General features: G+C 66.6%; 42 protein-coding genes and 1 pseudogene. 29 read left to right on the top strand and 14 right to left on the bottom strand.

Annotated features, from left to right (window positions below; translation table 11 throughout):
• Both KQ303_RS00835 and KQ303_RS00830 read right to left on the bottom strand, forming a co-directional pair.
• Positions 1 to 510, bottom strand: a 510-nt coding sequence (locus KQ303_RS00835; RefSeq protein WP_259728771.1) for a hypothetical protein, incomplete at its 3' end; no start/stop codon positions are given.
• Between the two features lie 69 nt (positions 511 to 579).
• Positions 580 to 2,109: a ferredoxin--nitrite reductase gene (locus KQ303_RS00830; protein WP_259728770.1), complete on the bottom strand. Its 1,530-nt coding sequence runs from the start codon at positions 2,107 to 2,109 to the stop codon at positions 580 to 582.
• A gap of 239 nt (positions 2,110 to 2,348) precedes the next feature.
• Between KQ303_RS00830 and KQ303_RS00825 the strand changes: the two genes are divergently transcribed.
• The 7 genes from KQ303_RS00825 to KQ303_RS00795 all read left to right on the top strand — a co-directional run bounded on the left by KQ303_RS00825 (position 2,349) and on the right by KQ303_RS00795 (position 9,710).
• A complete protein-coding gene (locus KQ303_RS00825; RefSeq protein ID WP_259728774.1) occupies positions 2,349 to 3,377 on the top strand; it encodes an anthranilate phosphoribosyltransferase in 1,029 nt (342 codons plus the stop codon).
• Positions 3,374 to 3,862, top strand: coding sequence for a nitrate reductase associated protein (locus KQ303_RS00820; RefSeq protein ID WP_259728769.1), 489 nt, complete (start codon positions 3,374 to 3,376; stop codon positions 3,860 to 3,862). Before KQ303_RS00825 ends, KQ303_RS00820 begins: the two co-directional genes overlap by 4 nt.
• Positions 3,863 to 4,037: 175 nt before the next feature.
• Positions 4,038 to 5,354 (top strand): CmpA/NrtA family ABC transporter substrate-binding protein, encoded by a 1,317-nt coding sequence (locus tag KQ303_RS00815; RefSeq protein WP_259728768.1) that lies wholly within the window; start codon positions 4,038 to 4,040, stop codon positions 5,352 to 5,354.
• 36 nt (positions 5,355 to 5,390) lie between these two features.
• The gene (gene ntrB, locus KQ303_RS00810) at positions 5,391 to 6,236 is read left to right on the top strand and encodes a nitrate ABC transporter permease (RefSeq protein ID WP_259728767.1); all 846 of its coding nucleotides are present in this window, start codon (positions 5,391 to 5,393) and stop codon (positions 6,234 to 6,236) included.
• 3 nt (positions 6,237 to 6,239) lie between these two features.
• A complete protein-coding gene (locus tag KQ303_RS00805) occupies positions 6,240 to 8,243 on the top strand; it encodes a nitrate ABC transporter ATP-binding protein (RefSeq protein ID WP_259728766.1) in 2,004 nt (667 codons plus the stop codon).
• Between the two features lie 34 nt (positions 8,244 to 8,277).
• Positions 8,278 to 9,111, top strand: coding sequence for a nitrate ABC transporter ATP-binding protein (locus tag KQ303_RS00800; protein ID WP_259728765.1), 834 nt, complete (start codon positions 8,278 to 8,280; stop codon positions 9,109 to 9,111).
• A gap of 98 nt (positions 9,112 to 9,209) precedes the next feature.
• Positions 9,210 to 9,710, top strand: a complete 501-nt coding sequence (locus KQ303_RS00795) for a Crp/Fnr family transcriptional regulator (protein ID WP_259728764.1) — start codon at positions 9,210 to 9,212, stop codon at positions 9,708 to 9,710.
• Between the two features lie 3 nt (positions 9,711 to 9,713).
• On the opposite strand, the gene KQ303_RS00790 is transcribed toward KQ303_RS00795, so the two are convergent.
• Together KQ303_RS00790 and KQ303_RS14685 are read right to left on the bottom strand one after the other, a co-directional pair.
• Positions 9,714 to 11,912 (bottom strand): molybdopterin oxidoreductase family protein, encoded by a 2,199-nt coding sequence (locus KQ303_RS00790; protein WP_399232508.1) that lies wholly within the window; start codon positions 11,910 to 11,912, stop codon positions 9,714 to 9,716.
• Positions 11,913 to 12,660: 748 nt separating this feature from the next.
• Positions 12,661 to 12,828 (bottom strand): glycosyltransferase, encoded by a 168-nt coding sequence (locus KQ303_RS14685; protein WP_399232516.1) that lies wholly within the window; start codon positions 12,826 to 12,828, stop codon positions 12,661 to 12,663.
• A gap of 540 nt (positions 12,829 to 13,368) precedes the next feature.
• On the opposite strand from KQ303_RS14685, the gene KQ303_RS00785 reads away from it, so the two are divergent.
• From KQ303_RS00785 to KQ303_RS00765, 5 genes are all read left to right on the top strand, one after another.
• Entirely contained in the window at positions 13,369 to 14,472 is a 1,104-nt protein-coding gene (locus tag KQ303_RS00785; RefSeq protein ID WP_259728763.1) for an META domain-containing protein, read from the top strand.
• Between the two features lie 303 nt (positions 14,473 to 14,775).
• Positions 14,776 to 15,372, top strand: coding sequence for a phosphate-starvation-inducible PsiE family protein (locus KQ303_RS00780; RefSeq protein WP_311134091.1), 597 nt, complete (start codon positions 14,776 to 14,778; stop codon positions 15,370 to 15,372).
• Positions 15,291 to 16,136, top strand: coding sequence for a carboxylesterase (locus KQ303_RS00775; RefSeq protein ID WP_311134090.1), 846 nt, complete (start codon positions 15,291 to 15,293; stop codon positions 16,134 to 16,136). The genes KQ303_RS00780 and KQ303_RS00775 overlap by 82 nt, the downstream gene beginning before the upstream one ends.
• Positions 16,133 to 16,789 (top strand): molybdenum cofactor guanylyltransferase, encoded by a 657-nt coding sequence (locus KQ303_RS00770; protein WP_259728761.1) that lies wholly within the window; start codon positions 16,133 to 16,135, stop codon positions 16,787 to 16,789. The genes KQ303_RS00775 and KQ303_RS00770 overlap by 4 nt, the downstream gene beginning before the upstream one ends.
• 4 nt (positions 16,790 to 16,793) lie before the next feature.
• Positions 16,794 to 17,903 (top strand): GTP 3',8-cyclase MoaA, encoded by a 1,110-nt coding sequence (locus KQ303_RS00765; RefSeq protein WP_259728760.1) that lies wholly within the window; start codon positions 16,794 to 16,796, stop codon positions 17,901 to 17,903.
• Positions 17,904 to 18,346: 443 nt separating this feature from the next.
• On the opposite strand, the gene KQ303_RS00760 is transcribed toward KQ303_RS00765, so the two are convergent.
• Positions 18,347 to 18,958, bottom strand: a complete 612-nt coding sequence (locus tag KQ303_RS00760; RefSeq protein ID WP_259728759.1) for a cysteine hydrolase family protein — start codon at positions 18,956 to 18,958, stop codon at positions 18,347 to 18,349.
• A 79-nt stretch (positions 18,959 to 19,037) separates the two neighbouring features.
• On the opposite strand from KQ303_RS00760, the gene KQ303_RS00755 reads away from it, so the two are divergent.
• The 3 genes from KQ303_RS00755 to KQ303_RS00745 are packed head-to-tail and all read left to right on the top strand — an operon-like array spanning position 19,038 to position 21,864.
• Complete coding sequence (locus KQ303_RS00755; protein WP_259728758.1) at positions 19,038 to 20,429, top strand: glutamine synthetase; 1,392 nt, start codon at positions 19,038 to 19,040, stop codon at positions 20,427 to 20,429.
• A gap of 47 nt (positions 20,430 to 20,476) precedes the next feature.
• Positions 20,477 to 20,677 (top strand): hypothetical protein, encoded by a 201-nt coding sequence (locus tag KQ303_RS00750; RefSeq protein ID WP_259728757.1) that lies wholly within the window; start codon positions 20,477 to 20,479, stop codon positions 20,675 to 20,677.
• Positions 20,674 to 21,864: an MFS transporter gene (locus KQ303_RS00745; RefSeq protein WP_259728756.1), complete on the top strand. Its 1,191-nt coding sequence runs from the start codon at positions 20,674 to 20,676 to the stop codon at positions 21,862 to 21,864. Before KQ303_RS00750 ends, KQ303_RS00745 begins: the two co-directional genes overlap by 4 nt.
• On the opposite strand, the gene KQ303_RS00740 is transcribed toward KQ303_RS00745, so the two are convergent.
• The gene (locus KQ303_RS00740) at positions 21,861 to 24,128 is read right to left on the bottom strand and encodes an FdhF/YdeP family oxidoreductase (protein WP_259728755.1); all 2,268 of its coding nucleotides are present in this window, start codon (positions 24,126 to 24,128) and stop codon (positions 21,861 to 21,863) included. The two genes, KQ303_RS00745 and KQ303_RS00740, sit on opposite strands and share 4 nt — an antisense overlap.
• Before the next feature lie 1,084 nt (positions 24,129 to 25,212).
• On the opposite strand from KQ303_RS00740, the gene KQ303_RS00735 reads away from it, so the two are divergent.
• The 3 genes from KQ303_RS00735 to KQ303_RS00725 all read left to right on the top strand — a co-directional run bounded on the left by KQ303_RS00735 (position 25,213) and on the right by KQ303_RS00725 (position 30,694).
• Positions 25,213 to 27,450 (top strand): HAD-IIB family hydrolase, encoded by a 2,238-nt coding sequence (locus tag KQ303_RS00735; RefSeq protein WP_259728754.1) that lies wholly within the window; start codon positions 25,213 to 25,215, stop codon positions 27,448 to 27,450.
• A gap of 14 nt (positions 27,451 to 27,464) precedes the next feature.
• Entirely contained in the window at positions 27,465 to 28,307 is an 843-nt protein-coding gene (locus tag KQ303_RS00730; protein ID WP_259728753.1) for an HAD-IIB family hydrolase, read from the top strand.
• A gap of 395 nt (positions 28,308 to 28,702) precedes the next feature.
• The gene (locus KQ303_RS00725) at positions 28,703 to 30,694 is read left to right on the top strand and encodes an alpha-amylase family protein (RefSeq protein ID WP_259728752.1); all 1,992 of its coding nucleotides are present in this window, start codon (positions 28,703 to 28,705) and stop codon (positions 30,692 to 30,694) included.
• A gap of 44 nt (positions 30,695 to 30,738) precedes the next feature.
• Here the strand turns inward: KQ303_RS00725 and KQ303_RS00720 are convergent, their stop codons facing one another.
• Both KQ303_RS00720 and moaB read right to left on the bottom strand, forming a co-directional pair.
• A complete protein-coding gene (locus KQ303_RS00720) occupies positions 30,739 to 31,593 on the bottom strand; it encodes an MOSC domain-containing protein (protein ID WP_259728751.1) in 855 nt (284 codons plus the stop codon).
• A 50-nt stretch (positions 31,594 to 31,643) separates the two neighbouring features.
• Positions 31,644 to 32,246 (bottom strand): molybdenum cofactor biosynthesis protein B, encoded by a 603-nt coding sequence (moaB, locus tag KQ303_RS00715; protein WP_259728750.1) that lies wholly within the window; start codon positions 32,244 to 32,246, stop codon positions 31,644 to 31,646.
• A gap of 99 nt (positions 32,247 to 32,345) precedes the next feature.
• Between moaB and mnmG the strand changes: the two genes are divergently transcribed.
• The 4 genes from mnmG (at position 32,346) to KQ303_RS00695 (ending at position 36,518) form a co-directional block, all read left to right on the top strand.
• On the top strand, positions 32,346 to 34,259 hold the full coding sequence (gene mnmG / locus KQ303_RS00710; RefSeq protein ID WP_259728749.1) for a tRNA uridine-5-carboxymethylaminomethyl(34) synthesis enzyme MnmG: 1,914 nt from the start codon (positions 32,346 to 32,348) through the stop codon (positions 34,257 to 34,259).
• A gap of 35 nt (positions 34,260 to 34,294) precedes the next feature.
• Positions 34,295 to 35,176, top strand: a complete 882-nt coding sequence (locus tag KQ303_RS00705; protein WP_259728748.1) for a hypothetical protein — start codon at positions 34,295 to 34,297, stop codon at positions 35,174 to 35,176.
• An 81-nt stretch (positions 35,177 to 35,257) separates the two neighbouring features.
• Entirely contained in the window at positions 35,258 to 35,932 is a 675-nt protein-coding gene (locus tag KQ303_RS00700) for a chorismate lyase (RefSeq protein WP_259728747.1), read from the top strand.
• 58 nt (positions 35,933 to 35,990) lie between these two features.
• Positions 35,991 to 36,518 (top strand): hypothetical protein, encoded by a 528-nt coding sequence (locus tag KQ303_RS00695; RefSeq protein ID WP_259728746.1) that lies wholly within the window; start codon positions 35,991 to 35,993, stop codon positions 36,516 to 36,518.
• 13 nt (positions 36,519 to 36,531) lie between these two features.
• Here KQ303_RS00695 and KQ303_RS00690 read toward each other — a convergent pair whose 3' ends face one another.
• The 4 genes from KQ303_RS00690 to KQ303_RS00675 form a co-directional block, all read right to left on the bottom strand.
• Positions 36,532 to 37,053: a DUF1269 domain-containing protein gene (locus tag KQ303_RS00690; RefSeq protein ID WP_259728745.1), complete on the bottom strand. Its 522-nt coding sequence runs from the start codon at positions 37,051 to 37,053 to the stop codon at positions 36,532 to 36,534.
• Between the two features lie 99 nt (positions 37,054 to 37,152).
• On the bottom strand, positions 37,153 to 37,830 hold the full coding sequence (locus KQ303_RS00685) for a hypothetical protein (RefSeq protein WP_259728744.1): 678 nt from the start codon (positions 37,828 to 37,830) through the stop codon (positions 37,153 to 37,155).
• Between the two features lie 63 nt (positions 37,831 to 37,893).
• Complete coding sequence (locus KQ303_RS00680) at positions 37,894 to 38,022, bottom strand: hypothetical protein (protein ID WP_255100248.1); 129 nt, start codon at positions 38,020 to 38,022, stop codon at positions 37,894 to 37,896.
• A gap of 9 nt (positions 38,023 to 38,031) precedes the next feature.
• Positions 38,032 to 38,574, bottom strand: a complete 543-nt coding sequence (locus KQ303_RS00675) for a SprT family zinc-dependent metalloprotease (RefSeq protein ID WP_259728743.1) — start codon at positions 38,572 to 38,574, stop codon at positions 38,032 to 38,034.
• 82 nt (positions 38,575 to 38,656) lie between these two features.
• Between KQ303_RS00675 and KQ303_RS00670 the strand changes: the two genes are divergently transcribed.
• The 5 genes from KQ303_RS00670 (at position 38,657) to KQ303_RS00650 (ending at position 46,747) form a co-directional block, all read left to right on the top strand.
• Complete coding sequence (locus KQ303_RS00670; RefSeq protein ID WP_094512234.1) at positions 38,657 to 39,079, top strand: hypothetical protein; 423 nt, start codon at positions 38,657 to 38,659, stop codon at positions 39,077 to 39,079.
• Between the two features lie 37 nt (positions 39,080 to 39,116).
• Positions 39,117 to 41,234: an NAD-dependent DNA ligase LigA gene (ligA, locus tag KQ303_RS00665; protein WP_255100245.1), complete on the top strand. Its 2,118-nt coding sequence runs from the start codon at positions 39,117 to 39,119 to the stop codon at positions 41,232 to 41,234.
• Between the two features lie 763 nt (positions 41,235 to 41,997).
• The gene (locus KQ303_RS00660; RefSeq protein WP_259728742.1) at positions 41,998 to 44,415 is read left to right on the top strand and encodes a T3SS effector HopA1 family protein; all 2,418 of its coding nucleotides are present in this window, start codon (positions 41,998 to 42,000) and stop codon (positions 44,413 to 44,415) included.
• A gap of 195 nt (positions 44,416 to 44,610) precedes the next feature.
• Positions 44,611 to 45,306 carry a response regulator transcription factor gene (locus KQ303_RS00655; RefSeq protein ID WP_259728741.1) on the top strand — a complete coding sequence of 232 codons (696 nt, stop codon included), beginning with the start codon at positions 44,611 to 44,613 and terminating at the stop codon, positions 45,304 to 45,306.
• 19 nt (positions 45,307 to 45,325) lie between these two features.
• Entirely contained in the window at positions 45,326 to 46,747 is a 1,422-nt protein-coding gene (locus KQ303_RS00650; RefSeq protein WP_259728740.1) for a cell wall metabolism sensor histidine kinase WalK, read from the top strand.
• A 229-nt stretch (positions 46,748 to 46,976) separates the two neighbouring features.
• Here KQ303_RS00650 and KQ303_RS00645 read toward each other — a convergent pair whose 3' ends face one another.
• Together KQ303_RS00645 and KQ303_RS00640 are read right to left on the bottom strand one after the other, a co-directional pair.
• On the bottom strand, positions 46,977 to 48,209 hold the full coding sequence (locus tag KQ303_RS00645; RefSeq protein ID WP_259728739.1) for an RNA polymerase sigma factor: 1,233 nt from the start codon (positions 48,207 to 48,209) through the stop codon (positions 46,977 to 46,979).
• On the bottom strand, positions 48,210 to 48,551 hold the full coding sequence (locus tag KQ303_RS00640) for a YciI family protein (RefSeq protein WP_094512211.1): 342 nt from the start codon (positions 48,549 to 48,551) through the stop codon (positions 48,210 to 48,212).
• Between the two features lie 159 nt (positions 48,552 to 48,710).
• Here KQ303_RS00640 and mscL point away from each other — a divergent pair, with 159 nt between their 5' ends.
• Together mscL and KQ303_RS00630 are read left to right on the top strand one after the other, a co-directional pair.
• A complete protein-coding gene (mscL, locus tag KQ303_RS00635) occupies positions 48,711 to 49,103 on the top strand; it encodes a large conductance mechanosensitive channel protein MscL (protein ID WP_259728738.1) in 393 nt (130 codons plus the stop codon).
• A gap of 85 nt (positions 49,104 to 49,188) precedes the next feature.
• Positions 49,189 to 49,368: pseudogene (locus tag KQ303_RS00630) on the top strand (hypothetical protein); the annotation flags it as partial.

The raw sequence follows: 49,368 nt of genomic DNA, 5'->3' as shown, positions 1-49,368 counted from the left end.
CTGCGAGAGCGTGCGGCGCAGCGCCGGCAGCGGCCAGCTGGACAGGCCCACCGCCAGCCCTTCCAGCGCCGCACGGCGCTGCGCGGCCGGGCCCGGCGCCAGCGCCAGCCGGCTGAGCAGGGCGGCATCGGCGGGATCCCGCTGGTGGCCGAGCAACGGCAGCAGCAGGGGGGCCTGCTGGGGAGCGCGCGCCAGCGCCTGCCGCAACAGCTCGGCGCAGCTGGCCTCGCGCCTCCGCCCGATCCGCTCGCCCAGGGCCGGATCGGGCGGGTCCTGCCGCAACCACCAGGCCAGCAGCCGGGGCGCACTGCTGGAATCCAACCGCTCGGCCAGCACGGTGAGCAGGTCGGCCTCCGCGGGCACGCTGCCCGCTTCCAGTGCCGTGAGCCAGGGGGCCAGCTCCAGCTGCGGCCGTCGCCGGAGTTGCTGCAGCCACGGCCAGCGGGCGGGATCACCCGCCGGTGGCAGCTGGGCCGGATCGCCGCTCGGATCGCCGTCGCGAGGCAGCATCGGGTTCGCGGTGGCTGGCTGGTTGGCTGTTCTAGCAATCAGGAGCCTGCGCCACCGGCCCACTCCGGATCAGGCCGGGAGGGCCCGCGGCCGGGCGCCGAACCGCTCCACCAGAATCTGCTCCAGCGCCTCAGGCAGCTCGCTGAGCGGAATGCCCTTGTCGTGCAGCTCCGCCAGCCGGGGATCGGCCCCCATCGAGCCGCCCAGGAACACCTTCACCGCTTCCACCATTTCGCCGTCCTTGCGGGCCTTGGCCCCCATCAGCCCGATCGAGCCCATGTAGGGCTGGCCGCAGGCATTGGGGCAGCCGGTCCAATGGGTGCGCACGCCATGGGGCACCTCCAGGCGCCGCTCCAGTTCCTCAACCACCGCCTGGGCCGTGCTCTTGGTGGGGATCAGCGCGAAGCTGCAGTAGCGGTTGCCGGTGCAGCTCACCGCTTCCGCCGCCAGCGCACCGGGATCCACGCGGAAGTGCCGCAGCAGCGGTTCGGCCAGCAGCGCCTCCAGCCGATCGCCAGGCACATCTGCGATCAGGGCGTTCTGGCTTTCGCTCAGGCGCAGCCCGCCGCTGCCGTAGGTGCGGGCCAGCCGGGCCAGGTCGCCCATCCCATCAGCGTGCAGCCGACCCATCGGCACATGCAGGCCCACCCAGTGCAGACCCGGCTGCTTCTGGGCGTGCACGCCACAGATGTCCCGCGGAGCGCGGCACACCAGATGGGAGCCGTCATGGGGCACCAGGGCGGCGGCGGCAGCAGCGCCGGCCACGGCGCCGTAGCTCTCCACCACCTCCGCCCGGTAGCAGTCGAGCCCGAGCGCATCGATCAGGTACATCAGGCGGGTCTTGTTGCGGTTGCTGCGGTCGCCCTGCCGTTCGTAGTGACGCAGCACCGCGAGCGTGAAGGCCGGCAGCTGATCGGCCTGCAGCCACAACCCCAGCGGGATCGCCAGCTCGTTGCGCTGGGCTGAGAAGAAGCCGCCCACCATCACGGTGAAGCCCAGCGTGCCGTCGTGGAACGCGGGCAGAAAGGCGAGGTCGTTGTGCAGCAGGAAGGAGTCGGGGGCGCCGCCCACCGCCACGTTGAACTTGCGTGGCAGGTTGCGAGGACCGTCGGGCCCCAGCACCGCAGCCTGGATGCGGTCCACCAGCGGCCGGGTGTCGATGAACTCCTCGGGGTCGATGCCGGCCAGAGGGTTGCCGGTCACGTTGCGGGGGTTGTCGTGGCCCGACTGGCGGCTGGTCAGGCCCACCCGCTCGAGCGCCGCCATCAGCGGCGGCATGTCCTCCAGCAGCAGGCCGCGCAGCTGGATGTTCTGACGGGTGGTGATGTCGGCGCTCCCGTGGCTGCCGCATCGATCCACGGCCTCCGCCAGCACGTCCAGCTGGTCGGCGTGGATCACGCCGTTGGGCAGCCGCAGCCGCAGCATGAAGCGCCCGGGCGTGACCGGCCGGAAAAAGATGCCCAGCCACTTGAGATGGATGGTGAGGGTGGCCTCATCGAGGGATTCCCAGCCTGCGGCGCTCAGTTCACTCAGCCGCGGCGCCAGATCCAGACCACAGAAGCCGGCCTTGGCCTGCTCCACCTTGTTGAGCGTCGCCATGGAGGGAAGGGAAACGAGAGGGAGAACACCGATCGGGCCGGCGGCCGGATCACCCGGGAATCACCGCAGAGACTGCTGGAGAGACCACTACAGAGAGGGCAGAGTTCGCAGCGGGCCTGCGCATGCCTAATGATCGGACTCCTTACCCTTTCAGCCGGAGCCCCGGAGTCTTGTCGCAGGTGGCACTGATTTCTGCCGTGGAGGGCAACAGCGCCCCAGGCGCCGCCCGCCGCCCTGCGCTGGCGCCGGAGGTGCTGCGCTTCCGCGAGCTGCTCGCCAAGGTGGGCAGCGGCGAGCACACCAGCACCGGCCTGACCCGCGCCGAGGCCCGCGAAGCCACCGATCTGATGCTGCTGGGGCCGGTGAGCGATGCTCAGCTGGGTGCGTTCCTGATCGCCCATCGCATCCGCCGTCCCTCGCCGCTTGAGCTGGCCGGCATGCTCGACAGCTACCGCGCGCACGGCCCGGTGCTGCGCACCCCCGGCCAGCGGCCGCTCTGCTTCGGGGTGCCTTACGACGGCCGCAGCCGCACCGCGCCACTGCTGCCGTTGCTGGCCCTGCTGCTGGCGGCCGCCGGTCAGCCGGTGGTGCTGCACGGCGGTGCTCCGATGCCGGTGAAGTACGGCATCAGCCTCGCTGAGCTGTTCGCTGCCCTCGGCATCGACTGGCGGCAGCTCAGCCTGGCCGACCTGCAGCAGCGGCTGGAGAGCCAGGGCCTGGCCCTCACCCACCAGCCCTGCCACTTCCCGGCTGCCGAACGGCTGCTGCCGATCCGTGAGGCGATCGGCAAGCGGCCGCCGGTGGCCAGCCTGGAACTGCTCTGGACCCCCCACCAGGGCGAGCACCTCCTGGTGAGCGGCTTCGTTCATCCCCCCACCGAGGCCCGCGCCTGGGAGGCGTTGGCCCATGCCGGCGAAACCGATCTGCTCACGGTCAAGGGGCTGGAGGGCTCCACCGACCTGCCCACCAGCCGCGCCGGCATCACCGCCCGGGGCCGCGATGGCGTGATCACCCGCCTGCTGGTCCATCCCCGCGACCATGGCCTCTGCGGCCCCGAGGTGCCCTGGCAGAACCTGGAGCTCTGGCGCGAGCAGGCGCTGGCGGCGCTGCAGGGCGAGGGACCGCTGGCGGAGTCGCTGCTCTGGAACCTGGGGGTGTACCTCTGGCTGGCCGAGCGCTGCGACAGCCTGCCGGCAGGGCTCGACCAGGCCCGCGCCCTGCTGGCCGCCCGCTGCGGCGAAAAGCTGCGCCAGGATCTGGCCCCATGAGCCTGCCTGCGCGCGCCAGCCACGACCGCTGCTTCGGCTTTGAGGCCGATTTCGTCGCCGATCTGCGCTGTCTGCCGATGGCGGTGCGGCGCAAGCTCGATCTGGCGGGAGTGAAGCTCAAGCTCAGCCACTGGCAGGCCCTAGGCGCAGCGGAGCGCGAGGGGTTGCTGGCCTGGCCCGATCAGCCCCTCGCGATCGAGGCCCTGCGCCAATGGCTGCTGCAACGCACGGCCGTCATGGCCGCCGGCCCGGCCCGGCCCCTGCCGCCGGCCCAGCTGGAAGCCCTGCCCAGTGCGGCCGACGGGGAGGCGCTGCCGGCGGTGCTCGCGGCGGCCTGCCGGCAGCTGGGCACGCCGCTCAGCCTGGCGCAATGGCAGGGCCTCGATGAGCTGCAGCGCTTCGCCCTGGTGAAGCTCAGCCATCCGGGGCATGAACACCGCAACCTGCCGCGAGCGCTACAGGAATTCGGGCTGTCGTGTGGCTGAACGCTGCAAAGCCCGGCCGTCGGTAACAACCGGCACCATCAATCGGGCCCTGGCCGTGATGACGTAGGCGGGTTGGTCAGCCTGTGCGCCAACCTTGCCGGCTCGGTGCGCTTCGTTCATGAGGCCCGTCCGGATTGCGTGATCCGCATCCAGACCTTCGTGACACCCCAGCCCCATGCCGAACCTTTCGCGCCGTAAGTTCCTCGTGACCGCCGCCGGCACCACGGCCGGCGCCCTCTGGTTGAGCGCCTGCGGCGGCAAACAGCCGGACAGTGCCTCAGCGCCGGCCGCCAGCGGCGGCGGTGGGGATGTGGAAGTGGAAGTGAAGGGCGCCACGCTCGGCTTCATTGCCCTCACCGATTCAGCGCCGGTGATCATTGCCCAGGAAAAGGGCTTTTTCGCCAAGCACGGCATGCCCGAGGTGAAGGTGGTCAAGCAGACCTCCTGGGCCGCCACCCGCGACAACCTGGAACTCGGCACCGCGGGCGGCGGCATTGATGGCGCCCACATCCTCACGCCGATGCCGTTGTTGCTCACGGCCGGCAAGATCACCAAGTCGAACCAGCCGCTGCCGATGGTGACGCTGGCGCGCCTGAATCTCCAGGGACAGGGCATCTCCGCGGCCGAGGCTTTCCTGCCCGAAAAGCTCACGATCGACAACAAGGCGGGTCTGGAGGCGGCTGTGGCCGCTGCAGGCGCCAAAGGCAAGAAGTTCAAGGCGGCGGTGACCTTCCCCGGCGGCACCCATGACCTCTGGATGCGCTACTGGCTGGCGGCCCATGGCATTGATCCCAACACAGCTGCCGATCTGGTGGTGATTCCGCCGCCGCAGATGGTGGCGAACATGCAGACCGGCACGATGGACACCTTCTGTGTGGGTGAGCCCTGGAATGGGCGCCTGGTCAACAAGAAGCTGGGCTACACCGTGGCCCAGACCGGTGAACTGTGGAAGCTTCATCCGGAGAAAGCCTTCTCCATGCGAGCCGATTGGGTGGAGCAGAACCCCAAGGCCACCCTGGCCCTGCTGAAGGGGGTGCTGGAAGCTCAGATGTGGTGTGATGATCCCGCCAATCTTGACGAGATGTGCACGATCCTCGCCAAAGATAAATACATCAAGGCCACTGTCGACGACATCAAGCCCCGCCTGGCCGGCAATGTGGACTACGGCGATGGCCGGGTGGTGAAGGACAGCCCCTACAGGATGCGCTTCTGGGCCGACAGTGCCTCCTTCCCCTACAAGAGCCACGAGAAGTGGTTCGTGACTGAGGACATGCGCTGGGGTTATCTACCCGCCTCTACGGATATCGATGCGTTGGTGAACAAAGTGAACCGCGCCGATCTCTGGAAGGAGGCCGCCAAGGCGATCGGCCAGGAGAAGGCCATCCCCGCCTCCGATTCCCGCGGCAAGGAAACGTTCTTTGATGGCGTGGTCTTCGATCCTGAAGATCCCAAGGCTTATCTCGACGCTCTCAAGATCAAAGCCCTGGCCTGAGCGACTGTCCGTCGCCATTGATCACCCCCACCCTTCATGACCCTCACCGCTGTGAACGGCAGGCGGCGCCCTCGCCAGCGCCAAAGCCAACGCCGTTCCACCCTTCTCGCCACAATCCTCCCTTACCTGCTCTGCATCGGTGGGTTTCTGATCGTCTGGCAGGTGCTCTCCGGCCTGCTGGGCGCTGATCGTCTGCCGGGGCCCATCAAGGTGGTGACAGACACCTGGGACCCTTACATCAGCCAGCCCTTTTTTGATGATGGCGGCACCAGCAAAGGGCTGGGCTGGCAGATTCTGATTTCTCTGCAACGGGTGGCTCTGGGCTATGGCCTGGCGGCCATCGTTGGTATCGCCATGGGTGGCTTGCTGGGCCTGAACCGGTTCGTGGGCAAGGGCTTCGATCCGGTGATCCAGGTTTTGCGCACGGTGCCGCCACTGGCCTGGTTCCCGATCTCCCTGATGGTGTTTCAGAACGCCGATAAGTCGGCGATCTTCGTGATCTTCATCACCTCCATCTGGCCGATCATCATCAACACGGCCGTGGGCATCCGTGAGATCCCTCAGGATTACACCAACGTGTCGCGCGTGCTGCGGCTGCGCAAGCGCGCGTACATCCGGGAGATCGTGATTCCCGCCACCGTTCCCTATGTGTTCACCGGTCTGCGCATCGCCGTGGGCCTGGCCTGGTTGGCGATCGTGGCGGCGGAGATGCTCAAGGCCGATGGCGGCATCGGCTATTTCATCTGGGATGCCTACAACGCCGGTGGTGAGTCGAGCGCCAGCCAGATTGTGCTGGCGATTGTGTATGTGGGCGTTGTCGGTCTGTGCCTCGATCGGCTGGTGGCGTTTGCCGGCCGGCGTGTGAGCAGCGGGGCCTCCTGAGCCATGCCTGCCCTGCTCACCGTCGACAACGTCACCCAGGCGTTTCCGCTCAAGAACGGCGGCACCTATGTGGCCCTCAAGGACATCTTCCTGCAGATCGCCGAAGGTGAGTTCGTCACCCTGATCGGCCATTCCGGTTGCGGTAAATCCACCCTGCTGGATCTGCTGGCGGGCCTCACCCTGGCCACGGAGGGCGGCATCCTGATGAGCGGTCAGGAGGTCACCGAACCCGGCCCCGACCGGATGGTGGTGTTCCAGAACTATTCGCTGCTGCCCTGGAAAACGGTGCGCGAGAACATCGCTCTCGCCGTGGACAACGTGATGCCCAGGATTTCCCGGGAGGAGCGGCGCGAGATCGTGGACCGCAACATCAAGCTGGTGAAGCTCACGCCAGCGGCGGATAAGTATCCCGCCGAGATCTCTGGCGGCATGAAGCAACGGGTGGCGATCGCCCGGGCCCTGGCGATCCGCCCCAAGCTGCTGCTGCTCGATGAGCCCTTCGGTGCCCTCGATGCGCTCACGCGCGGCAACCTGCAGACCCAGCTGATGGAGATCTGCCAGGAGGCCAAGGTCACCGCCGTGATGGTCACCCACGACGTGGACGAAGCCCTGCTGCTCTCCGATCGCGTGGTGATGCTCACCAATGGCCCGGAGGCCTACATCGGCCAGATCCTCGATGTGCCGCTGGCCCGGCCCCGCTCCCAGCTCACCGCCGTCGAAGACCCCACCTACTACGGCCTGCGCGCGGAGGTGGTCACCTTCCTCAACCAGCAGCGTGATGCCCGCCAGCAGCGCTTCAGACCCAGGGGCGCTGTGGCCTCAGGAACGCTGGAAAAGGTGAATCTGGAGATCGGCTTTGTGCCGCTCACCGATTGCGCCCCGCTGGTGATGGCCCTTGAAGGCGGCTTCTTCGCCAGGTACGGGCTGGATCAGGTCACCCTGCGGCGCGAAACCAACTGGAAAACCCTGGAGGCCAACCTGCGCCAGGGCGTGCTGGATGCGGCCCAGATGGTGGCGGGGCTGCCCTTCGCCATGACCCTCGGCAGCCAGGGGCGCCGCCCGGTGCCGATCACCTCGGCGCTCACGCTCTCGCGCAACGGCAATGCCATCACGCTGCACCGCCGGTTTCATGAGGCCGGCGTGCGCACCGCGGCGGAGTTCAAGGCCTGGATCGCCGCCAATCCTGGCCATAAGCCGGTCCTGGCCATGGTGCACCCCGCCTCCATGCACAACCTGATGCTGCGGGCCTGGTTGGTGTCCGCCGGCATCGACCCCAGCAGCCACGTGGAGCTGATCGTGATCCCGCCCGCCCAGATGGTGGCAACGCTCAAGGCCGGCACGATCGATGGCTTCTGTGTGGGCGAGCCCTGGAACTCCCGCGCCGTGCAGGAGGGGCACGGCACCGTGATCGCCACCGACACCGACCTCTGGGACGGCCATGGCGAGAAGGTGCTCGGTGTGCGGGAAGACTGGGCCGCCGCCCACCCCCATACCCATCAGGCTCTGCTCTGCGCCCTGCTGGAGGCCTGCCGCCACTGCGAAGACCCGACCAACCGCCAGGAGCTGGCCCAGCTGCTGGCCCGCCCCGAATACGTGGGCACCAGCCCTGATGTGCTGCTGCCCGGCCTGGCCCAGGCCTACGACCGCGGCACCGGTGCGCCGGCGCTGATTCCCGGTTTCAACCGCTTCTTCGGGCCTGGCGTCAATGCTCCCGATCGCGCCGAGGCCACCTGGATCCTCACCCAGCTGGCGCGCTGGAACGTCTGCCCCTTCCCAAGCAACTGGGAGGAGGTGCTCAACCGGGTGCAGCGCCCGGATCTGTTCGGCAAGGCGGCCGCCGCCCTGGGCCTGCCCGCCGAGCCGCCCCGCCCCACCCCGGTGGGTTTCTTCGGCGCCGAGCAGCTCGATCCCGCCGACCCCGCCGCCTACGTGCAGGGGCTGAAGCAGCAGCGCCCGCTGCGCATCGAGGCCGTGGTGCTGCCAACGGCGCCGGCCGCCGCCACCTGACCCCGCCCCGCCTTTCGCCCCCGCCCACTCCCCCATGCAGACCCTCAGCTCAACGGCGGCCAGCACCAGCCGTGCCACCGGCGCCTATCTGGAGATTGACGGGGTCACCAAGGTGTATCCCAGCGCCCGGGGGCCCCACACCGTGCTCGACGGTGTGCATCTGTCCGTGGCGGAGGGGGAGTTCGTGTGCCTGATCGGCCATTCCGGCTGTGGCAAATCCACCCTGCTCGACATGGTGTCGGGATTCCGCCAGCCCACCACCGGCGAGGTGCGGCTGAACGGGGAGCGCATCGTTGATCCTGGCCCCGACCGCATGGTGGTGTTCCAGAACTATTCGCTGCTGCCCTGGTTAAGCGCCTACGACAACATCGCCCTGGCGGTGAACAATGTGTTCCCCGAACTGCAGCGCAACGGCCAGGCCAAGGCGATCGTGGAGGAGCACCTGGCGCTGGTGGGCCTCAGCGAAGCGGCCCACAAGAAGCCGGGAAGTCTGTCGGGGGGGATGAAGCAGCGGGTGTCGATCGCCCGCGCCCTGGCGCTCAAACCGAAGGTGCTGCTGCTCGATGAACCGTTCGGGGCGCTCGATCCGATCACGCGCGAGGAACTGCAGGAGGAGCTGCTCAAGATCTGGGCCGATCACCGCGTGACGGTGCTGATGATCACCCACGACATCGATGAAGCCCTGTTCCTGGCCGACCGGGTGGTGATGATGACCAACGGTCCCGCCGCCACGATCGGCGAGGTGCTCGAGCTGCCGTTCGCCCGCCCGCGTGTGCGGGCCCGCCTGCTGGAGCAGCCCGAATACTTCGACCTGCGCAATCGCGCGCTCGATTTCCTCTACCGCCGCTACGCCCACGACGACACGTGAGGGCCGCCCTGCCACTTCATCAGTCCTTCCGTCAGCTGACGATGGCGGTGGGCCAGACCTTGCTTCTGGATGGCGGCAATGCCGCCTCAGCCTCGCCCATGCGTGTCCACTCCGGCATCCTGCGGGTGTTTTTGCTGGCCTCCTCGGGCCAGGACATCACGATCGGCTTTCTTCAACCGGGTGAAGTCTGCGATGCCCTGGCCCTGCGCCGCGATTGGGTGGGCCTGGAAGCTCTCTCCGTGGTGCAGATCGAACGGGTGGAGCGCACCGAAATGCTGGGCGTTCGCACGGACCTCAACACCTGGGCCCTGGAGTTGCTGATGATCCGCCACCACTCCGACACCGAACAGCGATTGAAGGCGCTGCTGGCCTTACTGGTGGAGCGCCTGGGACGCCGCAATGGTCTCTGGTACGAGTTGCCGCTGCGGATCACCCATGAGCGCCTGGCCGAACTGATCGGGAACACCCGCGTCACCGTCACCAAGATGCTCACCCGCTTGCGTCAGTCGGGCCTGGTGGATGGCCAGCTCACTGGCAGGGGCTCAGCTCTTCTGCGCCTCTCGCCTGAGCTGGTGGAGGCGATGCTGCCGATCAGCTGAATCTCAGCCGGCGATCTCCGCCCGCTCCACCCGCACTGCCGCTGCCTTGAGCTCTGGCTGCTTCGAGATCGGGCAGCCGAGGGCATGCATCAGCCGGTTGGCCTCACACACTTGCTCCTGGGCGGCACCCCAGTGCATCGGCAGGAACACCGTGCCCGGGCGAATTCGATCAGTGATCTGCACCTTCACGGTCAGCTCACCGCGACGGGAGCTCACCCGTGCGAGGGCGCCCTCCTCGAGGTTGCAGCAGCTGGCATCTGCTGGGTGGATCTCCAGCAGGGGCTCTGGATGGCTGCGACATACCCGCTCCACATGGACGGTGCGGGTCATGGTGTGCCAATGGCCGAGGTACCGCCCCACCGTGAGCACCAGGGGGAAGCCGTCATCCGGCGGTTCCGCCAGCCCCAGCGGTTGCTGGGCCAGCAGGCGGGCCTTGCCGTTAGCGGTGGGGTAGACCCCCTCGGTGTGCAGCCGTGGCTGGCCGCCCCCCGCCGCTGTGCCAGCCGGGAACGGCCATTGCTGGGGCCCGTGTTCGGCCAGCAGGGCGTGGCTCAGGCCGCTGTGATCGCAGAGCCTCCCGGCGGTGATCGACGCGAACTCGGCGTAGACCTCGGCTGCGGAGCCGTAGGCGAACTGCTTGGAAAACCCCAGCCGGCGGCCCAGCTCCGCGAAGATCGCCCAGTCGGGGCGGGCCTCGCCGGGGGCCTGCCGGAAGGCATGCGACAAGGTGACCCGGCGCTCCGAGTTGGTCATCACGCCCTCTTTTTCGCTCCACTGGGCAGCCGGCAGCACCAGATGGGCCACCGCTTCGGTTTCGGTGCCCGCGTAGGCCTCGCTCAGCACCACCAGGGGGCATTGGGCCACCGCCTGGCGCACCCGATCCAGCGACGGCAGGCTCACCAGCGGGTTGGTGGCTGCCACCCACCACAGGCCCAGTTCGCCGCGCTCCATCGCTTCGATCTGCTCCCACACCGAGAGCCCATCGCGCGCTGAGATCGCGCCGGGGGGAAAGCCCCAGTGCTGCTCGATCGCGGCCCGGTGGCTGGCCTCGTGGATCGAGCGGTAGCCGGGCAGCAGCGCAGCCAGGCCGCCGGCTTCCCGCCCACCCATGGCATTGGGCTGGCCGGTGAGGGAGAACGGACCGGCCCCGGGCTTGCCGATCTGGCCCGTGACCAGATGCAGGTTGATGATCCCCGCCACTGTGGCGGTGCCCTCCACGCTCTGATTCACCCCCATCGACCAGAGGCTGAGCACGCCGGAGCTGGCGGCCCAGAGTGACGCCAGGCGCCGCAGCGCCTCCTCCTCGATGCCGCAGAGGGCGCAGACCCGCTCCGGCGTCCAGCCCGCCCAGAGGGCCGCCAGCTCAGCGAACCCATCGGCGCAGGCCGCCACCCGCTCCGGATCCACCGCCCCCAGCTGCAGCAAAAGATGACCCACGCCATGCAGCAGGACCAGATCCGTGCCCGGACGAATGGCCAGATGCAGGTCGGCCGCTGCGCTGGTGGCGGTGGCCCTGGGGTCGACCACGATGATCTGCAGCGCCTCCTTCTGGTGCCGCTTGCGCTTGAGCAGCCGCTGAAAGAGCACCGGGTGGCAGTCGGCGGTGTTGGTGCCGATCAGCAGCACCGTGCCTGCTAAGTCGAGGTCGTCGTAGCAGCAGGGGGGGCCATCGGAGCCCAGGCTGAGCTTATAGCCCGACACGGCCGAGCTCATGCACAGCCGCGAATTGGCATCGAAATTGTTGGTGCCGAGGGCCCCTTTGATCAGCTTGTTGGCGACGTAATAGTCCTCGGTGAGAAACTGGCCCGAGCCATACATCGCGATCGCGCCCGATCCACGCTCCGCCTGAATCACCTGGATCCGCTCCACCAGGATCGTGAAGGCTCGCTCCCAGCTGATCGCCTCAAAGGGTTGGTCGCGCTGCTCGCGCCACAACGGTGTGCTCAGGCGGTTGCGATCGAGGGTTTCGGCCACCGTGGCCCCTTTCACGCACACCTGGCCGAGGGAGGAAGGGTGCAGCCGGTCTCCGCGCACCGTCCAGGAATCAGCGCTGTAGTCAGTGGCGTCAAGAGCCGCCGCCGCCGGCTTGAGCTCCAGCCCACAACCCACGCCGCAGTAGGGGCATTGGGCACGGGCAGAAGACAGCACGGAAGAAGGTTCGAACACCACAGCGACGGCCAACGGCTCCGTCGGAGCGCTCACCAATCGTGCCGGATGATCCTAACCAAGTCGTGCGATCACCAGGTGCCGGTGTCGGCGGAGTGGACTCCGAGAGGGTGTGGTTATGCAAGGTAAGATGATGCTCCGCCTGATGACCTTGCGCCTGGACCATGGCGCTGTGGATTCCGTCAGAGGGTCAAGCCCACGCGCGATGCAGCAGCCCCTGCGCATGGCCGGCAGGCCAGCGAAGGAAGCCAGCCCTGCGGCGATAGCGGGGATCACCATCCAAGGTGTGGCTACTGAGCAGCTGGTGACGGCAGCCACCAGGAGAGCCCATCAACGCGCAAGCTGCATCAGGGAGTGCCTCAGCATGGGAGCCATGCGCCATTCATTCCACTTTCTCTGACCTTCTATAGGCTCGCTGTTTGGAGGCCAGCTGGCGATTGCCGGTTTGATTCGCAGCCTCTGATCGAGCAGAGTGCGACCATTCATGCAGTCATGGCTGAAGCTCACTAGCTGAATACATCAGGCTGCGCAGTTTGCCCCGCGCCATTTTTAAGGTGGGAATCGAGCGAGTTAGCCGTTGATCGGTGGCTGCTATTCCAAGTGGCTTGAAGGGACGCTGGCCGGCGAAAGCGGTTCGATCCAATAGTGCAAATCATCGATCTTGATAATGTTCTGCATAATCTGCATGCCATGATTTGATCTTACCTAAGAGCTGAGTAATCCCATCGAAAAAGCTGGCATCGGCTTTGCCTTTCGATGGGTTCCACTTCGGATCGAGCGTCAATCAGCCGCCTGCCAAGGCCATAGTCAGGGCATCCTGGCCCATTGGCTCAAGCACGTCGTGGTTGTCTTGAGCAATGTTTAGAACATTGGCATGGATCTGGCGAAGTCGCCAGGCGTCCAAGTTCATTACGATGACTCCTGATTTAAAATAATGGAGAGGATCTTTCAGCTTTAAGTTGCAGCGGAGGCGTTGCTACTGCTTTGGGCTTGCGATGCCGCCGTCAATAGCACAAGCTCTGGATTTAGCTTGTAGATCCAGGATCTGCAAGTCGTTCAAGTCTGAGCAAACGATCTAATCCGTATCCAGGTAGTGCAGCGGGACACCTCGTGAATAAAACGTAGCTCGCCCTCTTGATTCAGCTCGTTACCATCGCGAACTGGCCACACGGTCTTGCATGGCTCCTGGCATTCCTTCGCGGTGCCCTGATTTCATGTGGCAGGCGTTCCAGGCAATCATCGTGTCGTGATCTGACCGCTGTTCGGCTGCCTTTGTGTTTCTGAGGCGGTGGCCCATGCGTTCGGGCGGGTGCTCAGGCGTCGGTAGCCATGGTCTGGCTGTGAGGCAGCCGCCTGTACGTTCAAAGTCGTCACCTTGAACGCGCCAACCGTGCCGATGCCGATGCCGCACCGCGCTTTGCGGTGGCGTGTTGCCCGCGCCACTGAAGAGGCTCGCCGGGCACGGGGCCTTTTGCCCGGAATGGGGCGCGGGATGGTGGTCGCCCTGGTGGCTGTGATCACGGCACCGGTGCTGGCCGCGTCCACCGGTGCCGGCGCCTTGATCAGCCAGCGGCCCCCCACCGACAGCAGCACGCGGCGGCCTTCACCACCGGCCTCGCTCGGCCCCCTCCCCGCTAGCTGGCAGGGGGATCTTCCCGGTGCGGGCGGCCCGGTCCGCTGGCATCTCGACCTGGCCGCCGATGGCACCTATCAACTGCGGCAGACATCCCTGAGCCGGCCGAAGCCCCAGGCGTTTGATGCCATCGGCCGTTGGCGGCTGGAGCCCGGCACGGGGCGGCTGGAGCTCAGCCGTGGCAGTGAGCCCCCGCTGCTTCTGCAGCCGCTTGCCGCCGGGGCGGCGCTGCGCCAGCTCAACTCCCAGGTGGGTGCGGCCTCTGCCAACGCCAACGACCGGCTGACGCGCCTGCCCCAGGCCGCGCCCATCGACCCGCGCCTGCAGCTCACGGGTCTGTTCTCCTACATGGCCGATGCGGCCAGCATCCGCCTGTGCGCCACCGGCCAGCGCTTGCCCGTGGCGATGGAGGCCGGCTACCTGGCCCTGGAGCGTGCCTACCTGGCGGCCTGCCCGGCAGACCGACCGGGCCAGCCGCTGCTGGTGAGCCTGCAGGGACTGATCACCCAACGGCCGTCGATGGAGCAGGGCCAGCCGCCACGCCGCACCCTGGTGGTGGAGAGCTTCTTGGCCCTCACCCCCGGCCGGGGTTGCCCCAGGGAGGCGCCCCCGCTGCGGGGCACCACCTGGCGGCTGGAGGGCCTTGGCGGCCAGAAGCTGGTCGCGCCGCCTGGCGCTCAGCCGATCGAGCTGCAGCTCTCGGCCGAGCGCCTGCAGCTGGCCGGCAGTGGCGGTTGCAATCGCCTGATGGGCGGCTTCAGCCTTGAGGGGACAGCGATACGCTTCCCCCAGCTGGCGAGCACGCGCATGGGCTGCAGCCCGCCGGTGATGGAGCTTGAGCAGCGCTACAGCGATGCCCTGGAGCGGGTGCGCCGCTGGCGCATCGATCAGCACCATCTGCTGCTGCAGGACGCCAGCGGAACAACCTTGCTGCGCTTCCGCCTGGCTCCGCAGGAGGGGTGATCAGGGGCAGGGGTGACGGTCAAGCGGGGGAATCAGGCGGAGGGGCGATCGGCGAAAGGACCGTCGGGGGCTGGTCGGATCTGGCGGGGGTGTTCAGCTCAGGCCGCTCAGAACAGTGCGATCAGAGCCTCGCGCCCCGATCCACGAGCAAGACCTCTCAAGCTGTCCCCCGATCAATGACCCCCCAGTCAGTGAAGCCCCAAGTGAATGACGTCCCAATCAGTGCAATAAGGTCTACCTATCTATAGGTAATTGACCGATAAGTTGGCGCCCCATAGGCTGCGATCCATTCGGTCAAGGTTCATGCAGGACACTCTCGCCAGCCCAACAAGCCCAATCACCGAGCAAGGCCGCGGTTCGCCCGACAGCACCCCAGCTGCGGCCCCACCCCCGGCCACCCCTGCAGCCGCCACGATCACTGCAACCGGCAGCGTTCCCTGGCATCAGCTGTTCCGGCGCGTGCAGATCGTGCAGACCCTGGAGGCGGTGCAGGACCTGATTGCGGTGGCGCTGTGTGTGGGCCTGTTCTGGGTGATGGTGCTGCAGATGCGGGAGATCTACTCCACGCTGATGAGCACGCCGCGCTTTCACGCCATCACAGCCGACATCCTGTTCATCCTCATCCTGGTGGAGTTGTTCCGGCTGCTGATCATCTATCTGCAGGAGCAGCGTGTGTCGATCGGGGTGTCGGTGGAGATCGCGATCGTGTCGGTGTTGCGAGAGGTGATCGTGAAGGGCGTGCTCGAAACCGACTGGCACCAGATCCTGGCCGTGTGTCTGTTCCTGATCACCATGGCGGTGCTGATGGTGGTGCGCGTGTGGCTGCCGCCCACCTTTGCCGGGGTGAATCCAGAAGCGCGGATGTCGGCGCGGGTCAGACTGGACCATCACTCCCCCTGAGCGTCTCCCTGGCCCCCCTCGGTGTGCTGTTGCTGCATGGATTCGCGGGGAGCCCGGATTCCGTGCGCGTGCTCGTGGCCCCGCTGAAAGCGCTCGGTGTACCCCTGGCTCTGCCCACCCTGCCGGGCCATGGCGGTGCCAGCCCCGAGGCGCTGCGGGGCGTGACCTGGCCCGCTTGGATGGCGGCAGCCAACGCCGCCATGGAGGAGCTGTGCACCCGGGCCGAGCGGGTGATCGTGGTGGGCAACAGCATGGGCGGTCTGATCGCCCTGCAGCTCGCCGCCGACCACCCGACCCTGATCGACAGCGTGGTGCTGGCGTCGGCGCCGATTCAGCTCACCTCCCCGCTGGCCCCGGGCGGGCCCCTGGCTCCGCTCACGCCCCTGATTCTGGTTGTGCTGCCGCGCTGGCCCCTGCGCAAGCGCTACGCCGATCCGGCCCTGGCCGCCGGCGACACCAGCTACGTGTGGGCGCCGATCGGGGCGATCGCCACCTTGCTCGATTTCATCCGCCATACCCGCACCCGCCTCACGGCGGTGCAGGCCCCGGTGCTGATCCTGCAGGGCCGCCGCGACCCGGTGGTGGCGCCGGCGTCGGTGGCGATCCTGCTGCAGGAACTGGGCAGCCCGGTTGAGCAACGGCAGGTGGTGTGGTTCGAGCGCAGCCTGCATGAGCTGTTCCGTGATGGCGAGCGGGAGGCCGCCGCAGCCTGCGTGGCAGGCTTCGTGCAGCAGCGCCTGGCCCTGGTGCCCCCCCCTGCATGAGCACAGCACCGCTGCGCTGCTGTCTGCTGAGCGGGGGGGGCAGCCGGCGCATGGGCACCGACAAGGCGCTGCTGCCCCATCCCGAGGGCGGCACCTGGCTGGAGCGCAGCCTGCGGCTGCTGCTGAGCCTGGAGAGGCCCGTCTGCCTGCTCAGCCGCCACCGCGCCCATCGCCTGCTGGCCCCGGCGCCGGTGGAGGTGATCGATGAACCGCCCCCCTGGGACGGACCGCTCACGGCCCTCGCCCGCCTGATGGACCGCTACCCCGGCGACCGTCTGCTGCTCTGTCCGGTGGACATGCCCTGGCTCGATCGCCCCAGCCTGGAGGCCCTGATCGCTGCCGGCACGGAGGCAGGTGGTACGGAGACAGATGGCACGGGGCCAGCTGGGGCGGCCGTTCCCGCCGGCACCCTGCTCACCGCCCATGACGGCCGGCGGGATCAGCCGCTGCTGGGGATCTATCCGGCCACGGCGGCCAACCGCGCCGCCCTGCGGCTGTATCTCGCGGCCGGTGACCGGCGCCTGCTGGGCTGGCTGCAGCGGCGCGGGCACCGGCCCGTGCCGCTGCCGGCGGCGGCGTTGCGGAACTGCAACCGACCAACGGCCTGGCCCGGCCCCTGGCTCGTCACTTCCCAGGCCATTCCGCCAGGGTGAGCCGATGACCGGGCCCTCCTCGCCGTTGCCGCCTGCCTCAGCGGGCGCCCCCCCTCTGCGCGACCGGCTGGGCCGCCCGCCTGGGGTGCTGCGCCTCTCGCTCACGGCCCGCTGCAACCTGGCCTGCCCGTACTGCTGCCCGGACGCCGAGGATCCGCCGGAGCTGCTCACCCACGAGGAGCGGCTGCTGCTGGTGAGCGAGGCGGCGGCGCTCGGCTTCCGCACCCTGCGGCTCACAGGCGGCGAGCCGCTGCTGCACCCCGGCGTGGAGGCCCTTGTGGCGGCGCTGCGGCCGTTGCGTCAGGCGGCGGGTACAGCACGGCTCGAGGCGATCGCTCTCACCACCAACGGCCTGCTGCTCACGGCGGAGCGGGCCCAGCGGCTGCGGCAGGCCGGCCTTGACCGGCTCACGGTGAGCCTCGATGGCACCGACGGCGCCAGCGTGGCCCGCATGGGCGGGCTGCGAGGCGGCGCGGCGGCTGGCGATCGGGCCCTGGCCACGATCCTGGCGGCCCTTGATCACGCCCAGTCGGCGGGCTTCGATCCGGCGGCGGGGGCGCTGAAGCTCAATGCCGTGATCACCTGCGGCCGCAACGACGACCAGCTGCTGCCCCTGGCGGACCTGGCACGGCAGCGCGGCATTGAGCTGCGGCTGATCGAATACATGGATGTGGGCAACCGCAACGGCTGGGCGCCCGAGCAGGTGCTGCCGGCCCAGGAGATGGTGCAGCGGATCGGCGAACGCTGGCCCCTGGAGCCGGTGGGCCGCAGTGCCCATGGCACCGCTGCCCGCTGGCGCTACCGCGATGGCGGTGGCAGCGGCGGCCCGGGTGGCAGCCACCTGGCGGTGGTGGCCTCGATCTCGGCGCCGTTCTGCGGCGACTGCAACCGCCTGCGTGTCACCGCCGACGGCGTGGCCTACAGCTGCCTGTTCGCCGCCACTGGCCTCGATCTCAAGCCCTGGCTGCGGCCCGGCCCGGATCCGGCCGGCCTGGGCGCCGCTTTGAGCGGCCAGTGGCGGGCGCGCCGCGACCGCTACAGCGAGGAGCGTCAGGAGCAGACGCTGGAGGCCGCGCAGCGCCCCCACGCCGAAATGGCCTATCTGGGGGGGTGAGCGCCCTGTCGAGGGTGCAGGGATTGCGGAGCTTGAAGCTGGTGCTGCTCTAGGGGTTGAGCGTCACATCGGCCACAAGCAGCTTGCAGTTCTGGCGCTTGTTCAGCTCACTCATCACGATGGCCATGCCGGTCTCTGCCGCCTCGCGTCAGCGAGCCGATGCCTGCCGCCCAGCAGCCAGTCAGTGCAGGGCGGCAAGGCTGGAATCAGCGTCGCGACCAGTCATGGCATGCCACGCCACGTGCGAAACGAAAGACTGAGAACGAAGGGAATCCTGAGCAAATGTCCAGGACGATGTGCTCGATTGGTGCCATTCCCGGGGCTAATCTTTGGGGTGGCCCATCTCCCTCTTCCGGTTCGATTTCTGCACCGGGTGATAGCCAACACAGCCACACGAGCAAGGGCATGGCTTGCAGCAAGGAAATGGCTTGCAGGTATTGGCTTCAGGCGGATACGGCGATGAATTCCGTCACCGTGCACAGCCTCCCGTAGCCGCGGAAGCAGCTCAGCGCCGCTCGGTGGCGCTCGGCCGATTCGGCCATGCAGGCGTCGATCAGGCAGGTCACGGTGTAGCCGCGATCCGCCGCATCTTTCACGGTGTGGTCGATGCACTGATCCGTGAGCAGGCCCGCCACCACCAGCTCGGTGATACCGATGTTGCGCAGCAGGTAATCGAGGTTGGTGGAGTTGAACGGCGACGAGGAGCTTTTGGGCAGCACCAGCTCATCGGCCAGCGGTGCCAGCGGGGCGATCACCTGGGCCTCCCAGCTGCCCGGCGCGAAACCCAGGCCCGAGCGCTTGTAGTCGAGGCTGCGGTCGCGGCCATCGGCGGTGAGGTTGGCGATCACGGTGTGGATCACCTCCAGGCCGCTCCGGCGGGCATGGTCCAGCGCCTGCTCCAGCCGAGGCAGGACCGCCGCCTGGAAGTGGGCGTCGAAGCCGGGCGGCCGGGGCGATGGGGAAAGCTGGCTGGTTTCAGTGCTGCCCGCACGACCAGTCGCCGGCCCACAGGTACCGTTCTGGACATCGACCAGGAGCAGGGCTGCGGGAGCCAAGGAAGCCGGAGCTGTGGCCACCACGATGGCCTGTGGCGCCGAATCGGGCAATGATTTCCGGGCCCGTGGCTGCCATGCCGTGCCGGACCTCCCCCCTCCCATCGCCAGTCGTGACGTGGCAGACGACGAAGCCGCTCTGCAGATGGCCGAACTGCTGGAGCGCGGCCTGCGCCGGTTGGCTATCACCTTTGTGAACCACGCCGGCTCGGTGCTGGTGAAGGGGGTGCCGTTGGAGCGGCTGGTGCTGGTGGCCAACCAGGGAGTGGGCTTTTCACCAGTGGCTGATGCCTTCGGGGCCACGGGCTTGATCGATCCGCAGCAGAGCCTGGCCCGGCCAGATGGTGACCTGCGCCTGAAGCCCGATCTCACGGCCCTGCGCCCCCTCGATCCGGCCTCCGGCTGGGCCTGGGCTCCCGGCGTGCGGCACGACCGCAGCGGTGGGATCAATGCCCTCGATCAGCGCGGCTTCTGTGCCCGGCAGCAGGCGTCTTTCGCCGCGGCCGGCCTGAGCGCCCTGGCCGGCTTCGAGATCGAGTGGATGGTGGGACTGCCCCAACCGGGCGGTGAGGCCGGCGGCTGGACCCCGGCGGTGATGGGCGGTCCCTACGGCGCCGATCGCCTGGTGCAGGGGCTCGATTACCTCACGGCCGTGGCCGAGGCTCTCGATGCGGCCGAGCTGCCCTGGCTGCAGCTGCATCCGGAGTACGGCGCCGGCCAGTTTGAACTGTCGCTGGCGGCGGCGACCCCGCTCGAGGCCGCTGATCGCCTCGTGGCGGCACGTCTGGTGATCCAGCAGGTGAGCCGCCGCTTCGGCTGGATCTCCAGCTTTGCCCCTGTGGTGACATCTGATCTGGTGGGCAACGGCGGCCACCTGCATCTGAGCGTGGCGGACCAGGGCGTGCCGCTCCTCGGTGGCGGTCCGGGCACCGCCGGCCTCACGGCACGGGGGGAGGCGCTGCTGGCGGGTCTGCTGGAGCAGTTGCCTGCCCTGATGCCCCTGGCCTGCGGCCTGGCGGTGTCGTATGTGCGGCTTGCGCCGGGCCGCTGGGCGGCACCGTTTCAGGTGTGGGGGGTGGAGAACAGGGAGGCGGCCCTGCGGCTGGTGCCGGCCGGCGGGGGCGAGCCCGGCCACCTGGAACTCAAGGTGGCCGACCTAAGCGCCAACCCCTATCTGCTGATGGGCGCGGTGCTTGGGGTGGCGCAGGACGCCCTGCGGCACCCCCGGGTCCTGCGCCCGCCGCTCAGCGGCGATCCCGCCTCGGTGCCCCCAGCCGAAGCGCCGCGGCTGCCCAAGTCGCTCTCGGAGGCGCTGCTGGCGTTGGAGGCCAGTCAGGTGCTGCGGGAGGTCATGGGGGAGGTTCTGCTGCGCACCGTGGCGGAGTCACGCCAGGCGGAGGTGCGCCGCAGCGAAGCCCTTTCCGACGAGGACTTGATCGCCTCCACCCGCGCTTGGCCCCTCACTGGACTCTGAGCATGAATGAATCGAGCGCCATGGACCCCCCATTGAGACCCACGCCCATGGACCCCGTTGGCGATCGCGTGGAACTGGCGAGCCGATCCGAGTCTCCTGCCATCGTGCTGGCCCACGCCGCGGTCTGCTCCGGTGAGCGTCCCGATCCGCATGTGTTCGCGGCGTCCCTGTCCGCGGCGGTGACAGCCCTGCGCCGGCTCCCAGACCTGGCCGCCCTGCATGGGAGCCAGCCCGACTGGCGGCCATGAGCACCGGACCTTCAGCTTCCATTCACTGGCGCCTGGCCTGGGGCGTGGTGGCTCTGCAGATGGCCCTGCTGCTGGGCTGGATGATCTACAGGGCCTACCAGCCGGCCCTGCTCAGCAGCCATGGATTCAGCCGGCTACTGCTCCCCTTTGCCCTACTGCCCGGCTTGATGGGGCTGGTGATTGAACCGTTGACGGGCTGGCTTTCCGACCGCCGCGACCCGAGCGCACGGGGCCGGCTGCTGCCTGTGAGTGTGGCGGTACTGGTGGCCGGCCTGATCTTTCTTGGGGTGGTAGGCCTGTTGAACCGCGGCATCCCCGCCGGCAGCCTGCTGCTGCCGCTGGTGATGGTGGCCTGGATGGTGGCGGTGCAGAGCTCGGCCAGCCCGGCACTGGCGGTGCTGCATGAGGCGGCCCCCCTGCGCCAGCTGCCACGCGTCGCGGCGCTGTTGACCTGTGCGCAGGGGCTGCTGGGAGCCCTTGAAGCTCCGCTCACCGCCGCGGCCGTGCGGCTGGGGCCAGCCCTCACCTGTACCCTGGGTGCAGCCGTGCTGGGCCTGGGGCTCGTCGTGCTGCGATGGTTGCCGCCGTTTCCTCCTGCCCGTAGGGAGCCCGCCATTGCCGTGCGCGTTCCGCCCCGCCAGGCCCTGCACCTGCTGGCCATGGCCCTGGCCGTGGGTGTGGTCACAACGTGTCTGCTGACGCTCCTGCCCCGGGTGCCTTTGGGTGGGTCGTCGCTGTCCTCCGGCGGACACCTGGTGGCAGCCGTGCTGATCGTCTCGGCGCTGGTGGCCCCCTGGGGAGGTCATCTGGTGAGCCGCTGGGGGAGGCAACGCAGCCTGAGGATCGCCCTGGCCGCGTTGGCGGCCCTGCTCGCCCTCATGGTGCTTGGCCCAGCCGTTTTGCGCCCAGCCCTGCTGCCGCTGCTGGGTCTGGCCCACAGCCTCGTGTCCACCAGCCTCACAGCCGCGGCCCTGGCTACCCTGCCCGCCACCAGCGCGGGGTTGGGTGCTGGCCTGGTGCTGGGGGGGGCGGGAGCCGCTGGCGCCCTGCTGAGCATGGTCTTCACCAGTGACGGACCCGTTGCCGCCGGACCGCTGCTGGCCTTGGTGGCCGCGGCGACGGGTCTGGCGTTCGCTGCCGGAGCATGCCTCTCTGCGGGGGATGGACGGCGTGATGGCTCGGCCTAACCGGTGGCGATAGGCCCGCTGCGCACCAGCACCGGCACCCGCTTGAAGGCTGGAGTGCCGCTGCGATGATCGATGGCGGCGCGGAAGATCGCGTTCACCTCGGGGTAGAACATCAGGCCGGCGCCGGCGCGGATCTCGCCGGGAATCACTTCCACGTCGCTGAGGGCACCGGCTTCGCCCTGCACGGTCACGCGCTGGTGGGCGCGCAGGCCGCAGCGGGCCAGATCGCCCCGGTTCATCAGGATGGTGTTGCGGTGCGGCATGCCGCGGTACGCATCGCCCGGCTTGTACACCACGGTGTTGTGCTGGGAGTAGCTGCGGGCGGTGATCAGGGCCAGCACCAGGCCCTCTTCCCCCTGCGCCAGGCCGCCGAAATGGGCCGGCTCAGGCAGCGTGAGCGCCGGCAGGGGTGTGGGCTCCATCCGTGCTTTCCCCGACGGCGTGGGGAAGCTGGGCTGCTCGAACACCCGCCCCGCCACGCTGAACTCACGCTTGGTGGCATCGATCGTGGCGATCGCGCCGTAGCCCGGCACGGTGCGGGCGATCAGCTCTCGCACGTAGATGGGATCCTGCAGGCGGCCCCAGTCGATCGGATCGCTGCCCAGCCGCCGCCGGGCCAGCTCGGCCAGGAAGCCCAGCTCGCTGATCAGGTCGGCGTGCTTCAGGTGTGAGCGGCCCGGATCGTTGAAGCGCACGAAATTGTTACCCGATTCGGTGGTGGTGGCGTGGGGCGTTTCGAAGCGGTTGAACACCGGCAGCACCAGGGTGCGGCGGCGCCCTAGCCCGTGGAAGTGCCCCTGGTTGGGCTTGGTGGCCAGGTAGAAGATCGTGTCGATGCGGCCGAGGGCCTGCTTGGCCTCGCTGGAATCCGGGTTGGCGCCCCAGAGGTTGCCGCCAAGGCACAGCAGGGTGTCCACCGCACCGGCGCCGGCGGCCGCGATCAGGGCGCGGGTGTCGTAGCCGGGCACGCGGCTGAGCGGGCGCCCCAGCAGCCGCTCCAGCGCCTGCTGCATCTCGGCCCGCAGCTTCACCGTGACGCCCATCGAGCCGAAGCCCTGCACGTTGGAGTGGCCGCGGATCGGCATGGTGCCGGCCCCGGGCTTGCCGGCGTTGCCGCTCAGCAGCGCCGTGTTGGCGATCGCGTGCACGTTGGTGGTGCCGTTGCTGTGGTGGGTGATGCCCATCGCCCAGGCGAACACCACGCCCTTGGCCCGGGCGATCACCGCGGCGGTATGGCTGAGTTCCTCGCGGCTGAGGCCGCAGCAGGCGGTGATCGCCTCCCATGGGGTGGCGCACAGCTGCTCCAGCACTGCCTCGGATCCTTCGGTGTGGTCGCGCAGGAAGTCGTGGCGCACCTGGCCCGCTTCCTGCAGCGCCTTCTGCAGGCCCAGGAACACGGCGGTGTCGGAGCCGGGCACCGGCTGCAGGAACAGCGTGGCGATCTCCGAGCCCCGCAGCATCGACTTGATCGGAAAGGCGGGCGAGCCGAACTTCAGCAGCCCCACCTCCAGCACCGGGTTGATCACGATCACGCTGCCGCCGCGTTCACGCAGGCGGATCAGCTCGTTCATCAGCCGCGGATGGTTGGCGGGGGCATTGGAGCCCACCAGCACCACACAGTCGGCCTGCTGCAGGTTTTCGAGGCTCACCATCGAGGTGCCCGAGCCGAACACCTCGCCCAGCCCCACGGTGGAGGGGGCGTGGCAGAGATCGGAGCAGTCGGCCAGGTTGTTGGAGCCCATCGCCCGCAGCAACAGCTGCAGCAGGTAGGCGGCCTCGTTGGAGGAACGGCCGGAGCTGTAGGAGGCCACCCGTTCCGGCGGGCGGCGGAAGGCGGCGTCGGCCAGCTCGAACACGTCGTCCCAGCCGAGGCGCTCGTAATGGCTGCGGCCCTCGCGCAGGATCAGCGGATGGCTGAGGCGGCCGAGCCGGTCGGCCTCGAGCGAACTGAGCTGCTGCAGCATCGCCAGGCTGCGCTCGGCGAACACCCCCTCCGGCACCGCCGGCTGCAGTTCCGCCGCGATCGCCTCCACGCTCTTGAGGCAGCGCTGCAGCGGCTCGCCCAGCTCATCGACGAAGCCACCGTTCTGACCGCCCGTGCCCCAGGCGCAGGAGAGACAGGCGCTCTTGTGCAGGAGGGTCTGCCAGAGCAGGGGGCCACGGGGCGAGAGGGTGGCCTTGGCCCAGCCGTCGATCACCGGCCAGCCGCCGCCGATCGTCGGGGTGGCTGCATTCGCTGCAGAAGAGTCGTTGCCGGGCTCCATGCCAAGCCGCCGCCTGAGGAATGTCCACTCTGGCGGGTGTGGCGGCGGCCGTGCTGGCATGGAGCCCCGGCGGCCTCAGGGCCGCGTTGGCTCTTTGAGCCTGGTTGGCTGCCCGCAGGCTCTTCCGGCTGTCCTGAGCCGTGGGTTCCCGCCCGCTCGCAGGTCTGAACGATGGGCCTGTCCCTGGTCATTGCCAAAGGCACCTACGGGGACATTTCCCCGATGCTGGCCCTGGCCAGCACCTGGCTGAGAGTCTGCGCAGCGGTAGTGACGCTGCAAGAACAAACAATGGGAAACCATGGTATAAAGATTGCGCGAACGTATGCTTATGTGCCGGGCGTTCCAGATTGCTCATTGTCTCGGCTTGAAGAAGGGCTGCGACTGTGTGCAGTGCCGCAGGCATCTGTGTCTCTCATGGCTGCCAGTTGTCGGTGGTTCTGATGGTTGAGCATCGCGCGTGGCAATCGCAGGGCGTTGCTGAATCTTGCCGACCCGCCATCACACTGGAGCCTGCTATGCAGGGGTTGAGATCATTGCCCTCAGAGGGGCTGTCTGCCGGTACTGCTCGACGTGTTCTGGTCTATGGGCATTGTTCTGCGGGCATTGCTCGAGTGGCATTCTTCTGCCCGCTTTGCGCAGATGGCTTTGGCCAGATCGTCTTCAGTGCTGGCGACAGCTCTGGTGTGATCCGACGTCTCATGGATCAGATGGTGCCTTGATCGGTCCTTTTCTGCTTCTTGATTGCTCTGCCATCCACTTCAGCCTGGATTTTGCTCGGTGCCTGCTTTCTGGTGATTTCCATGGTTTCAGGCCGGGTCGGGGCGAGCAGCTCTGGCCATGGCTGCCTGCCTCGTTCAGCGTTGGCATTGATCTGGATCGGTGGCTAAGGGTGGTTGCAGAGCTCTGATGCGTTCTGCTTCCGCTTCGCGTCTGTTGTCGTCTGAGCACCACTGAACCCTTGATTCACCCCTGCGGATCGCCGCAAACGACAGGCCCACATCGCGATGGCGCATCCAGCCGCGCCACAGCCCGGCAGCTCCCAGCCGCACCGGTTGTGCGGCAACAGCTCGCGTCTCAACAGTTAGTGCCGCCGGCTGCAACGCCACAGCACCCCGTCCAGCAGACCGCTGCCGCCGCCACCTGGCTGGAGCGCTCGGCGCAGCCGGGCGCTTCCGAGCGACCCCTCTACCTGCTGCTGATCAGCCTGCATGGCTTGATCCGCGGCCAGCAGCTCGAGCTGGGGCGTGATGCGGACACCGGTGGGCAAACCAAATATGTGGTCGAGCTGGCCAAGGCACTGGCGCAGCAGCCGCATGTGGAGCAGGTGGATCTGGTCACGCGGCTGGTGGTGGATGCCGCCGTGAGCGACGACTATGCGCAGCCCATCGAGCCCCTGGGGGAGCACTGCCGGATCGTGCGCCTGCCGGCAGGGCCAGAGGCTTACATCGCCAAGGAGCAGTTGTGGCCCTATCTCGGCAACTTCGCCGATACCCTCCATGCCTGGCTCAAGCAGCAGCCGCGCTGGCCCGATCTGATCCATACCCATTACGCCGATGCGGGATATGTGGGCGTGCGGCTCGCCAACCTCACCGGCCTGCCGCTGGTGCACACAGGCCATTCACTCGGGCGCGATAAGACCCGCCGCCTGCTGGCTGTGGGCATGGCGATTGAACAGATCGAAGCCCGCTATCACATGATCGAGCGCATCAGCGCCGAGGAAGATACCCTCAGCCACGCGAGCCTGGTGATCACGAGCACGCGGAATGAGATTGAAAGCCAATACGAACTTTACGATTACTACACGCCCGAGAAGATGGCGGTGATTCCGCCCGGCACCGATCTCCAGCAATTCTTTCCGCCCAGCCCGGAGCCTGCCGCCGCCGATCCGTCGCCCATCCAGCAGGAGATCAACAAGTTTCTTGCCGATCCCACCAAGCCGATGATCCTGGCGCTCTCCCGGGCGGATGAGCGCAAGAACATCATTGCCCTGCTGGAGGCCTTCGGCCAGGAGCCGCGTTTGAAGGCGCTGGCCAATCTGGTGATCGTGATGGGCAACCGCGACGATATCCGGGAACTCCATGAAGGGGCCCAGCATGTGCTCACGGAGATCCTGCTGGTGATCGATGCGCTCGATCTCTATGGAATCGTGGCGCTGCCCAAGCACCATCAATCCTCGGAGGTGCCGGCGATCTATCGATCGGCCACGGCCTCAAGGGGCGTGTTCGTGAACCCGGCGCTCACCGAACCCTTCGGCCTCACGTTGCTGGAGGCCGCAGCCAGCGGGCTGCCCCTGGTGGCCACGGATAATGGCGGCCCTGTGGACATCCTCGGCAACTGCCGCAATGGCCTGCTCGTGGATCCCACCGATCGCGTCGCGATTGCCTCAGCGCTGCTGGCGATTCTTGAGGATCCCCAGCTCTGGGCCCGCTATTCCCAGCAGGGGCTGATCAACATCGCCCGGTACTACTCCTGGGAGGCGCATGCCAGCCGTTACCTCACGGCGATCCGACCGATCATTGAGCAGCACCGTCCACCGGAGCGCCCCCCCGCCAGCGGCAGAATCCGCCAGTCGTTTGATCGCGCTATCTTCACCGCGGTGGATAACACTCTGCTCGGCGATGACGAGGGACTCGAGGCACTTGTGAAGGTGATCACGGCGCACCGCCGTGCCTTCATGTTCGGCGTCGCCACGGGGCGGCGCCTGGATTCCGTGCTGATGCTGCTGAAGCGAAAGGCCATCCCAGCTCCCGACATTCTGATCACCAGCCTGGGGACGGAGATCTATTACACCGGCCAGTTGTTCACCGATGTGGCCTGGAACCGGCACATCAACCATGCCTGGACTCCCCAGGTGCTCAAGCGGGTGATGGATGAGATTCCCGGCCTCACACTGCAGCCCAAGAGTGAGCAGAGCCGCTACAAGCTTTCTTATTACTACGACGCCGCCCACGCTCCTCCCATTGAAGACATTCATGGTCTGCTGCATCAGCAAGAGCTTTCCGTGAATGCCACTTACTCCTTCGGGCAATACCTCGACATCGTGCCGGCACGGGCGTCCAAGGGTCAGGCTTTGCGCTACGTAGCCAGCCAGTATGAAATTCCCCTGGAGCAGATCCTCGTGACCGGTGGCTCCGGTGGCGATGAGGACATGCTGCGAGGCAACACGCTGGGGGTGGTGGTGGCCAACCGGCACCAGGAGGAGCTCGCCAACCTCAGCGAATGGCAGCAGGTGTATTTCGCCGCCGGCGCCCATTCCTGGGGCATCCTTGATGCGATCCATCATTACAACTTCTTTCAGCGCATGAGCTGTGCCGTGGCGTGAGGTGTGTCTCGCCCTTGGCGCGGTTGCTGATCGCCACCGATCTTGACCGCACCCTGCTGCCCAACGGAGCTGCCGAGGAATCGCCTCTGGCGCGCCCTCTCTTCGCACGGCTGGCGGCGCGCGCGGAGGTCACGCTGGCGTATGTCACCGGCCGTCATCGGGCCCTGGTGGAGGAGGCGATCACCACCTATGCGCTCCCTGAACCCCAGTGGGTGATCAGTGATGTGGGCAGCCGCCTCGACCAGCTTGATCGTGGCCATTGGCAGCCCTGCGCGGCATGGCAGCAGCACATCCGCCGCGATTGGCCTGGCTGTGTGTCCGCGGATCTGCAGGCTTTGTTTGAGGATCTTCCCCAGCTTGTGCTGCAGGAGAGTGATCGCCAGAGTGCCTGCAAGCTCAGCTTTTATGTGCCTTTGGGTGTCGACCTGGAGGCGTTGAAGCTGGTGATGCTGGAGCGGCTGGCTGGCCACGGCGCCGCCTGCAGCTGGATCTACAGCGTGGACGAAGCGAAGGGCACGGGCCTGCTGGATGTGTGTCCTGCCAGTGCCACCAAATGGCATGCCCTGGAGTTTCTGATGCAGCGCGCTGGCTTCGATCTCAGCCACACGGTGTTTGCCGGCGACAGCGGCAATGACCTGCCGCTTCTGGTCAGCGCGGTGCCCGCCGTGCTGGTGGCCAATGCCCACCCCGCGGTGATCGCGGAGGCCACGGCAGCCGCGTGCCGCAGCGGCCATCCCGAGGCGCTTTATCTCGCCCGCGGTGGCTTCATGGGCATGAACGGTCACTACAGTGCCGGCCTTCTGGAGGGTGTGGCTCACTTCCATCCCTACGTGGCCCACTGGCTGCAGCAGTCGTGAGCCGCCCAGGCCTCTCGGCTGGATGCCGTCTGCCGCCGCTGGCGCCAACGCTGCTTTTTGTGGTGCCCAGGCTGCTCCGGCCTGGCGGCCGATCAGCTGTGACGCCCTCCCCTTGGTCGCGCTGCTCTAGCGTTCATCCAGGCAACGATGCACTGCGCTCAGCCAACTGCTGCTACCAGCAGGCTGCCTCCCATCTGACAGCACCGAGGGTGATTCGGTTGCTGTCACGTTCTGTTCTTTTGCCAGGCCAACGAACCCCCAGCTCCTGCGGCCCTGCCCAGCGCTGCTGCTCCGGCTCATGACCGCACGGTCTGCACAGCTTCGCTTTCGCCAGTGCCCGGCACTGATGCCGTCCTGTTTCGCTGCCTCTCGTTTCGCTGCTTCTTGTTTCGGCCATGTATGAACAGATTTCCCATTCGCTTCTCAATGCGATCCTCGATGATCTGAAGCCGGAGATTCGCCGCCAGGATCTGCGGCACTTCTATACACGGCTGGGGGCTAACTTCTTTGCGATCCACTCGCTCTTCTCCACGCTTTACGGCCATCGCGACGACTTCGCCGATCAGATGTTGAAGCTGGTTGAAACGATGGCGATGGGCTATGTCGACCGGTCACCTGAATCTGAGCGGCTGGATATCAACCGTGAAAACGATCACAACTGGTTTCTGTCTCAGCATTGGGTGGGCATGGCGCTCTACACCAATGGCTTCGCGGATGATCTGGCTGATCTGAGCAAGAAGGTGACCTATCTCCAGGAGCTCGGCATCAACATGGTGCACGTGATGCCGATTCTGGAATGCCCCGTGGGCAAGAGCGACGGCGGTTATGCAGTCAGCAATTTTCGCAGAATCGATGGCCGTGTGGGGGATCTGGCGGATTTCCAGGCGTTGTCGGAGCAGTTCCGTGCCAATGGCATCCTGTTGGTGCTGGATATCGTTCTGAACCATACCTCGGATGAGCACGTCTGGGCCTTGATGGCCAAGCAGGGTGATCTCGAACATCAGGAGTATTACTACACGTTCGCAGATCGGCGTATCCCCGATCTGTTTGAGCAGAGCATGCCGGAAATCTTTCCTGAAACCGATCCAGGCAACTTCACCTGGAACGAGGAGATGCAGCGCTGGGTGATGACCGTGTTCCACAACTATCAGTGGGATCTCAATTACAGCCATCCAACTGTGTTCATCGCCATGCTGGATATCGTGCTCTTCTGGGCCAACCAGGGCGTGGATGTGCTGCGGCTCGATGCGGTGGCGTTCCTGTGGAAAAAAATAGGGTCTTCCTGTCAGAACGAGCACAAGGCCCACCTGATCCTGCAGCTGCTGAAGGATTGCTGCCAGGTGACGGCCCCTGGGGTGCTCTTCATCGCCGAGGCCATCGTGGCGCCGGTGGAGGTGGCCAAGTATTTCGGTGAAGATGCCATCGTGGCCAAGGAATGCGAGATCGCCTACAACGCCACGCTGATGGCCCTGCTCTGGGATGGCATCGCCACCAAGAACACCCGGTTGCTACGCGAAGGGATCAAGAGCCTGCCCAGCAAGCTCGATCGTGCCACCTGGCTCAATTATGTGCGCTGCCATGATGATATCGGCTTCGGTTTCGATGACAGCGACATCAGGGCAGCGGGTTACGACCCCTCCGCACATCGCAGGTTCCTGGTGGATTATTTCACCGGCCACTACGACGACAGCGCCCGGGGCCTGGTCTTCATGCGCAACGAGGCCACCGGCGATGCACGCATCTGTGGCTCGCTGGCTTCGTTGGTGGGGCTCGAAGCCGCTCTGGAGCAGCAGAATGCGCGACTGACCCGGCAGGCCATTGATCGCATCCTGCTGCTGCATGGGGTGATCCTCTCCTTCGGCGGCATCCCCCTCATCTACAACGGTGACGCTCTTGGTGTGCTCAACGATTACAGCTTCCGCGACGACCCCGATAAGCACGAAGACAGCCGCTGGGTGCACCGTCCGAAGATCAACTGGCAGCAGGCCGAGCAACGCAAGCAGCCGGGCACGGTGGAGTTCGAGATCTTCACGGCCATGCAGCGCATGATCGCCATCCGCAAGCAGACCAGCGCCTTCGCCGACTTCAACAACCGCGAACTGCTGCCCGTGGCCAATGATCACGTGCTCTGTTATGCACGCTCAGATGGTCAGCAGGGCGCCAACAGCGTGGTGGTGCTGGCCAACTTCGATGCCAGCCCACAGCAGGTGGAGCTGAGCGATCTGTGCCGCCATGGCATGCAGCAGGGCCTCAGCCATGGCGCCAATCCAGGCTTCAACAGCCACTGCACTCTCACCGACCTCTACACCGGTGCCGCCCCCACCCAGTTCGACGGCGGCATCGTGCTGAGCGGCTATCAGTTCTACTGGCTGCGCCAGCAAGGCTGAACATCCCCGCGGCTCAGCCGCAGCGTGCAGCCTCACCGCTCGGCTCAGCCCGCGCCCTCTTCCAGCAGCGTGATCGGGTCGCCTACCGCCACCGGCCCCGGGGTCAGCACTGACAGGCGGATGCCGGCGATCACCTTGTTGTGGCGTGCTGTGGCCCGCAGGATCTCGATGTCTTCCGGCAGGCCGCACTGGGCCAGGGTGGTGATCACGCAGCGAGGGCAGGCCGTGTCCACCTGCAGCAACGCCCGCTTACCGATCCGCAGGCGGTGGCCTAACCAGGCCTCCTCCACGAACCCCTCGTCGCCCTCCAGTGGCGCCATCAGCAGGTTGGGGCGGAAGCGCTCCACGGCGAAATCGAGGTCGGGCTCCAGCTGGCGCAGGCGGTCGAGGGTGGCGGTGCTGATCGCATGGATCGGGCAGGAATCGAAAAAGGTGCCGGCGGGCAGCACCAGCTCATTCACCACGTCCTGAAACTCCCGCTCCTGCACCGGCGGCCAGTACTGATCCAGGCTGGCGCCCTCCTGGGGCCGATCCAGCAGGCTCACCTGCCGGCCCAGCCACGCCGACAACTGGGCGCCCGCCTCCGGATCACTGGTGAGCAAGGGCGCCGCCTCCGTACCGGCCGCCCTATCAGCCGCGGCGCTGATCGCGGCGGCGGGCAGCGCCTGACCCGGCAGAGGTGGCGCCACGAACTGAGCCTGGTACTGGAGCAGGGAGCGCCACAGGCGCGGATTCTTGGCGCTGGCCACCCGGCCGGTGGCATGGTCCCAGAGGGCATAGGCGCGGTCGCCGCAGATTCCCCCTTCGCCCACCTCCACCTGGGGCAGGCACTCGCCCAGCATCGATTTCACCGGATAGCGCCAGAGCGCTTCCACCCGTCCCACCAGCCTGCCGTTCATGGGATCCGCCCAACGGCCTCATCCAAGCGTTCAGCGGCGCCGAATGCCGTTCAGGGCGTACCGCCGGTGCCGGAGTTACTGGCGGAGCTAGTGCCGGTGCCGCTATTGCTGGCACTGGCCGCAGGGCTCCAGGCCGGGGTGTGGGGGTCTTCGCGCAGCCGCGGCAGCAGCTGCACCAGGTTGCAGGGCCGGGTGGCGGGGTTCAGCTGGGCGCTGATCAGCCGGTCCCAGGCGGTGCTCACCGCATCGAGCGAGCCGGGCAGCACGAAGATCACCGTGCCGTTGGCCACCCCCGCCAGGCAGCGGCTCTGCAAGGTGCTGGTGCCGATCGTCTCGAAGGAGAGCTGCCGGAACAGCTCGCCGAAGCCCTCGATCGTCTTGTCGAGCAGGGGCGCGACCGCTTCCGGTGACCCATCGCGGCCGGTGAGCCCGGTGCCCCCGCAGCTGATCACCACCTGCACCGCCGCTGTGGCGATCCAGCGGCTCACCACCGCCCGGATCGCGTAGCGGTCGTCGGGCACGCACAACCGCTCCACCAGCTGGTGGCCTTCGCGCTCGAGGCGCTCGCGCAGCGCATCGCCGGAGGGATCGTCGGCGCTGGGGTCGGCGCTGCGTCGGTCGGACACCGTGAGCAGAGCGATGGCGAGACTCACAAGGCAACGCGCGGCGACGGCCTGAGGCTAGGCAGCGCGGCGCCTGGGGCCCCCGACCCGCGCTCGGCAGGCCTGGGGCCAGGCCCATAGCCTGGGCGGATGGCACTGAGCGCGGCACCGAGCGAAAGCTTTGAACTGATCGTCGTCGGCGGCGGCCATGCGGGCTGCGAGGCGGCGCTGGCGGCGGCGCGGCTGGGCATCGACACCGCCCTGTTCAGCCTCAACATCGACCGCATCGCCTGGCAGCCCTGCAACCCGGCGGTGGGTGGGCCGGCCAAGAGCCAGCTGGTGCATGAAGTGGATGCGCTCGGCGGCGTGATCGGGCGGCTGGCCGATGCCACCGCTCTGCAGAAGCGTGTGCTCAACGCCAGCCGGGGGCCGGCAGTGTGGGCCCTGCGCGCCCAGACCGACAAGCGCGCCTATGCCCGCCAGATGCTGCAGCTGCTGCAGCACACGCCGCACCTCCACCTGCGCGAGGCGATGGTCACCGGCCTGGAGGTGGCTGACGACCGGGTGATCGGCGTGCGCACCTATTTCGGCAGCGTGTACGCCGCCGGCGCCGTGGTGCTCACCACCGGCACCTTTCTGGGCGGCACGATCTGGGTGGGCAACCGCTCCATGCCCGCCGGCCGCGCCGGCGAAGCCCGCGCCGAGGGGCTCACCGAGGCGCTGCAGGCGCTGGGCTTCCGCACTGACCGCCTCAAGACCGGCACGCCGGCGCGGGTCGATCGACGCAGCGTGCGCCTCGATCAGCTGGAGGAACAACCCAGCGACGCCGCCGATCGCTTCTTCTCCTTCGATCCGGCCGCCTGGGTGAGCGGGGAGCAGATGGCCTGCCACATCACCCGCACCACGGCGGCCACCCACCAGCTGATCCGCGACAACCTCCATCTCACGCCGATCTACGGCGGCTTCATCGACAGCAAGGGGCCGCGCTACTGCCCCTCGATCGAAGACAAGATCGTGCGCTTTGCCGACAAGGACTCCCACCAGATCTTCCTGGAGCCGGAGGGTCGCGACACGCCCGAGCTCTACATCCAGGGGTTCTCCACCGGCCTGCCCGAACGGCTGCAGCTCGAGCTGCTGCGCACGCTGCCGGGGCTGGAGCAGTGCGTGATGCTGCGGCCCGCCTACGCGGTCGACTACGACATCCTGCCCGCCACCCAGCTGTTGCCCTCGCTGATGACCAAGCGGGTGGAGGGGCTGTTCAGCGCCGGCCAGCTCAACGGCACCACCGGTTATGAGGAGGCGGCGGCGCAGGGATTGGTGGCGGGGCTGAATGCGGCGCGGCTGCTGCGCGGCCAGAGCCCCGTGCACTTTCCGCGCGAGGGCAGCTACATCGGCACCTTGATCGACGATCTGGTCACCAAAGACCTCAAGGAGCCCTACCGGGTGCTCACCAGCCGCAGCGAATACCGGCTGGTGCTGCGGGGCGACAACGCCGATCGGCGTCTGACGCCGCTGGGCCATGAGCTGGGATTGGTGGATGGCCGGCGCTGGCAGATCTTCGAGGCCAAGCAGGCGGCGATCGCGGCCGAGCAGCGCCGCCTCGACAGCGTGCGGCTGAAGGCGTCTGATCCTGCCGCCGCCGCGATCGAAGCGGAAACGGGCGCGCCGATCCGCGGCTCGATCACCCTGGCCGATCTGCTGCGCCGCTCCGGGGTGCATGCCACCGATCTGGTGCGCCACGGTCTCTGCGATCCGCACCTGCCGGCCGATGTGCGCGACAGCGCCGAGATCGATGTGAAATACAGCGGCTATCTGGCCCGCCAGCAGCAGGAGATCGAGCGGGTGCGCAAGCAGGATCACCGCCCGATTCCGGACGGCATCGATTACGCCGCCATCGCCACCCTCTCGAAGGAGGCGCGTGAGCGCCTGGCGGCCGTGCGGCCGCTGAATCTGGGCCAGGCCGCACGCACGCCCGGCGTCAGCCCCGCCGATGCCAATGCCCTGCTGCTGTGGCTGGAGCTGAACCGGCGGCAGGAAGCCGCAAAACGGACGTCAGTGCCTTAAGCTCGCGCGTCACTCACGCCTGAGCCTGCGCTTTCATGGCGACCCCCCCTTCAGTCCCCACCTCCAGAGCCTTCTGGGATCTCAAGGCCGAACAGGTGGTGCACCGGGTGTTTGCCAATGGAGCCAACCGCACCAGTGTTGGTCTGCTCGACCATACGCCGATCGATGTGGTGGTGAGCGAGGCCCCCGCGCGCGCTCCGGCTCCGCCTCCACCTTCACGGGCTACCCGCACAGCCACCACGGCCCTCTGGCACCGTCCCTGGCTACCGATTCTCTCGGCCCTTGCCCTGGTGGGGATCACCTCCTCGCTGCTGCTGTGGCGCAACTGGCAGGTGGCCAACCGCGCGCTTGATCAGGAACGCAATCTCAAGCTGCTGGAGCGGCTGCGAGATCTGGTGCCCGCCGCCGCTGAACCGGCAGCGTTGCCTGCTGGTCAGATTGCAGGAGCTGCCCCCACCCTTGATCCCAGCCTGCCGCCGCCGCCGCTGGAGGAGCCGTGGGTTCAGGAGCTGGCCCCCCTCTCTGGTGGCACAGCCGGCCAGGCCTCCACCGCGCGGCCGCTGCGGGTGCCCGTTAGCGGCACCATCACCCGCCCAGCCCCCGCCGCTGCTGCTGCTGGTGGCAACGGCTGGGCGGTGGGCGACAGCGTGGGTGCCTCCGCCACCCCCAGGGTCGCTGCCCCCCCGTCGCCGGCTGGTGCAAGCGCGGGCCCTGCCCCCGAGCTGATGGGAGTGGTGCAGGTGCAGGGCCGATCCAGCGCGGCGATCTTCCAGGTGGGCGGCACCAGCACGAACGTGTCGGTGGGAGAGCCGATCGGCGCCAGCGGCTGGCGTCTGCAATCCGCCAGTGGCGATTCGGTGGTGATTGAACGCCAGGGCAAGCAGCGCCAGGTGAGCATCAGCAACGATGGCCTCTGAGCTGATGTGACTGCTCAGCCGGTTCCCCCGCTCTCATTGCCCAGGCTGGCTTCGTAGCCTGAACCACCGGTGCTCAGCCCGATGAGCGGCTCACTCTGCTCGACCCCTGCCCGATCGCGCGAGGAGCCAATCCCCGGCGACGACGGCACCCCCTTCCCCTCGCCGCATGCCCTGTGGTCGGCGTCGCGGGCGGCCATGGAGGCCGGCTGCACGGCGGCGGGCCTCAGCGGTGCCTGGCAATTGCTGCTGCTGGGTGATGGCAGCCCCACCCGCCACCTGCAGCTGCTCACCGGCGCTCCGGTGGAGGTGGAGCTGATCGCCATGGCCTGCGATGCGGGGGATGGCAAGCGGGTGCCTGCAGAAGTGGCTGGTTTGGCCTCGCCCTTGCTGCGGCGTCAGGTGTGGCTTCGCTGTCACGGAGAGCCGCTGGCCTGGGCCGAAAGCTGGTGGAACCAGTCGCAGGCCGAAGAAAATCTCCGCGACCGCCAGCTGCCGATCTGGCAAAGCCTGACGGCTGATCGCGCCGAACTGTTCCGCGAAGTGGATGGGTTGGCCCAGGTGACAGAACCTTGGCTGGAACAGGGTTTTGGCTGCAGCGGTCCGTTCTGGAGCCGCCACTACCGCTTCTTTCGCGGCGGGCGTCAGCTCACGGTGATCCGCGAGGTCTTCTCCCCGGCACTGGAGCGTTGGCTGGGGCCCAGTCATCGCTGTGAAGAATCATCAACAATGTTGCCAGCCGTCACACGGACGCATTGACAAGTTGCGAGTTGCCCCAGCCCGGGCACCATGTTGATGTTCCACGTCGGTTCGCCCGATGGCCCCGTCCACGTCCTGGCTCAGCCTCACCGATCTGGGCCGCCTCTACGGCATCTCCGCCATCTACTGCGGCCGCCTGCTGTGCGAGGTCGGTCTGCGCGACCACGACGGACGCCCCAGCGCCGAAGCTCTGGCCAGCGGCCTAGCCCAGGTGGCCTGCTCCAGCCACCGCAATGTGGACACGCTCTGGCATGAAGAAGGCTGCCGCGCCGCACTGGAAGCTCAAGGCCAAGTGCCCCTTGCTCAGCGCACGCTTGTGGAGCAGTGGGCCGAGCTGCTCTGGGCGATGAAGCAAGGATCAGCGGCGATCAGCACCTCTGCCGAGCAGATGGCCGAAGATCTCCCCGGTGAGCTGGTGGAGCCTGTCAACCAACAGCTGCGCGTGAACGGCTGGGACTTCCAGGTGCCCCGCACCCACCACAGCGGCGGCGGTGCAGGCGCCGGTGAAGGCCATGCCAATGGCACCCCCCGCGCCCGCAACCATCCTGATGACCTGGCCCGTCGCCGCCGCAAAGCGGCTAGCTGAAAGCCTGCCGGGTTCAGCCGAGCCGCAGGGCTTCAGCCTGTTGGCGGGTCTTCTCGAGCAGCTCGCGCAGCCGGTCTTCGTCGGTGTGGCTGAGGCTGGTGCGCAGCAGCTTGGCGTGGGGAGCGAAGCTGCGCAGGCGCTCCACCACCCGGTCAGGGGTGGCTTCACGCACCAGCAGGCAGAGGGCGGCGCTGCCCTGCGGCAGGGTTTCGCCCACCTCACGCAGGAAGCCGTCGCTGATGCCCAGATCGCTGAGCGCGCCCGAGGCGGCACCAACACCGGCGCCCAGGGCAGCACCCAGCAGCGGATTGAGGAACAGCAGCCCCACCAGCGAGCCCCAGAAGCCACCGCCCAGCGCGCCGGCGGCGGTCAGGTTGATCGCCTGACGCAGATGCACCTCCCCGGCGGCATCGTGCTCGACCACCACCGCATCTTCCAGTGAGATCAGATGCTCCTGCTGGATATTGACCAGCTCGCGACGTACGGCGTCAGCATCCTCGGCTTTCGGAAATCCCACCACGATCAGGTTGCTCATGGACGCAGATCCTTGGAAGCGGTTGATCACCACTGAATCTAGGTGGCTTGCGGTGGCGCTCCGCTGGTGGCCGGCGTTGATGATTCGCGGCTGCCCCGCTCAATCCCGCCGGCGGCTGGAGCGGGGCAGGGGGCGCTGGGGCGTGCGTGCCGGCGGCAACGACGGCGGGGTCTCGCTCCCAGCGCCTGCCCCGTTGGGGCGCTGCCAGCGGGGCAGGCGGAAGTTGTCGTCCTCGGGCCAATCGTTGGTGTCGGGCGCGGGTGGCAGCAGCGAGGCGCTGCGACGGGAGATCGCCTCCAGTGGCCGCCGCCCGCCACTGGCGGTAGGGCCAGCCGGTGTTGCGGCCAGGCCGCTTCCCCTGTCCCACTCCCTGGCCGGCTCAGGCGCTCTGCCCATGGGGCTGCGGCTGGCGGGTTCCCGGCTGGCGGTGCGGAAACGCTCGTCGGTGGGAAGGCCGCTGCTGCGGCGGGGTGGTGGGGTCTGCGCCTCCCGCTCCTGGGGGGAGGGGCGTTCCTGCCAGGGCTCGGGCCAGTCGTCGTCGCCTTCGAGGAACCAGTCGAAGCGCTCCCCCACCCAGCGACCCAGACCATCCAGGCCCGGTCGTGCACCGGTGCGGCCCCCGGCTCCACGCGCCTGGGCACGCGACCCCGGGCGAGCCCCGGACACGCCGTTCACCAGCTGCCGCCCCGCCACCATCCATTGATCGAAGGTTCCGCCCGCCGTGGGCGATCCCTGGCGGCGTCTGCCGCGGCGGGAAGGGTCACCGGAACCGTTCATGGCTCTGTCCTGTGTCCGTCCTGATGGGCCCGGCTCTTCCCTGAGAACCGTTTCGCCTTGACCCTAACGGCTGAGGCGCAGGGCCCAGCGGCGTCGCAGCCAGCGTTCGCGGCCCAGGCCCACCACGGCGATCGCCAGGCCGCCGCACTGCAGCACCCCCAGGAACAGTTCCATGCCAAGGGCTCGATCCATCGGCGAACCCTAGGCGCCACCGGGTTCGAACAGGAGCTGGCAGCTGGCATGCCACTGGCCGCCGTGCAGCCGGTCGCAGCAGAGGCGGCAGGCCACGCCCCGCACCCGCCGCCGATAGGGCGCCGTGACACCGCAGCTGGGGCAGCGGGCGATCCAGCGCACCGCACTGACCGGCAGCGGGTAAGAGTGGCGCAGGCTCACCTCGAACGCCGACTGGGCGGCGTTGATGCTGGCCATGCGGGCACGGAAGTGGGGGCCGTGCACCTCGCGCACCCCCAGCACCCGGTCGATCCAGGCGTGGATCATCTCGTGGCAGAGGGTGCCCAGCGTGGCTTCACGGGGCAGCGGTTCGAGCACCGGCCGCGACAGCACGATCTCGCACAGGGGTGTGCCGTCGCGCTGCCGGCCGCTGCGGTAGAGCCCGGCGGTGCGGTTCATGCGGCCATCGCTCCAGCGCACCGCCACCAGGCTGCGGCCCTGCGGCGCCAGGGTGCCGTCGAAGTGCTCCCGGTTGAGGCGGTGGAACAGCGGAAGCAAGGACTCCAGGGGCATGCCGCTTCAGGGCGTTGGCACCAGCCAGGCAGTCTGGCGGGGCCGTCGGTCAGACTCCAGGCTCAGGATGCGCGCTTTCGCCATGGATTGGGGTCTGGCACAGACGATCGGCACCAAGGCCCTGTTGGCCGGTGCCGGCGCCCTGCTTCTCTACTGGACCTACACGGCCGTGAAGCTGGTGATCAGCGCCCGCGGCATCAACCCGCTGCTCAAGCAGTTCTTCACCCAGGTGGCCTCGGGCCAGATCGATGGCGCCTATCTGCTCACCACCAAGAACTATCGCTCCCATGTGAACCGGCAGCAGTTCATCCGTTTCCTGGCGGGTCTGCAGCTCAACAAGTACCGCAACCTCAAATCCGGCCGGCCCCGCATCCAGGACGGCCAGATCATCCTCACGGTGAAGCTGAAGTCGGAGGCAAAGGAGGAACTGCCGCTTGATTTCACCTTCGTGAAGGTGGAGGAAGCCTGGCGGGTGGATCGCATCAACAGACTCGCCGCTGCCTGACGCTCCATCCCGCCGCTCCTTGCCAGCGCCGCCTCCCATGCCCGACGCATCGCCTGAGGATCGGGCCGAGGAATTGCGCCGCCTGCTGCAGCGCGCGGCGCACGCCTACTACGTGCTGGATGCCCCGGAGCTGGAGGACCCGGTCTATGACCGGCTCTATCGCGAGCTGCTGGAGCTGGAGGCCGCCCACCCCGAACTGGTGCGTCCCGATAGCCCCACGCAGAGGGTGGGCGGCGCTCCCGCCGAAGGCTTTCGCACGGTGGAGCACCGCGTCGGACTGCTCAGCCTCGACAACGCCTTCGGCTTGGAGGACCTGGAGGCCTGGTATGGCCGCCTGCTGCGCGCGATCGATCGCTTGCCCGAGGTCGGTGCACCGCTGCCCGCCCTGCCGATGGTGGGCGAGCTCAAGATCGACGGCAACGCCCTCGCTCTCAGCTACGCCAACGGGGTGCTGGTGCGGGCCGCCACCCGCGGTGACGGGGCGTGGGGCGAGGAGATCACCGCCAACGTGCGCACGATCCAGAGCGTGCCGCTGCGGCTGCAGCTGGATCACCCCCCGGCCTGGGTGGAGGTGCGCGGTGAGGCCTTCATCCCCGACGCCACCTTCAGCGCCATCAATACCGAGCGCGAAGCCCGCGGCGAACCGCCGTTCGCCAACCCCCGCAATGCCTGCGCGGGCACCCTGCGGCAGCTCGATCCGAAGGTGGTGGCCGCCCGGCGTCTCGATTTCTTCGCCTACACCCTCCATCTCCCTGAGGAGTGGGATCCGGTCGGCGCCGGCGGGACCAGTGATCCAGCGAGGCCCACCAGCCAGTGGGCCTCGCTGGAGTGGCTGCACTCCGCCGGCTTCCGGGTCAATCCCAATGCCGAACTCCTGCCCGACCTGGCCGCGGTGGAGGGTTTCTTCAGCGCCTGGGAGGAGACACGGCGCTCCCTGCCCTACGCCACCGACGGGGTGGTGGTGAAGCTCAACGACCTGCGACTCCAGGCCGAGGCCGGCTTCACCCAGAAGGCGCCGCGCTGGGCGATCGCCCTCAAGTACGCCGCCGAGGAGGCCCCCAGCCGGCTGCTGCGCCTGGTGGCCCAGGTGGGCCGCACCGGAGTCGTGACGCCGGTGGCGGAGTTCGAGCCGGTGGCGCTCGCCGGCACCAGCGTGAGCCGCGCCACCCTCCATAACGCCGACCGGCTGGCCGAGCTCGATCTCCACGCCGGCGACACGATCGTGGTGCGCAAGGCGGGTGAGATCATCCCAGAGGTGGTGCGGGTGCTGGTCGAACTGCGGCCGGCAGGGGCAACGCCGCTGGCCCTGCCCCAGGCCTGCCCGGAGTGCGGCTCGGAGCTGGTGCGCGAGACGGGGGAGGCGGCCACGCGCTGCGTCAACAGCAGCTGCCCGGCGATCCTGCGCGGCTCGCTGCGCCACTGGGTGAGCAAGGCGGCCCTTGACGTGGATGGCCTCGGCAGCAAGCTGATCGAGCAGCTGGTGGACCGGGGGCTGGTGCGCTCGATCGCCGATCTCTACAGGCTCGACGCCGCGCTGCTGGCCAGCCTGGAGCGGATGGGGGAGAAGTCGGCGTCGAATCTGGCGGCGGCGCTGGAGGCCTCCAAGGCCAAGCCTTGGCATCGCCAGCTTTATGGCCTTGGGATTCACCACGTCGGCGAGGTGAACTCCAAGGCGCTGGCCAGGGTGTTCCCCTCGGCCGCCACTCTCGCCACGGCGGCATTCGAGGCCCCGGAGGCGATCACCGCAGTCCATGGCATCGGCGTCGAGATCGTTCAGTCGCTGCAGCAGTGGTTTGCCATCCCCGCGAACGAGCGCCTGCTCAACGACCTGGCGCAGCTGGGTCTGACGCTGGCCAGCACCGGCGCCGTTCCTGACGGAGGCGGCAGGTCCCAGTCCCAGCCTCTAGCGGGGAAGACGCTGGTGCTCACTGGCACGTTGCCCAGCCTGACCCGGCACCGTGCCCAGGAGCTGATCGAGGCCGCCGGTGGCAAGGTGACAGGCTCGGTGAGCCGGAAGACGAGCTTCGTGGTGGCTGGCGAGGAGGCGGGAAGCAAGCTCGGCAAGGCCGAGAGCCTGGGTGTGGCCGTGATCGACGAAGCGGGTCTGCAGGCCCTGCTCGCTGCAGAGCCACCACGGTCCTCCGAGTCGGACTGAGCGTCTCACCGGTCTCCTCAAGCCTTCGGGGCAGGCGACAGGCGCGTCAGCAGCTTCGCTGCGACGGTCAGGGCCGTTGCTGTGCGTGACCAGGCTGGCAGGCGCACCGCCCTCCGCTGGACAGGGCTGATGACGCCACAACCTCGGTGACGACGGGGGACGTTCTCACCCTGTGCCGACATAAGAGTTTTCTTGCCAATTTCCTTCCGTCCTCTTACCGCCGAACTTTTACTGTTCATTCAGTTCAGCCATTCAAGCTGAACAGGTGGACAGATGGCTCGTCTGTTAACTGTACGGCTAATCATGCAGTACAGGCAGAGGCGTCGACTGACCATCATTATCCCCGTCCCAAATTCTAACCAGTCAAAGGAGAACACCATGGCAACTGAATCTTCGACCAATGCAGCCCTGTTGGGCCTGAATCTGCTTTCAGGGGCAGATAGCTTCCTCACTGATCTCACCCCAGAGGATGAGGCCTCCATTTCAGGTGGTAATGGCAGGCGCCGTCGCAGCCGCCGCAGCCGCGCCAGCCGTCCCAGCCGCGTCAGCCGTGTAACCCGCGGGAGCGGATTGTCCTGACGTTCCCCTAGACCGATGATCCAGGGCTTGCAACCCCTGTTGGGGAAGCCGACAGTGGCGCATCCCTGAGAACAACTTTGGGACCTGTCGAGGTTTCGAGATTGTCAAGCGGCATTCTCGAAACCTCGACTTGGAGCAAGTCTCAGTCCATGGTGGAAGTGCTTGGAATGATGAATGCCTGACGATGCCTCTACGCCTGGAATCTTCTACCATCCTTGATTACTTGGTTCAGCAAGGCCTTTGCGGCCCTGATGATGAAGTGCTGAGTGTCAAGGCACTCCCTGGCAAAAATCTCAATCTTCTGGTGCAGATCTCCACAGGCGGCAGCCACCACGGGATGACAACCAGCCTATTGGTCAAGCAAGCACCGTTTCGTGATAAGGAAGGACCTAAGCAGAGTTTTCTCGAAGAGTGGCGCATCTATCAATTGCTTGATACCGATGATCAGCTCCGCGAGCTGCAACCCATCATGTCTGAAGGGGTGAATTATGATGCCACAAATGGCATCCTGGTTCTCCGATTTGTAGAAGGATATTGGGATCTTGGCAAGTTCTACGCGGGCGCCCAGCAGTTTCCCGCGCACATCGCCACCGCACTCGGAACCGGCCTGGCCACGCTTCACCGGGCAACATTTCAACGTCAGGACTATCAGCTTCAACTCGCTCCGGAATGCACCCGTATGGAGGGAGACAGGGGCGACGGGCCTGACTTCTTCAGTGAATTGGAGAATCTGACGCCTGATCTCTTTCGGCGAGTGTCGCTGGATGGCCTCATGTTCTATAAGCTTTACCAGCGCTCTGCCCACCTTTCGGAAGCGCTCTCTCGTCTGCAAGCAGACTACACACCATGTTGCCTGATTCATAACGACCTCAAGTTTGGAAACATCCTGGTTCACCAGGATTGGCCTCGGTGGGAGCCCTCACCCCTGCCCACCTCCATGGCGGCTCTGCACCTCTCTGATCAGCAAGGAGTCATCCGGGTAATTGATTGGGAGCAGTGGGCATGGGGCGATCCGGCATTCGATGTAGGGGCGATTATCACTGAGTATCTGAGAGTCTGGCTTCAGAGTCTCGCCCTCAGCAGGGATATTGATCTTGCTGTCTCGCTGCAATTGGCGGCAGTGCCTTTGCAGACACTTCAACCCTCACTGGCCGCCTTGATCAAGGCCTATCTGGCACAGTTCCCTGCAATTCTTGAGGTTTTTCCTGACTTTCAGGAACGGGTGCTGCGGTTTGCTGGTCTGGGGTTGATCGAGGTGATTCAGGAACGGTTGTTTTACCGAGAGCCATTTGGCAATCTGGAGATTTCCATATTGCAGGTTGCAAGGTCGCTGTTGTGTCATCCTGAAGCCGCCATGTCAACGGTGTTTGGTGACCTCGACTCGCACTGCTCAGGCATCGAGCTTCCAGATTCCCCTCCTAGTGAGATGGTGCACGTTGACTTCAGCAAAACCCATTGCACCAACAGCCATCCAGCTTCGCACTCAGAGGTGTTCTTGCCCCGTTGGCTGCAGCACTATTCCCTCGATGCAGCGCTGACCGATTTGACTGAGAATGTTCGTATCGATCCTCCTCTGATTGAACATCCGTCTTACGCACTGCTCGATGTCACTCAAATGCGAGGCAGTGCTGCCTCTGAAACGGAGGCAGAACGGTACAATGATTTGCCAGATGAGCTAAAGCAGGCGGATCTATTGCGTCAGCTCAGGAATTATCTGCATGACATCTACTTCAGCGGGGAGCAAGAATTGCGATTGTCAACACCTACGCTGAAAAGAGAGTACAAGAACAGCACCTATGCAGGCTTGGATCTTGATTTGATTGGCCAGATCCAGGCGGCCAATAGCGGCACAGGGTGCGTCGACCCCAACTGGGTCGTGACCAGAGTGGAGGGAAGCCGTTACCAGGTTCAGAAAGATGGTCTGCATCTTTGGATTGATCCCACTGCCGATCTGGCGTTGGGGTCGCCAGAGGGATCTGTTGGCACTCGATTGTCCTTGCGTCTGCCCAATTCTTCTTTTGTTGGGGAGTACTACATGGCGGTCGGCAATGGTGGACAACCTGCCACTGATCAAGTTTCTTTTCACCTCTTCTTCCATGTCACCGTGGAGGGGGCGATCCTGCTGATGGAAATCTTGAGCTGCGAGCTCAATCGCGAATCCTGTCCATTTACCTTGAAGGTCCTCACCGAGCCTTTGTCCTATGGGCGCTTTGATGCTGCAATTCTGACTCTGGAATCCAGGCACTATGTGAATCTAAGGGCCGTCTTGCAGCATCTCTACCCCAGGCTCCGCCCTCACTTACATGATCCGATCCCCCTCTTCACCGCGCCACTTGCCCCTGGCATCGGACTCGCCGAAGCCCCTGGAGATGCACAAGGTTTTGGCCTGGGCCGCTGCCAGATCCTGGCGCGGGCACTGCTGGCTGCTGAGCCCTTCCCCAAGCCTCGGCAGTGGGCCATACAGCAACACTTCGCTGAGCACAGTCTGGATTGGCAGCGTCCCCATCTCAATCCGGGATCCCGTGCTTCCTATCCACCATTGGATCTCTGTGACTGTGGTGAGGTGGCCGCTGCGAGCGATGCTCTGTGCCACCCTCACTGACCCCATCACGCTCTCACGGCCTTCCACTGGAAAGTGGCCCAGGCTTTGTGTCGTGGAAGCTCTGGAGATCAGGCTGCAGTGCCGTTTCTACGCTGTGGACAGCATGAATGATCATCTCGCGGCGGTACCATGACGGTTAGCCCATGCCCGCCTTTCTATTGCCATGACTCAGTGGAGGTTCTTTGCCGATCTGCTATGCGCGTGTTAGTAGTTGAAGACGATGCAGGTATCTCCAGGTTCATCCATCAAGGGCTGGGGGAAGCGGGGTACGCCGTTGATCTTGCCTTGAATGGCCGCGATGGCGTGAACTATGCAATGGCAGCTGATTACGATGCTGTTGTTCTCGACGTCATGCTTCCTGTACTGGACGGCCTGAGCGTCCTTAGGGAGCTGCGCAGACAGGGATTAAAAACCCCAGTTCTGTTGTTGACGGCGTTGGACACCGTCCAGGATCGTGTGCTGGGTTTGGATGCTGGCGCAGATGATTATTTGGTCAAGACGTTTGACTTCACGGAGCTGCTGGCCCGGTTGCGAGCTCTATTGAGGCGGCCTCCCCTTCAGACAGACGTGTTGCTCAGGGTGGGGAGTCTTGAGATGGATACCGCCCAACGGGTGGTGAAGCGTGGCAATCGGCTCATTGATCTGAGTCCGCGGGAGTTTTCTCTCTTGGAGTACTTGATGCGTCACTCCAACCAGGTGTTGAGTCGGACGCAGATTGCCCAGCACGTCTGGAACTTTGACTATTATGGAGACTTCAAGGTTATTGATGTCTATATTGGCTATCTCCGGCGAAAGCTTGATCAGAATGAGCCATTCTCTTTGATTCAGACGGTTAGAGGAGTGGGTTACTGCATCAGGGCTGATGGTGAGGCTCCGCTTTCCCACCCATAGCCCCAACGTTTAAACCGCCATGAAGCTTTGGAAACCCTGGCAAAATCTCAGGTTTCGCCTGGTCGCCTGGTACAGCCTTCTGGCGGGTCTATCTATGCTGGGCTCCGATCGCTTGATCTATCACGAGTTTCAGCGAACGCTGCTTGAGCAGGTTGATGGCGCCTTGAAGGTGAATGCCATTCAAGCCTTGAAGTCCCTTGATGACGAAGTTAACACCTTGTTGTTCGATCCACGTAAGGATGCGCCGATCATTGCGTCCTTATTGAGTGATGCTGGCGTTGTGATTCTGTTGATTGGGAATGATGGCGCTGTGATGGAGCGTTTCGGCGATTCGTCCATGCTTCCGGCTCACCAAGTAGTAAAACCTGGCTTTGAGACCGTGCTGACTGGGGAAGGGCGCTGGCGAACGTATACGAAGGAAATCCTTACAAGTCGTGGAAGGCCATCGGGATGGCTGAAGGTGGCTCGCTCTCTTCAGCCCATTGACACCACCTTGCAGAACCTCTCGAATCGCTATCTGCTCAAGCTTCCTATTCTTCTTGGAGTGGTGGGGTTGGGAGGTTACTTCCTTGCGAGCCGTGCGCTTAAGCCGGTTGTGCAGATTACGCAGATATCGAAGCAGATCAGAGTTAGCGGAAACCTGGCTCAGCGCATTCATTACCGTGGAACTTCTAATGATGAACTGGCTCGCCTGGCCATGATGTTTGATGAGATGATGGATTCACTGCAGTCGGCTTTTGAGTTCGAAAGGCGGTTTCTGATGGACGCTTCTCATGAGCTTCGAACCCCGCTGACGGCTCTTAAGGGCCGGCTGCAAGTGACGTTGCGTCAACCCCGCACCGTCGCGGACTATCAAGAATCTCTCCACTTGATTGATCATGATGTTGATCGTCTGATTCGTCTTAGCAGCGATCTTCTGCTGCTATCTCGGCTGGAACAGGGCCACCGGTATGCTGATCAGGATCTCATTGACTTGAGCGATCTGCTGGCTGCAGTTGCTGTGCAGGCTCAACCTTTGGCTGATCTTGCGGGCCTTTCTTTCCGCACATTCATCGTCCCCAATCTGTTGATCCAAGGCAGTCCAGATCATCTGATTCGTCTCTTTCTTAATCTTGTTGATAATGCCATTAAGTATACACCTGCTCCGGGCCGCGTCAGCGTGGTTGCTGTCATTCAGCAAAGCCGCATTCGTGTTGACATCAGTGACACTGGGGTTGGAATCGCGCCAGAACATCTACCCCATCTGTTTGAGCGTTTCTATCGTGTCGAGAAGTCGCGCTCGCGTGCGACGGGTGGCACAGGCCTCGGGTTGTCCATCGCCCAGGAAATTGTCCATCACCATCACGGCACGATCACAGTCCAAAGCCAACCTGGCCATGGCACCAACTTCACGGTCAGTTTTCCCCTCGACGTCAAACGGGATGGTTTGGCATCAGCCTGATGAATGACCTCGGCGGTTCGCTGGATCTGTCGATCCAGATGCATCCCTCGCCTTCCAGTCGGCCCGATGGGATGCAATGGCTGCGGCAAGCTGGTGTGGGACGCCGAGGTGGTCTACTGGCGCCCCAGCACTTCCTTCGGTCGCTGCTTCCTGCCATTGGTGCCGCATGGCGGCCGGGGCCTGGCCGCCGGAATGGCAGGCGGCACGCCTGCTTCCGCGTCTCGTGGGGCTACGGGCAGCGCCCTCGCAGGAAGGCCAGGGCCGCTGGGTCCGTGGTGAGGGCGATGGCCCGCCCATAGCTCTCCCGCGCCTCGGGCCAGCGGCCGAGCCGGGTGAGCAGCTCGGCCCGCAGCGCCCACCAGGGTTGATAGGCGGCAGCGGCGGGCACGGCGGCGCCGAGCGCTTCCAGTGGTTCCAGCCCTGCGGCCGGACCGCGCAGCTCGGCCAGCACCGCCAGCCGGCTCACCTGCGCCCCCACGCTGGGGGCCAGGCGGACCAGGCCGTCATAGAGGTGCAACAGCGCCGGCCAGTCGACCCGGCCGTGCACGGCCCGCTGGGCATGCACCGACTGGATCGCCGCCTCCAGCTGGAAACGCCCCATCCGCCCCTGGGCCGCCGCCTGCCGCAGCTCCGCCTCGGCCTCCGCCTGCAGCGGCCGCGACCAGAGACGCATGTCCTGCTCCTGGAGCGGAACGTAGGCGCCGTGGCGGTCGCGCCGGGCCGGACGGCGTGCCTGGGCATGCAGCAGCAGCGACAGCAGCCCCCGCCCCTCCGGTTCCTGCGGCAGCAGCTCAACGCAGAGCCGCGCCAGCTGGACGGCTTCCTGGGCGAGCCCGTCGCTGCCGCCCGCTGTGCCGGGTTCCTCCCAGCCCGTGCCGAAGGCTGCGTAGATCGCCTGATGCACCGCCGCCGCCCGTGCCGGCAGGGCGTCGGTGGGGGGCAGCACGAAGGGAATGCGGGCCTCCCGGATCTTCGCCTTGGCACGCACCAGCCGTTGCCCCATGGCGGCGGGAGCCACCAGGAAGGCGGCCCCGATGCGGGCGGCATTGAGGCCCAGCACCGTCTGCAGCATCAGCGGCGCCTGGATGGCCGGATCGATGGCGGGGTGAGCGCAGAGAAACAGCAGCCGCAGGCGGTCGTCGGGAATGGCCGCCGCTTCGCCCGCGCCGGCACTCGGATCGGTGGGCATGGTGAACGCCTCCTCGAGGAGGAGGGGCAGCAGGCGCTCCTGGGTGCGGGTCCGCCGGTGGCCATCGAGCCAGCGCCGCCGGGCGCTGACCAGCAACCAGGCCTCCGGACTGCGGGGCACCCCCTGGCGGGGCCAGTCGGCCAGGGCCGCCAGGAAGGCCTCGCTCAGGGCGTCCTCCGCCGCGGCGGGATCGCCGCAGCGGGCCGTGAGCCAGGCCACCAGCTTCCCGTAGGAGCGGCGGGCGGCCTGCTCGGCGCTGCGCCCCGCCTCCACTCAGCTCCCCTCCATGGCCAGCACGGGCCGCACCTCCACGGCGCAGCGGCCGGCGGCAGGACAGCGGGCCGCCCAGGCCAGGGCGGCATCGAGATCGGGCACATCGATCAGGAAGAAGCCGCCCAGCTGCTCCTTGGTGTCGGGGAAGGGACCGTCCTGCACCTGGGCGGTGCCGCCCTGCAGCCGCACGGTGGTGGCGGTGTGGGTGGGATGGAGGCATTCGCCACCGCGATGGGCGCCGGCCTCCGCCAACGCCTGGGCGTAGGCGGCATAGGCGGGCATCAGGCTGGGGCGATCGGCGACATCCTGCTCGGTTTCGTAGATGAGGACCGCGTAGTTCATGGGAAGCGTGGAGAAGGGGATGGCCCCGGGTCGGGGTTCACCTCCATGACGGACGGTGGCGCCCCATTTCGACAGGTTGGGATGGGGTAGGGGGATGGGGCGGATGGGTGGTCCGCTGGCTTCACACGTAGGTTGTCGGACACCTTCCGCTGTTCCGTGATGGCCCCGCGCCGCTCCAGTTTCCTGGCCGATTTCCAGGCCTTCATCAACAAGGGCAATGTGGTCGACCTCGCCGTGGCGGTGGTGATCGGTGGCGCCTTCGGCAAGGTGGTGGACGCGGTGGTGAGCCTGGTGATGGGCAGCCTGCTCACCCCTGCCCTGAAGGCGGCCAACGTCGATTCGATCAATTCGTGGCCCGCCGGCGCCGTGATCGTGGCGTTGATCAACTTCATCGTGATCGCCTTCGTGGTGTTCCTGATCGTCAAGGCCATCGAGGCCACCAAGCGCAAGGAGGAGGCCAAGGCCGAGGCGGCCGCTGTCCCCGATGTGCAGGCCCAGCTGGCCTCAGCGGTGACCCGCCTGGCGGACGCGCTCGATCGCAAGGGGCTGTGAGCCGGAACGAGCCCGTTCCCGTTGGGCACGATCGATTCACTGGCCATTGCTGATGTTGGAGGGCTATGCCCTGCACATACCTGAGATGGCGGAGCGCTTCCCCCATCTCAATGCCAACACCTCGCAACGGCCGAAGTGGGAGGAGTTCGATGGCTATGCCTTCCTGGCGATGAAGATGCTCGACGACGCTGGAGCCGACCGGGGGGTGACGGTCGAGCACGTGAGCTTGATCCTCGGTCCCACCTGGGTGCTCTCGTTCCTGGAG

This window comes from Synechococcus sp. CS-1333 (assembly GCF_025128015.1).
GTDB lineage: Bacteria > Cyanobacteriota > Cyanobacteriia > PCC-6307 > Cyanobiaceae > MW101C3.
Note: the sequence above shows the minus strand (reverse complement) of the source record. Positions and strands in the feature narration are given on the sequence as shown.

Excerpts from the sequence above, each read along its gene's own strand:
- KQ303_RS00805 (WP_259728766.1), top strand. The coding sequence starts at position 6,240 with ATGCCTGCCCTGCTCACCGTCGACAACGTCACCCAGGCGTTTCCGCTC.
- ligA (WP_255100245.1), top strand. The coding sequence starts at position 39,117 with ATGCCCGACGCATCGCCTGAGGATCGGGCCGAGGAATTGCGCCGCCTG.
- KQ303_RS00750 (WP_259728757.1), top strand. The coding sequence starts at position 20,477 with ATGGACCCCGTTGGCGATCGCGTGGAACTGGCGAGCCGATCCGAGTCT.
- KQ303_RS00680 (WP_255100248.1), bottom strand. The coding sequence starts at position 38,022 with ATGGATCGAGCCCTTGGCATGGAACTGTTCCTGGGGGTGCTGCAGTGC.
- KQ303_RS00640 (WP_094512211.1), bottom strand. The coding sequence starts at position 48,551 with ATGAACTACGCGGTCCTCATCTACGAAACCGAGCAGGATGTCGCCGAT.
- KQ303_RS00740 (WP_259728755.1), bottom strand. The coding sequence starts at position 24,128 with ATGGAGCCCGGCAACGACTCTTCTGCAGCGAATGCAGCCACCCCGACG.
- KQ303_RS00660 (WP_259728742.1), top strand. The coding sequence starts at position 41,998 with ATGCCTCTACGCCTGGAATCTTCTACCATCCTTGATTACTTGGTTCAG.
- KQ303_RS00820 (WP_259728769.1), top strand. The coding sequence starts at position 3,374 with ATGAGCCTGCCTGCGCGCGCCAGCCACGACCGCTGCTTCGGCTTTGAG.
- KQ303_RS00650 (WP_259728740.1), top strand. The coding sequence starts at position 45,326 with ATGAAGCTTTGGAAACCCTGGCAAAATCTCAGGTTTCGCCTGGTCGCC.
- KQ303_RS00695 (WP_259728746.1), top strand. The coding sequence starts at position 35,991 with ATGGCCCCGTCCACGTCCTGGCTCAGCCTCACCGATCTGGGCCGCCTC.
- KQ303_RS00670 (WP_094512234.1), top strand. The coding sequence starts at position 38,657 with ATGGATTGGGGTCTGGCACAGACGATCGGCACCAAGGCCCTGTTGGCC.
- KQ303_RS00720 (WP_259728751.1), bottom strand. The coding sequence starts at position 31,593 with ATGAACGGCAGGCTGGTGGGACGGGTGGAAGCGCTCTGGCGCTATCCG.
- KQ303_RS00815 (WP_259728768.1), top strand. The coding sequence starts at position 4,038 with ATGCCGAACCTTTCGCGCCGTAAGTTCCTCGTGACCGCCGCCGGCACC.
- KQ303_RS00745 (WP_259728756.1), top strand. The coding sequence starts at position 20,674 with ATGAGCACCGGACCTTCAGCTTCCATTCACTGGCGCCTGGCCTGGGGC.
- KQ303_RS00705 (WP_259728748.1), top strand. The coding sequence starts at position 34,295 with ATGGCGACCCCCCCTTCAGTCCCCACCTCCAGAGCCTTCTGGGATCTC.
- KQ303_RS00800 (WP_259728765.1), top strand. The coding sequence starts at position 8,278 with ATGCAGACCCTCAGCTCAACGGCGGCCAGCACCAGCCGTGCCACCGGC.
- KQ303_RS00785 (WP_259728763.1), top strand. The coding sequence starts at position 13,369 with ATGGTGGTCGCCCTGGTGGCTGTGATCACGGCACCGGTGCTGGCCGCG.
- KQ303_RS00780 (WP_311134091.1), top strand. The coding sequence starts at position 14,776 with ATGCAGGACACTCTCGCCAGCCCAACAAGCCCAATCACCGAGCAAGGC.
- KQ303_RS00770 (WP_259728761.1), top strand. The coding sequence starts at position 16,133 with ATGAGCACAGCACCGCTGCGCTGCTGTCTGCTGAGCGGGGGGGGCAGC.
- ntrB (WP_259728767.1), top strand. The coding sequence starts at position 5,391 with ATGACCCTCACCGCTGTGAACGGCAGGCGGCGCCCTCGCCAGCGCCAA.
- KQ303_RS00725 (WP_259728752.1), top strand. The coding sequence starts at position 28,703 with ATGTATGAACAGATTTCCCATTCGCTTCTCAATGCGATCCTCGATGAT.
- KQ303_RS00675 (WP_259728743.1), bottom strand. The coding sequence starts at position 38,574 with ATGCCCCTGGAGTCCTTGCTTCCGCTGTTCCACCGCCTCAACCGGGAG.
- KQ303_RS00830 (WP_259728770.1), bottom strand. The coding sequence starts at position 2,109 with ATGGCGACGCTCAACAAGGTGGAGCAGGCCAAGGCCGGCTTCTGTGGT.
- KQ303_RS00690 (WP_259728745.1), bottom strand. The coding sequence starts at position 37,053 with ATGAGCAACCTGATCGTGGTGGGATTTCCGAAAGCCGAGGATGCTGAC.
- mnmG (WP_259728749.1), top strand. The coding sequence starts at position 32,346 with ATGGCACTGAGCGCGGCACCGAGCGAAAGCTTTGAACTGATCGTCGTC.
- KQ303_RS00655 (WP_259728741.1), top strand. The coding sequence starts at position 44,611 with ATGCGCGTGTTAGTAGTTGAAGACGATGCAGGTATCTCCAGGTTCATC.
- KQ303_RS00765 (WP_259728760.1), top strand. The coding sequence starts at position 16,794 with ATGACCGGGCCCTCCTCGCCGTTGCCGCCTGCCTCAGCGGGCGCCCCC.
- KQ303_RS00685 (WP_259728744.1), bottom strand. The coding sequence starts at position 37,830 with ATGAACGGTTCCGGTGACCCTTCCCGCCGCGGCAGACGCCGCCAGGGA.
- KQ303_RS00700 (WP_259728747.1), top strand. The coding sequence starts at position 35,258 with ATGAGCGGCTCACTCTGCTCGACCCCTGCCCGATCGCGCGAGGAGCCA.
- KQ303_RS00795 (WP_259728764.1), top strand. The coding sequence starts at position 9,210 with ATGCGTGTCCACTCCGGCATCCTGCGGGTGTTTTTGCTGGCCTCCTCG.
- mscL (WP_259728738.1), top strand. The coding sequence starts at position 48,711 with ATGGCCCCGCGCCGCTCCAGTTTCCTGGCCGATTTCCAGGCCTTCATC.